Origin of the sequence: Brachybacterium subflavum, assembly GCF_009299795.1 — a bacterium.
Lineage (GTDB): Bacteria > Actinomycetota > Actinomycetes > Actinomycetales > Dermabacteraceae > Brachybacterium > Brachybacterium subflavum.
Genome location: NZ_VIGP01000002.1, coordinates 624,325 through 681,995 on the forward strand (window position 1 = coordinate 624,325; position 57,671 = coordinate 681,995).

The window sequence follows — 57,671 nt, forward strand, 5'->3', positions numbered from 1 at the left end:
AGAACGACCACTACGCAGCACTCAAGGTCCGGGCACCGTGCCAGAGGGCGCGCGACACACGAACAGTGCTGCGAAACGGTCGTTTTGAGCCTCCAGAACGACCATTGCGCAGCACTCAAACGCAACGCGCAGCGGGAGGCACGGTGCGCCGCTCCCGCCGGCGCACCGCACTCGTGAGAACGGTGCAACCGCCCCGTGGGAGCGGGACGCCCGCGCCCCGGGCGCCCGTGTCAGCCAGCGAGGCGCGCGATGACCTCGGCGTTGAAGGCGTCGAGGTCGCCGGGGTTGCGGCTCGTGGTGATGCCGCGGTCGGTGACGACCTGCTCGTCGACCCAGTCGGCACCCGCGTTGCGCAGGTCGGTGGCGACCGAGGTGTAGCTGGTCATCCTGAGCCCGTCGACGAGTCCCGCCTCGATGAGGATCCAGGGCGCGTGGCAGATCGCGGCGATGGGCTTGCCCGCGACGGCGAAGGCCTTCACGAGGCCCACGGCGTCCTCGTCGATCCGCAGCGAATCGGCGTTCAGGGTGCCGCCGGGCAGGACCAGGGCGTCGAAGTCGTCGGCGCTCGCGCCCTTGATGGGCCCGTCGACGGGGAACTCCTTCCCGCGGTCCCAGTCGCCGTTCAGGGCGACGACGGCGCCGTCCTCGGCGGAGAGCAGCACGGTCTTCGCGCCGGCCTCCTGGAGGGCGGCGAGGGGCTGGGCGAGCTCGGGCTCCTCGACGCCGCGGTTCGCGATGAGTGCGACGGTGCGTCCGGTCAGGTCGGTCATGATGCTTCCCTTCGCTCGGGGTTCCCGCGGGGCGGGATTCGATGTCCACGCTATGCCCGTCGGGTGGGGCCGTGAAGGGGTCGCGCCAGGAGCGAACAAGGTGCCGCGCGTGGCGCCTGCCGCGCGCGTCCTGGGCACCGCGGGCCCAGAAGCGAACAGGGCGCCACGGGAACCGCGCGCGCCCCGGGCGCTCAGCGCGCGTCGGCGCGGAAGGTGCGCAGGCGCAGGCTGTTGAGCACCACGAACACGCTCGAGAAGGCCATGGCTGCGCCGGCGAGCATGGGGTTCAGCAGCCCGAGCGCGGCCAGCGGGATCGCGGCGACGTTGTAGGCGAAGGCCCAGAACAGGTTGCCGCGGATCGTGCGCAGGGTGCGGCGGGAGAGGCGCACGGCGTCGGCCGCGGAGCGCAGGTCGGCGCGCACCAGGGTGATGTCGGCGGCCTGGATCGCCGCGTCGGTGCCTCCGCCCATGGCCAGTCCCAGGTCGGCGCGGGCGAGGGCGGCCGCGTCGTTGACGCCGTCGCCGGCCATCGCGACCTTCCGCCCGTCGCCCTGCAGGCGGGCGATCACGGAGACCTTGTCCTCGGGCATCACCTCGGCGATCACCTCGTCGATGCCGACCTCGGAGGCCACGCGCTCGGCGACGGTGCGGCCGTCGCCCGTCAGCAGCACGGGGCGCAGGCCCACCTCGCGCAGTCGCGCGATGGCCTCGGCGCTCGTGGGGCGCACGGCGTCGGCGACGGTGAGGACTCCGCGCGCCTCTCCGTCCCAGGCGACGAGCACGGCGGTGCGACCCGCGTCCTGCGCGCTCTCCTGGAACCGCGCGAGCACGTCGGGCATGCGGATCCCGTCGGCCGCACTCGTCCCGCCCGCCGCGCTCGTCCCGCCCGCCGCGCTCGTCCCGTCCGCCGCGCCGGTCCCGTCGTTCCCGAGCCGCCGCCCCACGCTGACCAGCACGCCATCGACCATCCCGCGGGCGCCGCGCCCGGGGAGGGCCTCGAAGTCGGTCGCCTCGGGAAGATTCCCGATGCGCTCGCCGGCACCGCGGGCGATGGCCTGGGCGATCGGGTGCTCGGAGGAGTCCTCGACGGCGCCCGCGCGACGCAGCAGCGTCTCGGTGTCGACGCCGTCGGCCGGATGCACGTCGACCAGGGTCATGCGGCCGGTGGTCACGGTGCCGGTCTTGTCCAGGACGATCGTGTCGAGGTTCCCGGTGCTCTCGAGCACCTCGGGACCCTTGATGAGGATGCCCAGCTGGGCGCCGCGGCCGGTGCCCACCAGCAGGGCCGTGGGAGTCGCGAGGCCGAGCGCGCAGGGGCAGGCGATGATGAGGACGGCGACGGCGGCGGTGAACGCGGCCTCCGCGCCGTGCCCGGTGAGCAGCCAGACGATGAGCGTGACCAGGGCGAACGCGAGCACGATCGGCACGAACACGCCGGAGATCCGGTCGGCCAGGCGCTGCACGCGGGCCTTGCCGGACTGGGCGTCCTTCACGAGCTGCGCCATCTGGGCGAGCTGGGTGTCGGCGCCCACCCGGGTCGCGCGCACCACGAGACGCCCGCCGCTGTTCACGGTCGCGCCGGTGACGGCGTCCCCCTCGGCGACCTCCTGTGGCACGGACTCGCCGGTGAGCATGGAGGCGTCCACGGCGCTGCGACCGGAGACGACCTCGCCGTCGGTCGCGATCTTCTCGCCGGGCCGCACCACGAACTCGTCGCCCACGGCCAGGTCGCCGATCGGGATCCGCCGTTCCTCGCCGCCGCGGCCCTCGGTGCCGCCGCGCAGCACGGCGACATCCTTCGCGCCGAGGTGCAGGAGGGCCCGCAGGGCGGCCCCGGCCTCGCGCTTCGAGCGCTTCTCGATGAACCGGCCGGTGAGGATGAACAGGATGACCCCGGCGGCGACCTCGAGGTAGATCGTCGAGGCGCCGTCGGACCGGGAGATGGTGAGGTCGAAGCCGTGGTGCATGCCGGGCATGCCGGCGTCCCCGAGGAACAGGGCGTACAGCGACCACAGGAACGCGGCCGTGGTGCCCATCGAGATCAGGGTGTCCATGGTCGCCGCGCCGTGGCGGGCGTTGATGAGGGCCGCGCGGTGGAAGGGCCAGCCGGCCCAGACGATCACCGGCGCGGCGAGCGCGAGCGAGGCCCACTGCCAGTACGTGAACTGCAGCGCCGGGATCATGGCCAGGGCGATCACGGGGATCCCGAGCACGGCCGCGCCGATCAGGCGCTGGCGCAGGGAGACGAGCTCGGGGTCGACGGGCTCGGCGTCGGAGGTGTGCTCGACGGTGGACCCGGTCGAAGATCCCGGGGCGCCCGACGGACCGGCGGCGCCGGATCGCGCGCCCGAGGGCGCGGTGCCCGATGCGCTCGACGCGCCCGTCGCGCCAGCAGGCATCGTGGCCGTGTATCCGGCCTTGGCCACGGTCCCCACGAGCACCTTCGGGTCGAGATCCGCGGGCGCGGTGACCCTCGCGGATTCGGTCGCGAAGTTGACGCTCGCCTCCACGCCGTCGAGCTTGTTGAGCTTGCGCTCGATGCGGTTCGCGCAGGAGGCGCAGGTCATCCCGCCGATGTCGAGGTCGATCCCGCGCAGAGGGCCGACGGGGCCTCGCGGCGCACTGCGCTCATCGGAGGCGGCGGATGTCATCGAAGCTCCTTCGGGCCGGGAACAGAGGGGTCACGGGCGGCGCGGGATCACGCGGCCGGCGCGGATCGGCCGGCGGCACGCGCTGGGCCCGCAGCACAGCTCGGGCGACCGGCGCGGGCCGGCTCACGGCGCTGACTCAGCCGACGCGGCTGGCCTCGTACCCGGCCTCCTCGACGGCGGCCAGCACGGCCGACTCGTCGATCGCCTCGGGGCCGGTGACGACCAGTCGGCCGGTCTCGTGGCTGACCTCGATGCCCTCGACGCCGGGGACCTCCCCGACCTCTTCACGCACGGACATCTCGCAGTGCCCGCAGGTCATCCCGGTCACCTGGAACTCGGTCGTGGTCATGGACTCCTCCTCGGTTCGCGAATGCCCGGTCGGGCACACCCCGAATGTATACCCCTAGGGGGTATCACTGTCAACGAAGCCCGCGCTCCTTTCCGCGCCGGTCTCCGGTGCCGCGCTCCGACTCGTGTGCACCGTCACCGGCTCCGCTCTCGGGTACCCTGCGGACACCCGTCCCCGCCCGGCTCATCACGCCCGCCCCGTCCCCGACCCCGTCGAGCACCCCGCTCGACGCCTGGAGGTTCCCCGTGCCACCCAGGAAACCGCCGACCGTCTACGACGTCGCGACGCGCGCAGGGGTCTCGATCGCGACGGTCTCGCGCGTGCTGCGCAGCCCGCAGAAGGTCACCGAGTCCACGCGGGAGAGGGTGCTCGCCGCGATCGACGAGCTCGGCTACGTGCCCAACGCGAGCGCGCGGGGGCTCGCGGGCCGCCGCACCGGCGTGCTGGGCCTGCTCATCCCCGGCCACGACGCCCCGCCGGTGCCGCAGCCGGGATCGGCGGGCGATCATGTCGTCGAGTTCATCGACGACATGGACCGCAGCTTCGTGGACCCCGAGCGCAACCACTACTTCGAGCAGCTCGTGCGCGGCTGCGAGATCAGCGCCTGGGGCAGCGGGTATGCGCTCCTGGTCGCCTCCGGCCCCGATCTCAGCCGGAGCGTGGTGCTGGACGATCTGGAGGGTCGGGTCGACGGGATCATCGTCATCTCCCGCACCGTGCCCGATGACCTCATCGCCCGCTCGGCGCGCCGCGTGCCGCTCGTGGTGGTCGCCGGCCGCGCCGCCGGGACGGCCGATTCAGTGCGTGTGGACAACGCGGGCGGGATGGCGGCGGTGACCCGCCACGTGCTCGCACGCAAGCCCGAGGGCCCCGTGCTCTACCTGGGCGGGCCCGCGGATTCGCCCGACGGGGTCGAGCGCGAGGAGGGCTTCCGCCGCGAGATCGATGGCAGCGGCGAGACCTGGCGCATCGCGTCCACCGACTTCACGACCGAGGGCGGAGCGCAGGAGACGCGCCGCGCCCTCGCGGACGTCCGCCCGGGCGCCGTGATCGCGGCGAACGACCAGAGCGCGCTCGGGGCGCTCACGGCGCTGCGAGAGGCCGACATCAGCGTCCCGGGCGACTGCGTGGTCACCGGATTCGACGGCATCGAGGACGCGCGCTGGTCCCATCCGCCGCTCACCACCGTGCGCCAACCGATGACGGACGTCGGCGTCCAGGCGGTCCGGACGCTGCTGCGCCGGATGGCCGATGCCGAGGCTCCCGGCCAGGACCTGCAGCTTCCCGTCGACGTGCTGCTGCGCGAGAGCTGCGGCCCGCTCGGGCACTGAACGCCCGGCGGCCCGTCGGCCCCGCCGGATCGCCCCGCCCGTCGGCCCCTCGAGCCGGGGCCCTCCGACGCCCGCGCCCTCAGACGATCGGCCGCACGAGCATCCCCTCGGCGACGCTCCCGGGCACCTCGACGCCCTCGCGCCCGAGCACCCGCACCAGCGGACCTTCGCCTGCCGCGCCACTTTCCCCCGCGTCGACGTCGAGCTCCACACCGGGCACGAGTCCCAGCTCGCGGGCGGTGCGCAGCACCTCGGGGTCGGCGTCGGAGACGACGAGGACGCGGAAGCGGCCGCTGCCGGTGACGCTCGCGAGGCGCCGCGCGTCCTCGGGGTGGGCCCAGCGGTGGTCGGCATCGGGGATGGGGTCGCCGTGGGGGTCGGCCGTCGGATGCTCGAGGATCGCGTCGATGCGGGCGATGAAGGTGTCGCTCACGGCGTGCTCGAGGCGCTCGGCCTCGTCGTGCACCTCGTCCCAGTCGTAGCCGAGGGCCTCGACCAGGTAGGTCTCGAGCAGGCGATGGCGGCGCACCATCGCGATCGCGCACTGCGCGCCGGCCTCGGTGAGCTCGACGGGCTTGTAGGGGATGCGGGCCACGAGGCCCTGGGCGTCCAGGCGCTTGAGGGTCTCGGTGACGTTGGCGGCGGAGGTGCCGAAGCGCTGGGCGAGCTCGCCGGTGGTGATCGGCGGGGCGCCCCACTCGGTGCGCGACCAGATCACCTTGAGGTAGTCCTGGGCCACGGGACTGAGCTCGTCGGGATTCACCCCGGCATCGTATCGCCGGGGCCGATGGCGACCGCCGGGTCGCCCCTGCTCACCCGCCCGCGAAGGACATCGGGACGAGCGCGAGGTTCAGGGCGATGATGAGCGCGACGACGATCCAGGCGATCACGGTGACCGGCCGCGAGTTCGCGAAGCTCCCCATCAGGGCGCGCCGGCCGGTGAGGGTCACGAGCGGCACCAGGGCGAAGGGCAGGCAGAGGCTGAGCACGACCTGGCTGAGCACGAGGGCCGCGGTGGGCTCGGCGCCGATCGCGAGCACGACGAGCGCCGGCAGCAGGGTGAGCAGGCGGGAGAGCACGAGCGGGATCCGCCGGTGCAGCAGTCCGCGCATGATCTCGCTGCCCGCGTAGGCGCCCACGGAGGAGGAGGCGAGGCCCGAGGCGAGCAGGCCGATCCCGAAGAGCACGCCGACCACGGGCCCGGAGGCGGCGGAGATCGCGGCCTGCGCGCCCTCGATGGTGTCGGTGCCGGGGATCCCGGGGAGCGCCTCGGCGGCCAGGACCAGCATCGCGATGTTCACGGTGCCCGCGAGGCACAGCGAGAGCACCACGTCCCAGCGCGAGGCGCGGACCACGCGGGTGATCCGCCCGGGCGAGCGGTCGGTGCCGTGGCGGTCGCGCACGAGTCCGGCGTGCAGGTAGATCGCGTGGGGCATCACGGTCGCGCCCAGCATCGAGGCCGCGAGCAGCACGGTGCCGCCGCCGTCGAAGCGCGGGATCAGCCCGTCGGCGAGGGCGACCGGATCGGGCGGGGCGACGACGAGCCCGGCGAGGAAGCCGATGGTGATCACACCCAGCAGCCCGATGATCACGTGCTCGAAGGGCCTCTGGCCGAAGCGGGACTGCACGGCGAGCAGGGCCATCGAGACGGCGCCGACGATGACGCCGCCGACCAGCAGCGGGAGCCCGAAGAGGATGCGCAGGGCGATCGCGCCGCCGACGACCTCGGCGATGTCGGTCGCGATCGCCATGGCCTGCGCCTGCAGCCAGAACAGGAGGCGCGAGCGCCGACCCAGGGTCGCTCCGAGGTGATCGGCGAGGGTGCGGCCGGTGACCGCGCCGAGCTTCGCCGAGAGGTACTGGACGAGCATCGCCATGAGGTTCGCGACCACGAGCACCCACAGCAGCAGGTAGCCGTGGCGGGCGCCGGCGGTGATGTTCGCGGCGATGTTCCCGGGATCCACGTAGGCGACGGCGGCGACGAAGGCCGGGCCCAGCAGGCGCAGCGTGCGCCAGGGGCCGCGGGGCCTGCGCGCCGTGCCTGTTGGCGCGATGCGCTCCTCGCGTTCCACGAGCATGTCTTCCGTCATGGTTTTAACATACATTAAACTCTACCTGGATGCACAGGCGCCCACCCGAACCCTCCGGGTTGCACGAACGGCGCCCGTCCGCGCGACCCGATACCTCTCCCGGCAATGCCGCCCCGAAAGCCGCCGCCCCGCCGAGATTCCAGCAGCAAGGTCTGCCGCCGGGTCCGCACCGGACCTGTAGCGACGCCGCAACAGATCCGCCGCCCCGAAGAATCGACCGTCCCACCCCTTGCACCCTGAGATGTATGCGCATACAGTCACATTCACGTCCACCAGGACGGTCGCCACGAGCCCCACGGCTCTCCGGTCCCCGTCCCGCCACGGACTCCGGGCCGCCGCCCGATCCCGCCGAGGAGGGCGGGGTCGCGGCACCCGGCCGCCTCCCTGGGGCGGGATCACCTCGAACAACGGCGTCAGGAACACGTCCCGTGCACCACTCGACCCCACCGCCCATCGGCCGGCGCACCGTGCTGACCGGAGCCTCGGCGGCCGCCCTCGCGGCCGCAGCCTCCGGATGCAGCCTGCAGATCCGCAGCCGCCCCGATCCGACCATCGGCCCCGACACCCTGCTGTCCGGCGGGGACGCGGGAACCCCCACGTTCACCGCCAATTTCAATCCGTACCAGCCCAACGCCCGCTCCAGCGTCGGCATCCTCTACGAGCCGCTTCTGCTGACCAATCCCCTCGACGGCGAGCTCACCCCCTGGCTGGCCGAGAGCTGGGACCAGCCCGACCCCGCCGAGCTGGTGATGACCCTGCGCTCCGGAGCCCGCTGGAGCGACGGCCACGCCCTCACCGTCCAGGACGTCGTCTACACCTTCGACATGCTGAAGGAGCACCCGGCCAACGACACGAAGGGCGCCTGGTCCCGGATCGACTCGATCGAGACGGACGGCCGGGACATCCTCTTCCACCTCGCCGACGACGACTCCCCCGCGGTGGGCTCGATCGGCCCCACGCTGATCGTGCCCCAGCACATCTGGAGCGGGGTCGAGGACCCGACCACATGGCGCAACGAGGACCCGGTGGGATCCGGGCCGTTCACGCTGGGAAACTTCACCCCGCTCCAGTACACCCTCGACCGGAACGAGGACTACTGGCAGGCGGACACCATCCGGATCCAGCACATCGTCATGCCCGCGGCCACCTCCGAGATCGACCTGGTGACCAAGGGATACGACTGGGCGTACTCGTACATGAGCGACGTCGACAACACCTGGGGAGCGGCCAACGACCACAACCGCCACTGGTTCCCGCCGGGCGGCATCATCGGCCTGCACCCCAATCACGACGTCGTCCCCTTCGACGACGTCGACGTGCGCCGAGGCCTCTCCCTGGCGCTGGACGGCGACGCCGTCGGCAAGGCCGCGGCCGAGGGATACATGGAGCAGGCCAGCCAGACCGGGCTCCTGCTACCCAACCAGGAGGACCTGCTGGACCCCTCCATCCCGGATCAGGGCATCGTCACCCAGGACACCGACGCGGCGATCGCCGCGTTCGAGAAGGCGGGCTTCAGCCACGACGGATCCACGATGCGCACGCCCGACGGCGACCCGTTCAGCTTCGCCATCACCACCGCCAACGGGTACACCGACTGGCTGCGGGCCGTCCAGGAGGTGCAGCGGCAGCTCGGAGAGATCGGCATCGAGGCGACGATCCGGGCCCCGCAGGCCGCCGCCTACGAGGCCGCCCTGTCCAGCGGGGACTACGCGATCGCGATGGGCTCCTCGAACGGATCCGATACGTTCCAGGGGTACGCCAACCTGCTCTCGAGCGAGTACTACGTCCCGGTGGGCGAGAGCAGCCAGAACAACCGGATCCGATTCCGCGACGACGACGTCGACGATCTGCTGCAGCGCTACCGCGAGAGCGTCGACGAGCAGGAGCAGACCGAGATCATCCATGGGTTGGAGCAGGTCTTCATGGATCAGATCCCCATCGTCGCCCTCTACTACGGCGGCCTGTGGGGGCTGTACAACGACGGCCGCTTCACCGGCTGGCCCACGGCCGAAGACCCCTTCACCTCCCCGCAGACCTACGGCTCCTCGCCGCTGATGGTGCTGACGCATCTGCGGCCCGTCGAGAAGGAGGCGGCGACATGAGATACGCCCTGCGCAAGGTCGGTCTGTTCGCGCTCACGCTGTGGGCCGCCGTCACGCTGAACTTCCTGCTGCCCCGGATGATGCCCGGCTCGCCCGCCGACGCCGCGATCGCCCGCCTCTCCCAGAACGGGCCGGTGACCGACGAGACCCGGGCCGCGGTCGAGGCGCAGCTGGGCGTCCCGGACGGCAACATCCTCCAGCAGTACCTCGCCTACCTGGACCAGGTGATCCACCTGGACTTCGGGATCTCCTACGCCTTCTATCCCGAGCCCGTCTCCGGTCTCGTGGCCACAGCCCTGCCGTACACGATCGTCCTCGTGGGCACGGTGACCGTGCTCGCCTTCATCCTGGGCACCCTGCTGGGCGTGCTGGCGGCATGGCGGCGCGGGACCTGGCTGGACGCGCTGCCCACCGTGGGCGGCAGCTTCATGAACACGTTCCCCTATTTCTGGACGTCGCTGCTGCTGCTGTTCTTCCTGGGGTACGTCGCCCATCTGTTCCCGACGTTCGGGGCGTACTCGGCGACCGCCGTTCCCGGGATCAGCTGGGACTTCTTCGTCGACATCCTGTACCACGCCGCTCTGCCCGCGGTGACGCTGCTGATCACCTCCCTGGGCGGCTGGATCATCGGCATGCGCAACGCCATGATCAACACGCTCGGCGAGGACTACGTGACCTTCGCGGAGGCCAACGGGATCAGCGGGCGCACGGTGGCGCTGCGCTACGCGGCCCGCAACGCGATCCTGCCGAACCTGACCGGCTTCGGCCTGGCGCTGGGCGGCGTGGTCGGCGGCTCCATCCTCGTCGAACAGGTCTTCGGGTATCCGGGCATCGGATTCCTGCTGTTCAACGCGGTGATCGGACAGGACTACCCGCTCATGCAGGCTCTGTTCCTCATGATCACCGTCAGCGTGCTGGTGGCGAACCTGCTCGTGGACATCCTGTACGGCGTACTCGACCCGAGGACCAGGCGATGAGCGAGAACACGACCCGAGCACCCTCCCCCTCCCCCGTCGGACATCGGCACCATCCGGCCGTCGAGGCGCTGCGCGGGGGCCTGCGCACAATCTGGGGCAACCGCAAGGCACGGATCGGCATGATCCTGCTGGCGCTGTTCATCCTGGTCGCCCTGCTGGCGCCGCTGCTGGCGCCCTACGCCCCCAAGGAGAATTCCTTCGACCGCAACCTCGGCGCCTCCGCCCAGCACTGGCTGGGCACCACGGCGGCCGGCGAGGACGTCCTCAGCCAGCTGATCCACGGCGCCCGCATCAGCGTGATCGTGGGCTTCGGCGCCGGTTCGATCTCCACGCTGATCGCCGTGCTCATCGGACTCACCTGGGGGTACATCACCGGCTTCGCGGCCGACGTGGTGAACTTCGTGGTCAACCTGTTCCTGGTGATCCCCGGTCTGCCGCTGATGATCGTGATCGCGACCTACCTGCAGAACGGCGGGATCTCGGTGATCATCGCGGTCATCGCGATCACGGGCTGGGCCTGGGGCGCGCGCGTGCTGCGCAGCCAGACCAGCACCCTGCGCAACCGCGACTTCGTGCAGTCCGCGAAGTTCTCCGGTGAGCGCGCGCCGAGGATCATCTTCCGCGAGATCCTCCCGAACATGACCTCGATCATCGCCGGGGGCTTCTTCGGCTCCGCCACCGCCGCGATCCTCGCCGAGGCGGGCCTGGAGTTCCTGGGCCTGGGCGACTCGTCGATCGTCAGCTGGGGGACGATGCTCTACTGGGCACAGAACTCGAACGCCCTGCTCACAGGGCAGTGGGCGCTGCTGTTCGCCCCGGGTCTGTGCATCGCCCTGCTGGCCACCTCGCTCACGCTGATCAACTTCGGCGTGGACGGCATCTCCAACCCCCGCCTTCGCGAAGGGAGCACGGGACGATGACCCCGAACCACCCTGCCCAGCAGGCCGGCCCGTCGGGCGCCGATCCGGACGTCGATCCGTCGGGCGCCGATCCGTCGGACGTCGAGGAGATCCTCTCCCTCGAGGATGTCTCCGTGGTCTACGAGCCCGTCGGGGCCGCCCCCACCCATGCCGTGCGAGGGGTCAGCGCGCAGATCGCGCGCGGGGAGTTCGTCGGCCTCGTCGGCGAGTCCGGATCGGGCAAGTCCACGCTGGGCTTCGCGATCACCGGGCTCGCGACCGCGCCGGCGAGGATCGAGAACGGACGGATCCTGTTCCGCGGGCGCGACATCGCGAGCATGGACCAGGATTCCCTGCGCTCCCAGCGCCAGGGCGGGTTCGCCATGGTGCTGCAGTCCGGGATGAACGCGCTGAATCCGGTGCGCACGATCCGCAAGCACTTCCACGACATCTTCGCCGCCCACCGCCACGTGCCGCGTGCACGGCGCGAGGAGCGCGCCGCGGAGCTCGTGGGCAAGGTGTCGCTGGGCCCCGAGGTGCTGGACCGGTATCCCGATCAGCTCTCGGGAGGGATGCGCCAGCGCGTGACCATCGCCCTGGCGCTCTCGCTCGAGCCGCAGCTGATGGTCTTCGACGAGCCCACCACGGCGCTGGACGTGATGGTCCAGCACGCCGTCATGGACACGATCCGCGATCTGCAGGCGTCCGAGCGTTTCACGGCGATCCTGATCAGCCACGATCTTGGCATCGTGCTGGAGTCCGCGCAGCGCGTGCTGGTGATGCACGACGGCGAGATCGTCGAGGACGCCGCCAGCGCGGACATCCTGCACCGGCCTCGGCACGAGTACACGCGCATGCTGCTCTCGCACTACGCGGATCCGCGCGCCGAGGTGGTCACGCTGCCCGGGCTCGAGGACCGGGCCGTGCTGCGGGACGAGGACCCGTCCGACGCATCGTCCGACAACCCCGCGGACCCCTCCACCGAGCCCCCGGATCCCTCTGCCGAGCGCTCCGCCCCCACCGCGCCCCCTGCTCCCGCCGCGTCGTCCAGCGGCCCCTCCTCCCACCGCGCCCCTGTCTCCCGGCTGCGCACCGGCGGGACGGAGCTGCGGCTCCAGGGCGTGAGCAAGGTCTACCCCGCCGCCCGGCGCTCCGGCCGGGCCGTACGGGCCGTACGGGCCGTCGACGACGTCTCGTTCACGCTGGAGCCGGGCGGTGCCACCGCCCTGGTCGGCCAGTCCGGCAGCGGGAAGTCCACGATCGCGAAGCTCATCACCGGCATCGAACGCCCGAGCGAGGGCACCGTCCATCTGGGCGACACCTCCGTGGGCGACCTGGGCCGCTCCGGCCTGCGGGACCTGCGCCGCACCGTGCAGATGGTGTTCCAGGACCCCTACGCCGCCCTGAACCCGCTGAACACCGTGGAGTACACGCTCGCGCGCGCCGTCATGAACCTCACCGACGTGCGGCGCGACGGGGCGCGGCGACGGGTCCGGGAGCTGCTGGAGACCGTGGGTCTGACCCCCGTCGAGCAGTTCACCGGCAAACTGCCCCACCAGCTCTCCGGCGGCCAGCGTCAGCGTGTGGTGATCGCCCGTGCTCTGGCCTGCGACCCGCAGGTGATCATCGCCGACGAGCCGGTCTCGATGCTCGACGTCTCGCTGCGCGCCGGCGTCCTCTCCCTGCTGCGGGACCTGCGGGAATCCATCGGGGTCTCCCTGCTGTACATCACGCACGACCTGCTCAGCGCACGCCTGATCACCGACCGGATCCTGGTGCTCCACGACGGGAAGGTCGTCGAGAGCGGGCCGACGTCGCAGGTCATGCGCGCTCCGCAGGACGACTACACCATCTCGCTGCTCGACGCGATCCCCAATCCCCGCCGCGTCCTGACGCCCTGACCCCGACCCCGACCCCGACCCCGACCCCGACCCCGACCCCGACCCCGACCATCGTGCCGACACCGCACAGAAGGAGTCCCATGACCACCCTCCGCTTCCCCGACGGCTTCCTGTGGGGGGCCGCCACCGCCGCCCACCAGATCGAGGGCAACAACGTGAACTCGAACTGGTGGGAGATGGAGCACCGGCCGGACACCCACGTGGTCGAGCCCAGCGGCGACGCCGCCGACGGCTACCACCGCTTCGCCGAGGACATCCGCCGCCTGGCGGAGCTGGGGATGAACTCCTACCGCTTCAGCGTCGAGTGGGCGCGCATCGAACCGGAGCGCGGGTTCGTCTCGCGCGCCGAGCTGGCCCATTACCGGCGGATGATCGACGCCTGCCGCGACAGCGGTGTGGAGCCGATCGTCACGCTGATGCACTTCACGGTGCCGCGCTGGTTCGACCGCGACGGCTTCTGGCGCGCGTCGGACGCCCCCGATCTGTTCGCCCGGTACACCGAGCAGGTGCTGGGGATCCTCGAGGACGTGCGCTACGTGTGCACGATCAACGAGCCCAACATCGCCGCCATGCTCGCGGGCGGCGAGAAAGCGGAGAACCTGGTCGCCCATGGTCTGGCCCACCCCGACCTGCACGTGGCCGATCAGCTGCTGGCCTCCCACCGCCGGTCCCGGGAGGTCCTCTCCGGGCACGGCGACATCCTCTCGGGGTGGACGATCGCCACGCAGGCGTTCCACGCGACCGAGGAGGAGGGCAGCGAACAGGCCCTGCACGAGTACGGCTATCCTCGCGATTTCTGGTACCTCGAGAACGCGGCCGGGGACGACTTCCTGGGCGTGCAGGCGTACACCCGCACGTTCATCGGGCCCGACGGTCCGCTGCCCGTGGCGAAGGACGTCGAGACCACGCTCACCGGCTGGGAGTTCTTCCCGCCGGCGGCGGAGCTGGGGCTGCGCAGCGCCTGGGAGCTCAGCGGCGGGGTCCCCCTGATGGTCACCGAGAACGGCATCGCCACCGGGGACGACACCCGACGGATCGCCTATACGCAGGGGGCTCTCGAGGGGGTGCACCGGGCGATCGCCGACGGCATCGACGTGCGCGGCTACCAGTACTGGTCCCTGCTGGACAACTACGAGTGGGCCAGCGGCTACCGTCCCACCTTCGGCCTGATCGGCTGGGATCCCGAGACCTTCGAGCGCCGAGTCAAGCCCAGCGCCCGCTGGCTCGGCGAGGTCGCCCGCGCCAACGCCCTGACCGCGCAGGGATGAGCGGCCCGATCACCTCGGGGCGAGTGAGCCTGACCCGACGGAGGCCGCCCCGCACCCCGCGCACCACACCGCACACCGCACACCGCAACCGCACATCAGCCCGACACCGCTGAGGAAGGACGCCGAGGTCCCATGACCGAGCGCCGACCGAACATCCTGATGATCCTGACCGACGACCACGCCGCGCATGCCGTGGGCGCCTACGGGTCGGTCGTCAACACCACGCCCCATCTCGACGAGATCGCCCGCGAGGGCTGGGTGATGGAGAACTGCTTCTGCACCAACTCCATCTGCACGCCCAGCCGTGCCTCGATCCTGACCGGGACCCACAGCCACGTCAACGGCGTCACGACCCTGTCCACGCCGATGGACCCCTCGCTGCCCACGTTCGTCTCCCGGCTGCACGAGGAGGGGTACCGCACCGGGATCGTCGGCAAATGGCACCTCGGCGAGGGCCCCGACCACGAGCCGCAGGGGTTCGACCGCTGGGAGATCCTCCATGACCAGGGCGAGTACGTCGACCCGGTGTTCCGATCCCCCGAGGGCGACCGCCGACGCCCGGGCTACGCCACCGACATCATCACCGATCTCGCCCTGGAGTGGATCGACCAGTGGGAGTCGGAGCGCCCGGGCGACCCCTGGTGCCTGCTGGTCCACCACAAGGCTCCCCACCGGCCCTGGCAGCCCGACCGGGCGCACCGGGGCCTGTACGCGGACCCGATCCCCGTCCCGGCGACCTTCCACGACGACTACGCCACCCGCGGCACGGCCGCCCACCGCGCCGCGATGCGGATCGCCGACCACCTCACCCTCGAGGACGTCAAGGAGTATCCGCCGGAGGGGCTGAGCCACGAACAGCTGGGGCTGTGGAAGTACCAGCGCTACATGCAGGACTACCTCGAGTGCGTGGCGTCGGTCGACGACAACGTCGGCCGGCTGCTGGCGGACCTTCGCTCGCGCGGCCTGTTCGAGGACACCCTGTGCGCCTACGCCTCCGACCAGGGATTCTTCCTGGGGGACCACGGATGGTTCGACAAGCGCTTCATGTATGACGAGTCCATCCGGATGCCGCTGCTGATCAGCTGGCCCACCGCCCTCGAGCGCGGACGGCGCAGCACGCGCATGGTCACCAACGTCGACTTCGCCCGGACCTTCCTGGCCGCAGCGGGAGTCGACCCCGATTCGGGCATGCAGGGCAGCAGCTTCCTGGAGGCTCTGCGCGAGGACCTCCCCGACGACCCCGATCCCGCCTTCTACTACCGCTACTGGGAGAACGACGACGGGATCCACGGAGCGCTCGCGCACTACGGGATCCGCACGGCGCGTTACAAGCTGATCCGCTTCTACAACGACGGGCTGGGTCTGCCGGGGACCCGGCCCAGCATCTTCCCGCCCTACTGGGAGCTGTACGACCTCCAGGAGGATCCCGAGGAGCTGTGCAACGTGGCCGACGACCCCGATTACGCCTCGGTGCGCGCCGGGCTGATCGAGCGCCTCGCGGTGGAGCAGCGGGCGGTCGGCGACGAGCCGTACGTCCCCGCCACGGACGCCGACGGCCGGCCCGAGCGCCTGTCCTCGCCGATCGGACCGCAGCGATGAGCGCCGAGCACGACACCGAGCCTGCGACCATCGGCCCGGGCGGGCTCGCCGGCCTGGCCTCCCTCTCGAGCGCCCTCACCCGCTCCATCGGACCGGAGAACCCGGACGGCGCCCCCGGCGGCGGCGGACTCGCGACCGACGGTCCCGGTGCCGGCTTCGCCCGCGAGCTCGGCCCCGGGTGGAAGGTGCGGCCCAACATCGTCGTCGAGCCCGGCGAGCGCGCGGAGCTGGCCGACATCACCGGGTCCGGCACCATCCGCCACCTGTGGCTGACCACCGCGCAGCCCGCGTGGCGCCAGATGCTGCTGCGTCTTCACTGGGACGGGGATCCGCAGCCGGCGGTCGAGGTCCCCCTGGGAGACTTCTTCGCGCAGGGCTGGTCGCAGTACGCACCGCTGAGCTCCGTGCCCGTGACCGTGGCCCCGAACGGCGGGCTGAACTGCTACTGGCCCATGCCCTTCTCCCACGGCGCGCGCGTGAGCATCGAGAACCTCGGCGACCAGCCCCGCAACCTCTACTACGAGATCACCTACGACCAGGAGCCCGCCCAGCGGTGCACGGGGCGGTTCCACGCCCAGTGGCGCCGCAGCAACCCGCTGGCCACGGGAGACGAGCACGTGCTCGTGGCGGGGGTCGAGGGCCGCGGCCACTACGTCGGCACCTCCCTGGCCTGGGGCGTGAACAGCCGCGGCTGGTGGGGCGAAGGGGAGATGAAGTTCTTCCTCGACGGCGATCAAGAGCACCCCACCATCAACGGAACCGGCACCGAGGACTACTTCGGGGGCGCCTGGGACTTCCACGTCCCCTCCGAGGGCTATCAGGCGTTCTCCACTCCCTATCTGGGGCTCCACCAGATCATCCGGCCGGACGGGCTGTACGAGAGCCAGCAGCGCTTCGCCATGTACCGGTGGCACGTGCCGGACCCGATCCGCTTCGCCACCGATCTGCGGGTCCAGGTGCAGGCCCTCGGCTGGCGCGAGGGCGGGCGCTACCTCCAGCGCCACGACGACATCGCCTCGACCGCCCTGTTCTATCTCGACCGCACCTCCGCCGCGCGCCCGGCGCCGCCGACCGCGGACGAGCTCGAGACCCTGTGAGGCCGTGCGCGGCGCCCCGGCCGGGCTCCGGCCCCGAGGCTGCCGACCCCGGGCCTCCCGACCCCGGGACTGCGGACCATCGGACATCCGGAAGGAGAGCTGATCACCCATGCGGGTGCTGTACATCGACGTGGACTCCCTGCGACCCGACCATCTGGGGGCCCACGGCTACGAACGCCCCACCAGCCCGACGATCGACGCGCTGGCCGAGCGCTCCACGGTCATGGAGCAGACCTATTCCTCGAGCTCGCCGTGCGGCCCGTCGCGCGGATGCCTGATGAGCGGCGTGTTCGGCATCCGCCACGGTGTGCTCACCCATTGGGGCCCCGGCAGCCGTTTCCGCTTCCCCGGGCAGGCCCACACCTATTTCCGCGACGCCCCGACCCTGACCAGGCACCTGCGCGAGAACGGCGTGTCCACCGTCAGCTTCTCCTCCTTCATGGACCGTCACCAGATGTTCTGGTTCGGCGCGGGCTGGTCGCAGATGAACACGTTCACACTCAAGCAGGGCGACGAGGACGCGGACGAGGTGAACGCCGCGGTGATCCCGTGGCTGCGGGAGAAGATCCGCACCACGCCCGACCTCTTCCTGCACGTGCAGTACTGGGAGCCCCATCGCAACTACACGATGCCCGAGCGCTGGGCGCGAGAGGTCGAGCACGCCCCGATCCCCTCCTGGCTCACCCCGGAGCGGGTGGCCGCCCACCGCGAGAGCGCCGCCCCCTACAGTCCGCAGGAGCTCTTCCCGGGCCGTCGGCGTGAGGACGCCCCCACGCCGTCGATGCCCCGCCGCATCGACGACCTCGAGGACGCGCACCGGTTCTTCGACGGCTACGACGGCGCCGTGCGCTACCTCGACGACCAGATCGGCATGCTCCTGCACGAGCTCGACCTGCTGGGCGTCCTCGAGGACACGGCGATCATCCTCAGCGCCGATCACGGGGAAGCGCTCGGCGAGCAGTCCGTGTACGGCGACCACACGTCGGCCGCGAACGCGGTCCACCACGTCCCGATGATCGTGCACTGGCCGGGAGCGCCGGCGCATCGACAGCAGGGCCTGACCTACCAGCTCGACATGGACGCCACGATCTGCGATCTACTGGGAGTGCCGGTGCCCGAGGGCTGGGATTCGCGCTCCTTCGCCCCCGCGGTGCGCGGCGAGAGCGGGTGGAGCGGACGCGACCAGCTGGTGTGGGACCACGGACTGTACTGCGCCCAGCGGGTCGTGCGGACCCCGCAGTGGCTCTACCAGCGCACGTACCATCCGGGGGTGTTCGAGCACCGCCCCACGTCCCTGTACGACGCCGAGGACGTCCACCAGATCGACGACGTCGCCGACGCCCACCCGGGCACCGTCGCCGAGCTGGAGGAGGAGCTCGTCGCGTGGCGCCGGGAGCAGCTGGCCCGCACCGACCTGCCCGACCCGCTCGACGAGATCCTCGCCGGCGGTGGGCCCTACCGCTACGTCCAGCTCGAGCAGTGGATGCGACTGCTGGGCGAGCACGGACGGGAGAGCGAGGCACGCCGACTGCGCGCCCACATCGAGGCCACGGCCCGCACCTGCGTGGCGTGAGGGTGCGGGGCCGGGTGCGCTATGCCCGACGTGCCTTCAGCTGCCGGCGCAGACCCTCGACGACCATCGGCACGACGGAGACGAACACCAGCGCCAGGACGGCGACCTCGAGATTCTCGCGGATGAACGCCACGCCGCCCAGCGCGTACCCGAGCATCGTGATCAGCAGGACCCACAGCACGGCGCCGATCGCGGACCACGTGTAGAAGATGCTCCGCTGCATCTGGCCGACGCCGGCGACGACGGTGATGAACGTGCGCACGATCGGCACGAATCGCCCGATCACGAGAGCGCGCCGGCCGTAGCGGTCGAAGAACTCGATGGTGCGGTCGAAGTAGCGTCGCTTGAGGAGGCGTCCGTCGCGCTCATAGAGCTTCTCGCCCACCGCCCGGCCGATCTCGTATCCCACGACGTTGCCGGCGAACGCGGCGACGCACAGGGTCACCAGGGACAGCGCGAGCGGGACGCCGAGACCGCCGCCGTGGGAGAACATGCCGACGGCGAAGAGCAGGGAGTCGCCGGGAAGGATGGGGAAGAACAGTCCGCACTCGATGAAGACGATCGCGTGGGCGACCCACCAGAAGGCGGCGCCGAAGCGCTCCAGCAGCTGCGTGGGATCCATCAGCATGTGCAGCAGGTCCATGGGGCCTCTTCCGTGGTCACGTCTCGTGGTCGTGTCGATGTCGGGGCGCGGTGCGCAGGATGCCGGTGAGTCCGGCGCGGGCGCCGCGCACAGCGCGGGGCGGGTCGCGCGGGGCGGGTCGCGCGCGGCGGGTCGCGCGCGGCGGGACGCACGGACGCCGCCTCCATCTTCCGCCACGGTGTCCGATTCTGCGAGCGCTCGTGGTGCAGGCGTCATGCGAGGACTGTGCAGAAGCTGTGGGGGCGGGCCCCGCGCACTCCTCGGGCGTGCCCCGCACGTGGCCGGACTCGCACGGCCGCGCCCTGATGGACGGGCCGCCGGACGGATAGATTGTTCACGCCCGGCACGCGGTGCTCCCACCTCCCCCCTCTCGCCTCGCGCCGCCGCACCGCACTCGTCCCGCCCAGGAAGGCCCCCATGATCGAGATCCTCAGCCCCTCCGAGATCACCCGCGCCCGCGCGACGGGGGCGCTCGTCGGCCGCATCCTCCAGACCATGCGCGAGCGCGCCCGGGTGGGCACGAACCTGCTGGAGATCGACGAGTGGACGAAGGAGATGATCCTCGAGGCCGGCGCGAAGTCCTGCTACGTCGACTACGCGCCCTCCTTCGGCGACGGCCCCTTCGGCCACTGGATCTGCACCTCGGTCAACGACGCCGTGCTGCACGGCATGCCCCGAGACCAGGTCCTCGCCGACGGCGACCTGCTCACCCTCGACCTCGCCGTGATCCTCGACGGCATCGCGTCCGACGCCGCGATCAGCTTCGTGGTCGGCCAGGAGCGCGACCCCGAGGACACCGCCCTCATCGAGACCACCCGGCGGGCGCTCGCGGCCGGCATCGAGGCCGCCGGCCCGGATGCGCGACTGGGCGACGTCTCGCATGCCATCGGCCAGGTGCTCACGGGCGCCGGGTACCCGATCAACATGGACTTCGGCGGCCACGGCATCGGCACCACGATGCACCAGGACCCGCACGTCGCCAACGACGGCCGCCCCGGCCGCGGGCTGCGCCTGCGCCCCGGCATGCTGCTCGCGCTCGAGCCCTGGATCATGGTCGACACCGATGAGCTGGTCACCGATCCCGAGGACGGCTGGACCCTGCGCAGCGTGACCGGCGCGCGCACCGCCCACACCGAGCACACGATCGCGATCACCGCGGACGGCGCCGAGATCATGACCCTCGCGCCCGGCGCCAGCAGCTGACCTCCGCACGGCGGCGCGCACTACGCTGAAGCGCGTGATGACGACGCCGTCCCCACCGATCTCCGCACCGACCTCTCCGCCGCCCGCCGAGCACGGCCCCTCTCGCGGTCCCGGCCCCGCTCACGGCCTCGAGACCCTCCGCCCGAGGATCCCGCTGCCGGACGTGTGGCAGGCCGCCTGGATCACCGCCTCTCCGGGGGTCGCGGATCCGCACGCGGCCCCGATCTTCCGCCGCGCATGGGACCTGCCCTCTCCCATCGCCCGCGCCACGCTGCACGTCTCCGGGCTCGGCACCGTGCTGGCCTGGGTGAACGGCCACCCGGCGAGCGAGCAGCGTCTCGCGCCGGGGCTCACGAACGCCGCGGTCGCCGCCCGCGCGGTGAGCTGGGACGTGACCGCGCAGGCGGCGGGGTCGACGCGGGTCTGCCTCGCCGCGGAGCTCGGACGAGGCTTCTTCGACCTGCACTCGCCCGAGGTCTGGATGTGGTCGGAGGCGCCCTGGCGCGCTTCCCCGCGTCTGACCGCCGAGCTCCACGTGACCTGCGAGGACGGAAGCGAGCACGTGCTGCCCACCGACGAGACGTGGCGCTGCGGGACCGGTGGGCTGCGCTTCGACAGCCTGTACGAGGGCGAGACCTGGGACGAGGCCCTCGAACCCCACGGCTGGCGGGAGCCCGGCTTCGAGGACTCCGAGGACGACGAGGGCACCGGGGACACCGAGAACTCCGAATGCCCCGGCTCCCACGACACTCACGCCTCCTCGCAGTGGGCTCCCGTCACGGTGCTCGCCCCCGACCCCGCCCCGTCGGCCGCGCTGCCCCGCCCGCGCGCCGCCCGCGAGATCCCGACCGCCGGGCTGCCGCTGCGCGAGGCGATGGCAGAGCCGATCCTCGGGCAGGAGACCCTGCTGCCGACCTGGACGGACCTCGGCGACGGACGCTTCGTCGGCGACCTGGGACGCGTCGTCGCCGGCTGGACGCGTCTCGAGCCGCTCACGGACGAGCGCCTCGAGGTCACCCTCGTGCACGGCGAGCGCCTCGCGGACGACGGCTCCGTGATCGCCGAGAACGCCTTCATCCCCACCGGCCGCTTCCAGCGCGACGAGGTGGCGCTCGAGGGCCGCCCCTTCGAGTCCCACCACACCTACAAGGGGTTCCGGTACGTCGAGGTGCGGGGCGCCGTGCCGGGCCGGGACGCGGAGATCCTGGGCCGCGCCGCCTGGGCCGGCGTGCCGCTCGTCGGCGGCACGGAGAGCTCGGACCCGACCCTCGCGTGGCTCGAGGAGGCCTTCGTCGCGACCGTGCGCGCGAACCTGCACTGGGTGCTCACGGACACCCCCACCTATGAGAAGAACGGCTGGACGGGCGACGCTCAGGTGGCTCTGCCGGCCCTGCTCACCCGCTTCGACCTGCGACGCTTCCTCACCAGCTGGCTCGACGACTTCCTGGACGCGCAGCGTGAGGATGGGTCGCTGCCCGTGATCGTGCCGTCGGCCGGATGGGGCTACGGCGACGGCCAATGCGCGCCCGCGCCCGAGTGGACGACGCTGTACCCGGTGCTCGTGGACGCGCTCGAGGGCGAGTACGGCCTGGACCTGTGGCCGATCCACGGCGAGGCCGTCGAGGACTATCTCGACGTCGAGCTGGGACGGCTCGACGCGGACGGCCTCGCGGTCGGGATCCTGGGCGACTACCTCTCCCCCGGGGCCGACGGCCCGCCGCCCGAGGACGTGCGATTGGAGTCCTCGCTGCTGCTGCACCGGGCGCTGGACGTGATCGCGCGCGCGGGCCGCAGCATCCATCGCGAACGCTATGCGCGCGCCCGCGACGAGCTCGCCGCCCACGTGCTGCGCGTCTTCTTCGACGCCGAGCGCTCGCTGTTCGCCTCGGCGCCTCTGCATGGGAGCCCCCGCCTCGCCGACGGTGACGCGGCTTCTGCCCCGCCGGAATCGCCTGCCCGCTCGGGCCCGGGTGTCCCCACGGACCCGGGTTTCCGTCAGACCCCGCAGATCCTGGCCCTGGCCTCCGGGATCGTCCCCGCCGGGCACGTCGACGCAGTCCGCGCGCATCTGGTCGAGGACATCCGCGCGCGCGGCGACCACCACGACGCCGGCTGCCTGGGCATGGCGCACCTGGGCGGCGTGCTCGTGCAGGCGGGTCGCACGGACCTGGCGCTCGCGGTCGCCCGCAATCCCGCGCCGCCCAGCTGGGAGAGCTGGCGCCTCGCGGGCCACCGCACCCTGCTGGAGATGTGGGTCGAGCCCGTGCGCTCGCGCGCCCACTACTTCATGGGCGCCGGCGTGGACTTCGTGGCCCGCGACCTGGTGGGCCTGCACCGGACCGCTCCGGACTGGGCGACGTTCGAGCTGCGGCCCGTCCTCGTCCCTGGGATCGACCGCCTCGCGGTCGAGCATCGCGGGATCCGGGCGGGCTGGGTGCAGGGGGCCGACGGGGATCTGTGTGGTGACGCGGATGGGGCCTGCGACCTGGGCATCTCCCGTTCGACGGTCCACCTCACGGTGCCCGATGGCTCCCGGGCGCTCGTGCATCTGCCGGACGGCCGCCGCCTCGAGGTCGGGCCGGGCGAGCACCGCTGGGAGCTGTGAGGAGCGGGCCGCGGCGGGCGGAGGTCCGCGAACATCCCGTGCACTTGGCGTAGCAGGAGGTCGGGTGACGTGTCATATACGAGGTGACCCGACCTATGACTACGCGAAGTGCACACACGCACCGGAGACCCCGGAGATCGCGAGGGTGGATGCCTGCGAAGTCCCCCTTCCTCCACCCCTTCCGTCCTCCGCCGTCCGCCTTCCGACCCCAGGGCCTCGTCCAGTCCCAGGACCGACCGACCCCTCACCTGCGGCCGCGCGCCCCGGAGGCCAGGCGGCACACGCCGTAGATCACGAAGGAGATCGTGGTGATGAAGGGGCTGATGGGCACGGAGCTGCCTGCGGCCAGCAGCACGCCGCCCACGGAGGCGGCGAGCGCGAAGGCGACCGACAGCAGCGTCACCCGCACGGGCGAGGCGCTCAGGCGCATGGCGGCCGCCGCCGGGGTGACCAGCAGCGAGAGCACGAGCAGTGCGCCGACGATCTGCACGGAGACCGCGACGGCCGCTCCCAGCAGCACCATGAACACGACCGAGAGCGCGCGCGTGGGCACGCCGCGGGCCTGGGCGGTGACGGGATCGGTGGAGGCGAACAGCAGCGGCCGCCAGATCACCAGCAGCCCTGCGGCGACGAGCGCGCAGATCACGAGCAGCGAGGTGATCTGCGGGGTGTCGATCGCGACGATCTGCCCGGTGAGCAGGCCGAACTTGTTCGAGGCGCGTCCGGAGTAGAGGGACAGGCTGAGGATGCCGAGCCCCAGCCCGAAGGGCATGAGCACCGCGGTCGCGGAGTTGCGGTCGCGCGCCCGGGATCCCAGCACGCCGATCACGAGCGCCGCGAGCATCGAGCCGATGAGCGAGCCGGGCACCACGCCCGCACCGAGCAGCAGCCCCACGGAGGCGCCGGCGAAGGACAGCTCGCTGATGCCGTGGACGGCGAAGGCCATGTCGCGCATCATCACGAACACGCCGATCAGCCCGCCCACGGCCCCGAGGGCGATGCAGGCGATGATCGTGTTGCGCAGCAGCGGCAGCAGCTCCGCGTAGTCGGAGAAGTCGACGACCTGGGAGAGGGTCTGGGAGAGCTGGTCGCTCATCGGGACCCTCCTGCCTGTGCGTGGTCGTCGGCTGCGCGCGGGGCGAGCACGGCGTCGTCGTCATGGTGCTGGTGGTCGGGGACGCCCGCGACGAGGACGCGGCCGTGCAGGCGCAGCACGTCGACCTGGACGCCGTAGAGCTCGCTGAGGACGTCCGAGCGCAGCACCTCGTCGGGTGTGCCGATGCGGAAGCGGGATCCGGCGATGTAGAGGACGCGGTCCACGATGTCCAGGATCGGGTTCACGTCGTGGGTGACGAAGAGGACGCCCAGGTCGAGGCGGGTGCGGGCGTCGTCGACGAGGCGGGCGACCATCCGCTGGTGCGGGAGGTCGAGGGAGAGCAGCGGTTCGTCGCACAGCAGCAGGTCGGGGTCGGCCGCGAGGGCCTGCGCGATCCGCAGCCGCTGCTGCTCGCCGCCGGAGAGGCGGGAGACGGGGGCGTCGGCGTAGCGGCTCGCGCCGACCGCGGCGAGCAGCTCGTCGACCCTCTCGCGGGCCGCACGGCGCGGCAGGGACAGGCCCCAGCGGTCGCCGTCGAGCCCCAGGCGCACCAGGTCACGGCCGCGCAGGGGGAGCCCGTCGTCGGCCAGGCGCTGCTGCGGCACGAGCCCGATGCGCCGGCTCCCGCGCCCCACCTCGCGGCCGAGCAGGCGGATGCTGCCCGCGCTCAGCGGTTCGAGGCCGAGGATCGCGCGCAGCAGAGTGGACTTGCCCGAGCCGTTCGCGCCCAGCACGGCGATGACCTCGCCGCGGCGGACGTCGAGGTCGACGTCCTGCCACAGCACGCGGTCCCCGAAGCGCTTGGTCGCCCCGCGCAGGGTGAGCAGGGGCGGTGCGGCGGGGTCGTTGCCGTCCGTCACTTGCCCAGCGCGTCCTCGAGCGCGTCGAGGTTGGAGCTCATCCAGGCGACGTAGTCCTTGCCGTCGGGCAGGGTCTCGGTGACGCCGACGACGGGCACGTCCGCGTCCTCGGCGGCCTTCTTCACCTGCTCGGTCTGCGGTCCCGCGGTCTGCTCGTTGTAGGCGAGCAGGTCGACCTCGTGGTCGGCGAACAGGTCGAGGGTCTCCTTGAGCACGGACGCGGAGACGTCGTCGCCCTCCTCGACGGCCTCGCTGAACTCCTCCGGGGTGCGGTTGGTGAGGCCGACGGCCTCGAGCATGTACAGCGGGACGGGCTCGGTGATGGCGACGCCCTTGCCCTTCGCGCTCGCGGAGAGGTCCTTCTCGCGGCCCTCGAGGTCCTCGATCGCGCTCGCGAGCTGCTTGCCGTTGGCCTCGAAGTCGGCCTTGCCCTCGGGGTGGGCGCTGCTGAGGGCGCTGATGAGCTCGTCGACGACCTTGCGGACGGTCGGGAAGTCGTACCAGACGTGCTCGTTGAGCTCCTCGCCCTTCTGGGCCGTGTAGCCGGAGATGGTGACCGCGTCGAGCACGGTGGCCGACGAGTTCCCGGCGGAGGAGAGCATGCGCGCGACGAAGTCGTCGTAGCCGCCGCCGTTCTCGAGCACGATCTGGGCCTTCTTCAGGGCGAGCTGGTTGCGGGTCGAGGCCTCGTACTCGTGGGGGTCGGCCTCCGGGTCGGTGATCAGGGAGGTCACCTCGACGAGGCCCCCGCCGACCTGGGAGGCGATGTCTCCCCAGACGTTCGTGGAGGCGACGAGCGCGACGGCGGCGCCGCTGCCGCCGCCGTCGGACCCCGATCCCGAGTCGGAGCCGGTTCCGGAGCCCGAGCCGGAGCCGGAGGCGTTCCCGCTGGAGCAGGCGGCGAGGGTGGTCGCGGCGAGGGCCGACGGCAGGGCGAGGAGCAGGGAGCGACGCTTCATGGGGTGTCCTTCTCAGGGGCGAGGGCGGTGCACGCAGCACCGACTGACACGCTTACGATAATCGTTCGCATTAAAGGGTGACGGCGCGGACCGCCGAATGTGGCGCACAGAACGCGTCGGGCCGCCCGGAAGGCCCGCCGTCAGTCCCCGGGGACGTCCCTCTCGAGCTCGGCGAGCCAGGCGCGGCCGCTCACGTCCGAGGGCATCCGCCAGTCCCCGCGCGGGGACAGCGAGCCGCCGGCCAGGACCTTCGGGCCGTTGGGCACCGCGGAGCGCTTGAACTGGTTGGAGAAGAAGCGGCGGACGAACACCGTCAGCCAGTGCTTGATCTCCGCGCGCGTGAAGGCGCGGCGGTCCTCCTCGGGATAGCCGACCGGCCACTCGCCCGCCTCGATGTCGCCCCAGGCCTGGTGTGCGAGGTAGGCGATCTTCCCGGGCCCGTAGCCGCGGCGCAGCATGTGGTAGAGCGTGAAGTCGTGCAGGGCGTAGGGGCCGATGGAGTCCTCGGTGGACTGCGCCTTCTGCCCCTCCGCGTGCGGGATCAGCTCGGGGGTGATCTCGGTGTCGAGCACCGCCTGCAGGACCTCCCCGGTGTGCTCGTCGAAGATGCCCTCGCGGATCACCCAGCGGATGAGGTGCTGCATGAGGGTCTTGGGGACCCCCGAGTTCACCGTGTAGTGGCTCATCTGGTCGCCCACCCCGTAGGTGCACCAGCCCAGGGCGAGCTCCGAGAGGTCGCCGGTGCCCACCACGATCCCGCCGTGGTGGTTGGCCAGGCGGAACAGGTAGTCGTACCGCATGCCGGCCTGGACGTTCTCGAAGGTCACGTCGTAGACGGGCTCGCCGTCGCCCGCGGGATGACCCATGTCCTTGAGCATCTGGGTGCAGGCAGGGCGGATGTCGATGGTCTCGAAGCTCGCGCCGAGGGCCTCGGCCAGCAGCTCGGCGTTGGAGCGGGTGCGCTCGGTGGTCGCGAAGCCCGGCATGGTGTACGCGAGGATCTCGGAGCGGTCGCGGCCCAGCAGGTCCATCGCCCGCGCGCACACGATGAGCGCGTGCGTGGAGTCCAGGCCGCCGGAGACGCCGATGACCGGCTTGGTGCCGCCCGCCTTGTCGCCGCCGATGGCCCGCAGGCGCTGGACGAGCCCCGCGACCTGGATGCTGTAGGCCTCATAGCAGTCCTGCGCGAGGCGCGAGGGATCGTCGGGCACGAAGGGGAAGCGGTGCAGGGGCCGACGGACGGGGCCGGTGGCGTCGGCCCCCGCCCCCGCCGTCCTCTCGATCCCGAGCCGCTCGCGGTGGGTGGTGAACAGGTCGCTCGTGCCGAGCGCCCGACGGTTGTCGTCGAAGGTGCCCTGGCGGCGGCGCTCACCCACGATCCGGTCGAGGTCGACGTCCACGATCGTCGCGGCAGTGCCCTGCGGGAAGCGCTCGGACTCGCCCAGCAGGTCGCCGCACTCGTAGGCGAAGGTCTGCCCGTCCCAGGCGAGATCGGTCGTGGACTCGCCCTCGCCGGCGGCCGCGTAGACGTAGGCGGCCTGGCAGCGGGCCGACGCGCTGCGGGCCAGCAGCTTGCGGTCCTCGGCGCGGCCCACGGTGATCGGAGAGCCCGAGAGGTTCACGAGCAGCGTGGCGCCGGCGAGCGCGGCCTCTGCCGACGGCGGCACGGGCACCCACATGTCCTCGCAGATCTCCACGTGCAGCACGAGGCCGGGGAGGTCCACGACGTCCACGAGCTGGCGCACGCCGAAGGGAACGTCGGCCCCCGCCTCGCCCGCCCTGCGCAGCGTGATCCGCTCGCCGACCACGTCGTCGCCGGCCGCGTACCAGCGGCGCTCATAGAACTCGCGGTACGTGGGCAGGTTCGCCTTGGGCACGGCGCCGAGGATCCGGCCGCGATGGATCATCACAGCCGTGTTGAAGACGCGCGAGCGCCAGCGCAGCGGCGCCCCGACCACGATCAGCGGCAGCAGCTCGCGGCTGGCCTCGACGAGGGTGCCGATGGCCTCCTCGACCGCGTCCAGCAGCGGGTCCTGCAGCACCAGGTCGTCGAGCGAGTAGCCGGTGAGGCTCAGCTCGGGGAAGACCGCGACGGCGACCTTCTGCTCGTCGAGGTCCGCGAGGGCCTCGAGGTGGCGCTGGGCATTGGTCGCGGGGTCCGCGAGTGCGACCGGCAGCGTCACCGCGGCCACCCGGGCGAAGCCGTGGCCGTAGATCGAGGTCGACGGGGCGGCCGACGGGCCGGTCGGGCTGGTCGAGGCGGCCGACGGGCCGGTCGGGCTGGTCGGGGTGGCCGACGGGCCGCCGGAAACGGCATCCGACGACATGGCCGGCGCGGCGTCGGAAGGGGTGGTGGCGCTGGTCTGCGAGGTCACGCGCCCAGCGTACCCAGGCCCCGTGCCGGGTGCCGCTGCCACCGACCGGCCGGACTGCACGGCCGAGCGGCTCACGCGCGTCCGACCGTCGGCCACCTCGGTCCATCCCTGCACCCACGGATCACGGCGGAGGGAGCTCGGCTCACGGCTCACGGGATGCCTGTCCTGGCCCAGCGCCGGACCGCCGGCCCGCCGCTGCCGCAGGACGCGTCCGCCGGGCCTCCTTCACGCTTCCTCCCCAGCTCCTCCCCTGCTCGTGCCCCCCGTATTCGCAGGATCCCCGTGACGGCGGTCTCCCCACCTGCTTGGATCGAAGGCGTGAGCACCTCCTTGCCCTCGTTCGAGCCGCCGACCGGCGACTCCCCGCCGTCGACCGACGGCTCCGTGCGTCAGCCGCCGGCCCCCGGCACCATCCCGTCGGGCCCCGACGGCGCCGTCCCGTCGGTCCACGACCGCCCCCTTACCTCGGATCCCCAGCACCCCACCGCCCCGTCGTCGCGACAGCAGCCGAGCGATGCCTCGGCCGTCCCGCCGGCGATCATCGCCGCGGGCGTCTCGCGATCCTTCGGCGCAGTGCACGCGGTGCGCGGGCTGAGCTTCTCGGCGCAGGCGGGGTCGGTGACGGCGCTGGTCGGGCCGAACGGGTGCGGGAAGTCGACGCTCATGCTCATGCTCGCGGCGCTGCTCGCGCCCGACGCCGGCCACATCCGCATCGGCGGCGTCGACCCGGCGCAGAACCCGACCGCCGTGAAGGCGATGGTGGGCTGGATGCCCGACCAGTTCGGCGCGTGGGACTCGCTGCGCGTGCGGGAGGTCCTCGAGGTCATCGCCTCCTCGTACTTCCTGCCGCGCGAGGTCGCGCGCGAGCGCATCGAGCGCCTGCTGGACGAGCTCGACCTGCGGTCCCTGGCCGAGCAGCGCGCCCATGTGCTCTCCCGCGGGCAGAAGCAGCGCCTGGGGCTGGCCCGCGCGCTGATCCACGAGCCGCGCGTGCTGATCCTCGACGAGCCCGCCTCGGGACTCGACCCGGCCGCCCGGCGCCGCCTGCGCGACGTGCTGCGCTCGCGTGCGGAGGCCGGGGCATGCGTGCTGATCTCCAGCCACATCCTCTCCGAGCTCGAGGAGATGGCCGACGCCGTGGTGCTCATGGACCGCGGCGAGGTCGTGGACTCCGCGAGCCTGCGCGACCTCGCCCACCGCCCCCGCACCTGGCGCATCGAGGCCCTCTCGGCCGCCGCGCTCGACGCGGCGCTGAGAGCCCTGAACGTCCACCGCATCGAGGTGCGCGAGGGTGAGCGCACCACGAGCGGCCACGCCGAGGCGCTCATGGCCCTGCCCGATGAGGCGACCGCCGCGCGGCTGCTGCGGGACCTGGTCGCCCAGGACGCGCAGGTCGTCGGCTTCTCCCCCACCACCGGTCGCCTCGAGGCCGCCTATCTGCGCACCGACGCCGCACGTCGGGAGGGATCCCTGTGAGCACCACCGCCCCGCCTCCCGCGCCCGAGCCCTCCCACCAGGGACCGGATCAGACCGTCGACCAGCCGCCGTCGGCCCCTGCCCCCGGCCCCGCCGCGCGCCCGCGCCGCTCCGCCTGGGCCGCGACCCCGCGCGGCGTCGCGCTGATGGCCGGGCTCGAGCTGCGCCAGAAGGTCCGCTCCGTGCGCTGGTACATCGCGCTCGCGGTGTGGTTCGTGGTGCTCACCGGCACGAGCGCACTGGTGCTGGGCGCGTTCTGGCTGAACACGCAGGCCTTCGGGGACATGGCCGGGGTCTCCCGGGTCGTCTACTCGCTGATCGTGCTGTTCCTCGTGTTCGCGATGATGCTCGTGCTGCCCGCGCTGAGCGCGGGCGCGATCAACGGCGAGCGCAGCACCGGGACGCTCGCGATCCTGCAGGTCTCGCTGCTCACGCCCATGGAGATCGCGCTGGGCAAGCTCGCGGCCGGCTGGGTCACGGGCCTCGCCTTCATCGCCGCCGCGCTGCCCGCCCTGCTGCCCACGGCGCTGATCGGCCAGATCTCCCCGCTGTACGTGCTGCGCGTGCTCGTGATGATCGCGGCGATCGCCCTGTGCATCACGGCCGTCGGCATCGGGCTGTCCGCGCTCGCCTCGAGGCAGCTGGGCTCCGTGGTCCTCGCCTATCTGGTGGTGCTGGGAACCACCTTCGTGCTGCCGATCATCTGGGGCGCGAGCTCGGTGCTGCTCGTCCAGCATCGCGAGGTCACCGTCTACGAGCAGTCCTACGACGCGGAGAACGACCAGGTCGGCCAGTGCGTCCCCCGCCAGCAGCAGCGCGACGTGGTGCGCACGGACATCCCGCTCGTGCTCATGTGGCCGAACCCGATGGTGCTCGTGGCGGACATGGCGCCGTCGCTCGATCTCGACGCCTCGGGGGAGGATCCCGCGTCGTTCGACCTGCTGAGCACGATCTCGCTGGGCATCCGCTACGCCGCCGATCCCACGCATGCCTCGAACTTCAACGAGTGCTACGACGAGGACGCGCCCGGATACCCGACGGATCTGGGCAGACCGCAGGACCGTCCCGTCTGGCCGATGGGCCTGGGCGTGTGGGTGCTCGCGGGCGCCGGCGGACTCGCCTTCACGGTGCGGCGCCTGGCCACGCCGCAGCGCCGCATGGGCCGCGGCGAGCGCATCGCCTGATCTCGGGTCAGGCGGTCGGGCGGCCAGGTGGCCGGGTGGCCAGGTGGTCGGGCGGGCCGACGGGGCCGACGGGCCCGACCTCCCTGTCCGGGCCCGGTGTGCGCTCAGCGCTCGCGCAGCTCGGTGGTCGACCCCGGGATGGCATGTCCGGGCCCCCGCCCGCCCCCGCTGGTCGGGCCACCGTCCTCGGCGCCGAAGTCCGGAAGGCCGACGGGTTCGTCGCCCACTCCAGGTGCGCCCGTCGCGCCCGATCCCGTCGACCCCGCGCCGCCGGTGCCCGCAGCACCACCGGACCCGCCGGACCCGCCGTATCCCGCTTCCCCGTCCGCATCGGGGCCGACGGGCTCGAGCCCGTGCTCGCCGACCTCGGCGCGACGGCGGCGACGGATCTCGGCGAGCACCACGGGGTCCTCGGCGCGGTCGGCGCGCGTGCCGAACAGCGGTGCGACCATCGCCCACGGGGTGCGACGGCGCATGAACGCCCCTGCCCGCCCGTAGACCACATAGCGCAGGTGGCGGCGCATGGCCCAGGTGCCCGCGACGCCGACGAACGGGGCCAGCACGAGCACGTCGAGCACGAGCCACACCCATCCCACGGCGGTGAGCGCGCCTGCGAGGGCCAGCGCCATGCCCAGCACGACCACCGCGAGCAGCACCACCACTGCTTGTGCGAGGCCCGTGCGGGTGGCGACGGCGCCCTCCCACGGGTTCACGGCCACCCGGTCCGACCAGGTCGGATGGGTGCGCAGGTCGGTGACGCGCCCGCGCAGGGAACGGCTGGTGCGGATCGCCGCGAGCGGGGCGAGGCCCAGTCCCAGCGCGGTGAGCGCGCCCAGGGGCACGGAGATCACGAGCAGCTGCCAGGGCAGCTGCGCGGGGGCCTGCTGCTGCCAGCTGCCGACCGAGCTCATGCGGGAGAAGAGCACGACCACGTCGGTGATCGCGAAGACGATCCACGCGAGTCCCAGCCCGGCGGGGACCACCCACAGGCACCAGCCGCGCGCCGTCACGCGCAGGGCGCGCAGCACCGGCGCCGGGCCGAACTCCTCGCGGTGCGGCGGGAGGTGGCGGCGATCCTGTGCGCGCAGGCGGCCGGCGGCCTCGGGGCGCTCCTCGCGCGGCCCGATCATGGCCGTGCGCTCGAGCTCGCCGGGTGAGGGCACGCCCAGCAGACGGGGCGCGGAGAGCACCCGTCGCAGGATGGCCTGGACGATCATGCACAGGCCGATCCCCAGGGCCAGCGAGCTGAGGGCGCCCGCGCTGAGCCCGTCCCACTGCAGGGGCGCCTGCACCATCACGGCGAGGACCAGCAGGGTGATCACCGCGTAGGCGGGGGCGATCAGCGGCAGGGCGGCGCGCAGGGAGACCGCCCGCTGGAAGGCCCTCTCGTCCAGCAGCTCGCGGGGCCGGATCCTGCCCGCCCATGCCGCGGAGACCGGGAGCAGCAGCAGGGAGAGCGCGCTCGCCAGCAGGGGCAGGCCGAGGAAGGCGACCAGGAGCCCGCTGCCGCTGAAGCCCATCATCACGGTGGTCTGGCGCAGCGCGGAGGAGTCAGCGATCGCGGCGAGCAGCGAGAGCAGCCAGAAGGTGGGCGAGGTGCCCAGCACGTAGAGCGCGACCAGGCACAGCCACAGGGGCCAGAGCACGAGGGCCGCCGCCCAGCTGCGCCGGACCAGGCGCCGCAGCAGGTCGCGCCGGGAGTCCAGGAGGTACTCCTCCGGCAGCACGGATGCGGGGTCGGTGGGCGGCACGCGGCGGGGCTCGGGCAGGCGCAGCAGGGGCGGGCGACCGCCGGCCGTGGAGGACCAGGAGGCGCTCGGGACGTCAGGGGAGACGGGCGCGGGCCCCGACGCTGGATGCGATGCAGGCGGGGAGTACGAGGGGTGCGGAGGCTGCGAGGGCGGCTGGGTCATCGCTGCGCCCTCACACGCTCTGGCGCCCCAGGAAGGCGCGCCCCAGGGTGAGCTCGTCGGCGTAGTCGAGGTCGCCGCCGACGGGCAGCCCGGAGGCGAGGCGGGTGACGGTGATGTCCATGGAGCCGAGCAGGCGCGAGAGGTAGGCGCTGGTGGCCTCGCCCTCCACGTTCGGGTCGAGGGCGAGGATGACCTCCTCGGTCTCCCCGCTGCCCAGGCGCTTCATGAGCTCGGCGATGCGCAGGTCGTTGGGGCCGACGCCGCCGATCGGGTCGATCGCGCCGCCGAGCACGTGGTAGCGGCCCTTGAACTCGCGGATCCGCTCGATGGCGACGATGTCCTTGGACTCCTCGACCACGCAGATCACGGCGTCGCTGCGGCGCGGGTCGGTGCAGATCCGGCAGCGCTCCTCGGCCGAGACGTTCCCGCAGATCTCGCAGAAGCGCACGGTCTCCTTGACGCGGATGAGCACGTCGGCGAGCGCGCGCACGGACTGCTCGTCGGCGTCCAGGAGATGGAACGCGATGCGCTGCGCGGATTTGGGACCGATCCCGGGCAGCTTGCCGAGCTGGTCGATCAGGTCCTGGACGATGCCTTCGTACACCCTGCCACTCTAGGCGAGGGGGCTGACGTCCCAGGGCATGCGCGCCCGGCGTTCGCGAGGGGCCGATCACGCGGCTACGGTGGGCGCAGGATCGACGAAGGAGCCGCGATGTCCCTGCCCGCCCCGTACGACGCCGATGCCCCGGTGACCGAGCTGCGCATCGCGGAAGCCCCCGCCGTGCGCACCGTGGTGGTCCGCCGCGAGGACTTCCCCGTGTTCAAGCTGCCTCAGCTGATGGACGGCGTGTTCTCGCATCTCGCGGGCGCTCTCGCGAAGAGCAGGATCCGTCCGACGGGCGCGGCGTTCGCCCTGCACCACCGGTTCCCCGTGGACACGGCCGATCTCGAGGTCGGCTTCCCCGTCGACGGCGTGCTGGAGAGCCCCCTGGAGCTGCCGAGCGGCTTCACCGCGGAGGCCTCGAGCCTGCCTGCGGGGCGCGTCGCGATGCTCAGCCATCTGGGCGGCTACGGCGCGCTGGGCGATGCGTGGGGCGCGTTCATGGAGGCGGTCGGCGAGGCGGGCGAGCAGTCGCGCTTCCCGATCTGGGAGCTCTACGTGTCCAACCCCGCGGAGACGAAGGACCCGTCCACGCTGCGCACGGATCTGTTCTCGCTGCTCGAGGAGTAGCGCCGGGCCTCACCGGGTCTCGTCGATGATCTCCAGGACCTTGCCGCCCAGCACGGTCTCGGCGATCTCGCGGCCGCTGCGCGTGGCGACCTGCCCGGCGTCCACGTCCTCGTCGTACCAGGTGGCTCCGCCCGTGGGGTCCTCGTCCTGAGGGTCGGGCTCGGGCGCCGCCTCGGCGGCCGAGCCGCGCCGCTGCACCGGCTGGCTGCGGGAGGCGAGTGCGGCCTCGCGCGCGAGCGCGGCACCCGTCGAGCGGGTCGCCGGGGCGGGTGCGGCCGAGGACGCCGAGGCCGACGGGGCGGAAGCTGACGGGGCGGAGGCAGTCGAGGGAGCCTGGGCCGCGGAGGTGGCGGACGCCGCGGAGGTCGCGGATCCGGCGGGAGGGGCGACGGAGGACAGGGCCGACGACCAGTCCGCTTCCGACGATGCAGAGGGTGCAGACGGTGCCGATGCGCGACCCTCCGGGGGCTCCGCCGACGGCGACGGCGCGGGGACGGGAGCGGGGGCGGAGGCCTCGACGGCCGCCGGGGCCTGCGCCCCGTCTCCGCTGGCGCTGATGTCGACGCCGCTGCCACCGGCACCCATGTCGTTGCCGCCGCCATCGCTGTCGCCGGTGTCGCCGCCGCTGCCACCACTCGTGCTGTCGTCCTGTCCGCCGAGGGGCGGGAGGGAGCGGACGGGACGACCGGTCTCGATCGCCTTCTTCAGTGCGGCCTGCCCGTGGGTGCGCGGGACGTCGCCGGCGAGCGCGTCACGGCCCTCGTCGTGGACCTCGAGCATCTCGCCGGTCGACGCGAGGGGGCTGTCCTCCCCGGCGCCGGGTGCGGTCGCGTCCTGCACCGGCGCGTCCTGCACGTCGGCACTCCGCTGACCTGGGGAGCCTTCCGGCGGCACAGGCGACGTCCCCGTGGTCCTGGGCGCAGCGGTCTCGGACGCTGCGGCCCCTGGTGCCGTGGCCCGGCGCGCGGAGGCGGGCCTCGCCACGGGCCGATCGGCCGGGCCGGGGGTGAAGGCGTCCCGCGGATCCGGCGGGTAGGAGTCCTCGGGTTCGGGTGGGTAGGGGTCGTCGTCGGGCTCCGGCGGGAAGTCGTCCTGCGGCGCCGCGTCTGCCCACGGGGCGGATCCGCCGCGGGGCGCCCTGCCGCCGGCTTCGGCGGCGGAGAGGTTCTGCGCCGGGGCCTGGGACGAGGCCTGGGACGAGGACTGAGAAGTGGACTGGGGGCGCGCGGGGGATGCCTGCGGTCGCGGATCCTGCCGACCGGGGGCCGCAGCGCCGCGAGGAGCGTTCTGCCCCTCGCTCTGCGCGCCCCGGGGAGCCGGGGCGTCGGGTGCTCCCGATGCTCCCCCGCCGGGTCCGCCGGGTCCGCCGGAGCTGCCCGGTCCGCTGCCGCCACCCGAACCGCCGGCGGGGCCGTCGTCCGAGGGGTTCTCGTCGAGCACCGCCTCCACGGTGACGTCCTGGTGCATGATCTTCCGCACGGCTCGCGCGAGGTTCTCCGCACCGGTGCCGCGCCCGAAGGCGCTGAGCAGCCCGCCGGAGCGGAAGGAGATGGTCAGCCTGCCGCCGCTCAAGTCGGCGACGTGCGCGTGCTGGGAGACGAGCGCCCATGAGGGCCGACGGATCTGCTGCAGCGCCTCGAGGATCGCCGACCAGTGCTCACGGACCTCCTGCGCACCTCCACCGGATGAGGGCTGAGCCGCCTGGGCGGGCTGCGCCTCGGAACTGGGTCCGCCGGAGCTGGGCCCGCCGGAACTGGGTCCGTCGGAGCTGGATCCACTGGAGCTGGATGCACTGGAACTGGGCTCGTCGGCGCTCTGGGCAGGAGCGGAGGGCTGCGTGGGCACGGCCGCGGGCGTCGGGGCGCCAGAACCGGACGCCTCGGCGGGCCGACCGCCTGCCGTCCTGCTCCCGGGGATCGCCGCGACCGGGCCCCAGTCGTCGTCGGCCGCGGGCGCGGGCTGCTCGACGGTGGCGCCAGCGGACGCGCTGGGCGAGCTCTGCGGCTCCTCCGGCGCCGGCTCGTTCGGCGCGGCCGAGGGCGCGGTCTGCGCGGATCGTGCGGGCGCCGACTCCTCCGCCGACGGGCGCGAGGCCTCGGGCGCAGCAGCAGGAGCGGGGGCGGGCGCAGGAGCGGCCGACGCCGCGCTCGCGCCGCGGCTCTGCCCGGAGGCGGAGTGCTGCTGGGCGATCCTGCGGGCCTCGTCGCGGCCGGATCCTGACTGTGCCCAGCCGCCCTGTGCGCTGCGGCCCTGCCCCTCACCGGCCTGCGCGTTCCCACCCGCGTTCGGGAGCGCGGCGCGCGCGGCGGCGGCCCCGCTGCGACCTGCGGGCGCTCCACCGGGAGATCCTGTACCACCAGCGCCCGCACCAGCGGCTCGGGCTCCGCCCGGCGCACCGCCGGGGGCGGCACCGGCGACGGGAGCCGCGGCGACCTGCTGGCCGCGCAGCAGCAGCCGCGCCGCGAGCAGCTCGAGGTGCAGGCGCGGGCTGGTCGCCCCGGACATGGTGCTGAGCGCCTGGTTCACGAGGTCGCCGCTCAGCGAGAGATCGGCGACGGGGAACCAGCCGACCTGCTCGCGCATGCGCTCGAGCTCGGCGTCGGGGACCTCGGGCAGCAGCTCGTGGCCGCGCTCCGGGACGGCCGCGAGCACGATGAGGTCGCGCAGGCGCTCCAGGAGGTCCTCGACGAAGCGGCGCGGCTCGTGGCCGGTCTCCAGGACCCGCTCGATGGCCCGGTAGAGGGTCCCGGCGTCGCGCTGGCCGATGGCGGTGATCGCCTCGTCCAGCAGGGAGGTGTCGGTGAAGCCGAGCAGGCTGATCGCCGTCTCGTAGTCCACGCCGTCCTCGCCGGCGCCGGCCATCAGCTGGTCGAGCACGGACAGGGTGTCGCGTGCGGAGCCGCCGCCCGCGCGCACCACGAGCGGCAGCACGCCCTCGCCGACCTGCACGCCCTCGGCGGCGCAGACCTGCTCGAGGTACGGCGTGAGGACCTGCGGCGGGATCAGCCGGAACGGGTAGTGATGGGTGCGCGAGCGGATGGTGCCGATGACCTTGTCCGGTTCGGTGGTCGCGAACACGAACTTCACGTGCTCAGGAGGCTCCTCGACGAGCTTCAGCAGCGCGTTGAATCCCGCCGAGGTGACCATGTGCGCCTCATCGATGATGAAGACCTTGAACCGATCGCGCGCGGGCGCGAAGGTCGCCCGCTCACGCAGCTCGCGGGCATCGTCCACACCGCCGTGGCTCGCGGCGTCGATCTCGACCACGTCGAGGCTGCCGGGGCCGTTGCGCGCGAGGTCGCGGCACGAGTCGCACTCGCCGCACGGGGTGTCCGTCGGCCCCTGCTCGCAGTTCAGGCAGCGCGCGAGGATGCGGGCCGATGTCGTCTTGCCGCAGCCGCGCGGACCCGAGAACAGGTAGGCATGGCCCACCCGGCCGTTGCGCAGGGCGCGCATGAGCGGCACGGTGACGTGGTCCTGGCCGATGACCTCGGCGAAGGACTCAGGGCGGTAGCGACGGTACAGAGCGGTGACCACCCGACAAGGCTAACGGGGCGGTGGGACCCTCGGCGCCGCTGTGCACGAGCGGGGACTGGGGAGGACTCGTGAGGCCCGGCCGTCGGCCCCTGCGCTACGGCAGCAGACCGTCCAGCAGGAGGTCGAGGCCCAGCAGGTAGCGCTCCTCGACGCCACCCTCCGCCATCGTCCCCATCAGGGAGGTGACGCGCGGGAACGGGTTCTCGCCGCCGCTCTCCAGATGCGCGCGCACGCGCATGGTCCAGGCCTCCATCTCCGGTGCCGTGCGCGTGCGGAAGAGCCAGTTCTCATAGACATCGGCCGCGGTGTAGAGGAGAAGGCGGTCCACCGCCCACATCGCCCGGCGGGACCCGATCCCCGCGTCGAGCAGCCGTCCCAGCAGCACCTCGAGATCCTCGAAGTCGCCGATCCCCGAGGGCACCGCCGCGAAGTCCAGGCGCGCGATGTCCCCGTGCGCGGTGAGCACCCGGTGCATGCGCAGGTAGTGCTCGCGGAGGTCGGCGCGGAGATCACCCGTGTCGGGCACGGGGCCCACCTCCTCGCTGACCCGGCCGTGGGCGAGGGCCAGCAGGTCCTCCCTGCTGCGCACGTGCTGGTAGAGGCTCGAGGCCGTCACACCCAGGTCGGAGGCGAGACGGCGCATCGTCACCGCGTCGGTGCCGTCCACGTCGATGATGCGCAGGGTCACATCGATGATCTGCTCGGCGTCAAGGACGCGCCGCGCCCTGGGCGGACGCGGCGGCCTGGGCGGCGGGCCGGGGGTCCGCGGCGGGAGCGGGAACTGGCGGCGATCCATGGGCCGAGCCTACCCCTTGCGCCGAACACCGTTCAGGAGTAGAACACTGTTCGTCTTGTCCGAACAGTGTTCGGCCACGGTTGAACAGCGTTCCCCGACGGCCGATCCCACCCCTCCCAGGAGCCCCTCATGACCACCTCGCCCCTCACCGACTCCGCGGTCGTCGCACCGCCCTCCTCCGATCCGCCGATCCCCCGCTCGTCCTGGCTCGCCCTCGTCGTGATCCTGGTGGCCGAGATGCTCGACGGGCTCGACGCCCTGATCACGTCCATCGGCGGGCCTGCCCTGCTGGCCGACCTCGAGGGCGGACCCGCCCTGCTGCAGTGGACCGCCGCCGCCTACACCCTCTCGATGGCCTCGGGCCTGCTGATCGGCGGGCGCCTCGGCGACATGTTCGGCAAGCGCCGCCTGTTCCTGATCGGCATGGTCGGCTTCACGCTCGGCTCGCTGCTCTCGGCATGCGCCCCCGTCGCCGGCGTGCTGATCCTGGGCCGCGTGCTCCAGGGCCTGCTCGGCGCGCTCATGCTCCCGCAGGGCATGGGCATGATCCGCACCCTGTTCCCCGGGGAGCACGCGGCGAAGGCCTTCGGACTGTTCGGGCCGATGATGATGGTCGCCGGCATCGGCGGCCCGATCCTCGCGGGCGTCCTCATGGACCTCGACCCCTTCGGCCTCAGCTGGCGCTCCCTGTTCGCGGTCAACGTCATCCCCTGCGCGCTCGCGATCGTCGCGGGCATCCGTCTGCTGCCTCGCGAGGACTCCGCGCGCTCCCTCTCCCTGGACTGGACGGGCGCCGTGCTCAGCGCCGCGGCGATGGCCGCGATCGTCTACCCGCTGGTCGAGGGCCGCGAGCTGGGCTGGCCCGCGTGGACCCTGGCCATGCTCGCCGCCGGCATCACCCTGCTCGGCGTCTTCCTCCTCCAGCAGCGCCGCCGCTCGCGCGCCGGACGCGACGCCCTCATCGAGCCCAGCCTGTTCCGCAACCGCACGTTCCTCGCGGGCCTGGCGATCATGCTCGTCTTCTTCGGGGGCACCGGCGCGATCGGCATGCTCACCGCGCTTTTCCTGCAGATGGGGCTGGGGTGAGCCCGCTGCTCACCTCGATCGTCACCATCGCCGAGGCGCTCGGCATGATGGTGGGCATGGTCGTCGCCGGGAAGCTCGGCGGGACCCGCCGCACGATGGCGATCGGCATGGTGATCGCCGCGCTCGGCCAGCTGCTCACCCTGCTGGGGGTCGCCGCGCAGGGGACGACGGTGAACGCCTGGCTGCTCACCCCGATGATGCTCATCGCGGGGCTCGGCATCGGCATCGGGATGGGGCCGACGTTCTCCATCATCATCACCGGCGTCACGGACGCGGAAGCGGGGTCGGCCTCGGGCGCCCTGACCTCGGTCCAGCAGATCTCGGCCGCCCTGGGCGTCTCCACGCTGGGCTCGCTGTTCTTCGCGATCGCCGCGAGCACCGCCTCCCCTGTGCTGGGCTTCGCCCACGGCCTCGAGGCGGCCCTCGCGATCAACGTGGTGCTGATCCTGCTCTCGATCGGGCTGCTGCGCTTCCTGCCGCAGCGCGCCGCGGAGGACGCCGAGGAGCACTGAGCGCAGCGGGCCCGACGGGCGGGTGCCGGCCCGGCCCGTCGGGTGCCGGCCCGACCCGTCGGGCCCTGCCTCCCGCTGGGCGCGAGGAGGAGAATGCGCCCGTGCACATCGTCCTGTTCATCGTCCTGCTGGTGGTGACCGTCCTGGCGGGCTCCGCGATCGCGGACCGCCTGCGGCTGCCCGCGCCGATGGTCCTCATCGTCATCGGCGTGATCGCCTCCTATCTCCCCTTCGTGCCTGCGGTCCGCCTCACCCCCGAGCTCGTGCTGCTGGGTCTGCTGCCGCCGCTGCTCTACTCCTCGGCGCTGCAGACCTCCCTCGTGGACATCCGGGCGAACCTGCGCACGGTCGCCATGCTCTCGATCGCCCTGGTGGTGGTCACGACCGTGACGGTGGGCGCGACCGTGCACCTGCTCATGCCCGAGGTCCCCTGGCCGGTCGCCCTGGCCGTCGGCGCCGTCGTCGCCCCGCCCGACGCGGTCTCGGCGAGCGCGGTGGCGCGTCGCATCGGCCTCCCCCGGCAGGTCGTCACCGTCCTCGAGGGCGAGTCCCTGCTCAACGACGCCACCGCGCTGGTGGCGCTGCGGGCCGCGGTCGCGGCGATCGCCGGGACAGTCGCGGTCGGCTCGATAGGCCTGGACTTCCTGATCGCCGCGGGAGGCGGAGTGATCGTGGGCCTCGCCGTCGCGTTCGCGGTGCTCACCGTGCGGCGCTGGGTGCACGACCCGGCCGTGGACACCGGCATCTCCTTCGTCGTCCCCTTCGCCGCCTACCTGCTGGGCGAGGAGCTCCACGCCTCCGGCGTGATCGCCGTGGTCGTCGCCGGCCTGCTCATCGGCCACAAGGCGCCGCTCGTGCAGACCTCGACCTCGCGCCTCACGGAGAACGCCGCCTGGACCTCGATCGCATTCCTCCTCGAGCACGCGGTGTTCCTGCTGATCGGTCTGCAGTTCTCGCAGATCATCGCGGGCGTCAGCCACTCCCTGAGCTGGGGCTTCGTGCTGGGCGTGTGCGCGGCGACCCTTGCGGTCGTGATCCTCACCCGGCTCGCCTGGATGTGCGCGAGCCGCCTGGTGATGACGCTGTGGGTGCCCGAGGACCGTCGTCCGCCCTGGCCGAACGTGATCGTGACGGGCTGGGCCGGCATGCGCGGCGTCGTCACCATCGCGGCCGTGTTCGTGATCCCCGCGTCCGTGCCGCATCACGACGTGCTCGTGCTGATCGCCCTGGTGGCGGTGCTGGGCACGCTCTACCTGCAGGGGCTCACCCTGCCGTGGCTCACCCGCGTGCTGCGCGTGGTCCCGAACGATCCGGCGGCCGACGCCCTCGCCCGCGCGACCCTGCTGCAGAAGGCGGCCGACGCCGGCGGCGCCGTCCTCGCCGACTGCGAGGAGCAGGACGATCCCGCGGTCGTGCAGATGATCCGCGACCGGCAGGACCAGCGCACCTTCGCCGCCTGGGAGCGATTGTCCACGCAGGTGGGCCAGGAGAGCCCGAGCGACGCCTTCACCCGCATCCGCAGCCGGATGCTCGCGGCCGAGCGGGCCCGGGTGATCGAGATCCGCTCGAAGGGCAAGGTGCCCTCGCACGTGGTGCGCGAGGTGCTCGGCATGCTCGACGTCGAGGAGTCCCTGCTGGACTCCGGCGCCGAGGCCCGCGAGGACATCGTCGCCACCGGCAGCGGCGAGGGCGGCTGGTGCGAGGACCTGCAGCGCTATCCTGCCGCCGGCACCCCCGAGCCGGAGCGCGCCTTCTGCCGGCGCTGCCGTGAGGAGGGCACCGCCACCGTGGCCCTGCGCCAGTGCCTGGAGTGCGGGGAGGTCGGCTGCTGCGACAGCTCCCCCGGCCAGCACGCGACCGCGCACTTCCACGACACGAGCCACCCGGTCATGCAGTCCGCCGAGCCCGGCGAGACCTGGCGCTGGTGCTACGTGCACCAGGCGACCGCCTGAGCGGCGCCGGACAGCCCGGTCAGGTCCAGCACCCGTGCCGACGAGGCGCCCTCAGCGGCGAGTCTCGTCGTCGAGTCCTTCGCGTCCGCCGTCACGGTCGGCGTCATCGGCGTCGACCGCGTCGCGCCCGTCGTCCCCTGTGGCGTCGTCGGCGTCGTGCGTGTCGTCCCCGTCGGCGCCGTGCCCGTCGGCGCCGTCATCGGGCGACACGTTCGACTCCGACCCCGTCGGATCTTCCCCGCGCCGCGCCTTCTCCAGGCGCTCCCTGCGGTCGCGGATCGTACCGATCGTGACCACGAAGACGACCACGACGACGAGGACGGGGACCAGGTAGTCGAGGATCCAGTCCGGCACGTCGATGCCCAGGTGGATCTCCGGGATCCACCCGAACAGCAGGTTCCAGAGCCAGCCGAGGAATCGGCGGATCGGCTCGAGGATCGCGTCGACGACCTCCCGCACGGGACGGGTGACCTCCCCGATCCAGGTGCGGACGCCGCGCGTCGCCTCGTCGATCCAGGTGATGACCGGCTCCACGCGTCGGCCGATCCAGCGCGTGACCGGATCGAGCAGCCCGGACAGCAGCGCGCCCAGACCCAGCAGGGGCACCAGGAAGCGCGCCGCCTGGGCGCCCGCGGCGATCAGGCCGAAGCGCACGGGATGATCGGCCTTGCGGGCCTCGCGCGCGGCGGAGGGAGACCCCTCGGCAGGCACCAGCGGGGACCCGACGAGCTCGTCCGCGCCGACCACATCGACCTCACCAGCGCCGCCGAGCGTCGTGGTGCGCACGACGAGCTTCTCCCGGTCCTTCATCGTCCCGTTCGCGGTGGGTCTGCGCACGGTGATCGTGCTGCGGAAGAAGCCCTCCTCGAGCTTCAGCGCGAGGCCGTCCGCCGTGGTGACGTCCTCCGCGCGGTCGGCCTTCGCGAGCGCCTTCTCGCTCTTCGGGTCGTGGCGCACGCCGTCGAGGAGGATGACGGCCTCGGTGTCCAGGAAGCGGTGGCGCACCTGGGCGATGTAGTCGTGGCCGTCGCGCCGCCCCTCGTAGTGGACGTCGGCGCCGAAGCGCGTGGCGCGGTGCGCGCCGAACCCCTCATCGCTCTCGCCGGCGCCGTCAGATCCCTCGGGGCCCGTCCCCTCGACGGCCGGCTCCCGCTCCTGCGTCCCCTCGTCCTGCATGCCCTCCATCGTGCCGGGCCGACCCGGCGCCGGGATCATGCGGAAGCATGGGATCGGGGCGGACGACGGTCGTCCCCTCAGACGATCGGTCGACGCAGCACGTGGCGCAGCGCCTGCTCGAGCTCCGTGTGGACGGGGTCGAAACCGCTCCCCAGCAGGCGCGACGCGTCGACGTCCTGGTCGGCGCGCACGAGCTCCTTCGCTCCCTCGTTCCCGAGCAGCAGGGCGGGCCCGAAGGCGGGGACGGGCACGAGCGAGGGCCGGTGCAGCACGCGCCCCAGCGTGCGGGCGAACTCTCGCGAGGTGACGGGCGCGGGCGCGACCGCGTTGACGGGCCCCTCGAGGTCGTCCGCGCACAGGGCGTGGGCGTAGGCACGGGTCATGTCGTCCAGGGTGATCCAGGAGAGCACGGCATCGGGGGCGGCGAGCCGCCCGCCGACCCCGGCGAGGAACATGGGGATCTGCGGGAGCAGCGCCCCTCCCCCGTCGGACAGGACGATGCCCGTGCGCAGGTGCACCACGCGCACGCCCGCCCGCGCCGCCGGGGCGCTGCTGGCCTCCCAGGCCTCGCAGACACGGGCCAGGACGTCGTCGCCGAAGGCGTCGTCCTCGGTGAGCGCCTCGCCCGGCCGCTGGGCCCCGTAGGCGCCGATCGCACTGGCCTGCACGAGGATCCTGGGCCCGTCCGACGCTCCATCCGACCCGCCCCGCATGCGCGCGAGCGTGCGGGCGATGAGGTCGCCGCCGTGCACGCGCGACGCGAGGATCTCGCGCTCGGTGCGCGCGGTGAAGCGGGTGGAGATCGGCCGACCGGCGAGGTTCACGACGGCGTCGACGCCCTCGAGATCGGCCGGGTCGAGCTCGCCGCGCTCGGGGTCCCAGGAGATCTCGTCAGGGCCCTCGGCGCGCCCGCGGACCATGCGGATCACCCGGTGGCCGCCGGTGCGCAGCAGCGCGACGAGCTGGGTGCCGATCAGCCCGGAGGCCCCGGCGATCGCGACCACCAGCCGCGGGGACCCGGCGCGGCGGGAATGGAAGGCGAGGTCGTCGCGCAGCTGCTCGCCGCGGAAGGCGAGCATGCGCTCGATCGTCCGCCGGGCCTCGCGGGTCGGGAGACCGCCGATGCCGCCTGCCTCGTCGGCGCCGATCCCGCCGGTCTCGCCGATCCCGCCGGGCAGCTCGAGATCGATGCGATCGCGGATCTCCGAGGCCCCGGGCCCGGTCCCGGCGATCTCGTGCTGGTGCCGCCATGTGCGGAAGGGTCCGGTGACCTGGGCGTCGACGAAGGAGTGGACGGCCGTCGCGCCGCTTCCGCGATCCTCACGGGAGGCGTGGCGCAGCTCCCAGCGGGGGCTGAGCCCCCTCGGCAGCAGGGGCGGGCCGAGCCGCACGGTGACCCGTCTGCCGACGTCGAGTCCTCCTGTGTCGGGGTCCTCGATCCGGGCCGTGCCGGGCGGGGTGAGCCGGACCAGGGCGCCGGGCCGTTCGTGCCAGGCGAGGACCTCGTCGACGGGATGGTTCAGCGGGGTGCGCGCCTCGATGCGCATCGGTGCCTCCCGGCGGGGTCGCGGGTGTTCACGGTGGGGCACCACGGTACGCGCCCCAGGGCGCGGGTCCGACGGGCCGATGGTCGACGCGTCGAGCCCGACCGCTCACGCGACCAGGCGGCGGGTGATCCATCGGGCCAGCGGCGGCGCGGCGAGCATCCGACGTCCCGCCCGGTGCACAAGGCGCTGGGCAGGGCTGCGGGCGATGAAGGTCCCCGCGCTGCGCCGGCCGCTGCGCTGCGCCCTCTGCGCGAGCGGACGCATCCTCCGCTCGTACTCGGCCAGGCCGGCGTCCCTGTGCGGCTTGCTGCGGTGCAGGGCTGTCGCGAGGGAGTCGGCGCCCGCGATCGCGAGCGAGGTGCCCTGCCCCGCGAGGAGCGAGACGGCATGCGCGGCATCCCCGGCGAGGGTCACGCCGCCTCGGCTCCAGACCGGCGAGGAGGACTGGGCGACCAGGTCGTCGTAGTACTGCGCCGGTGCGTGGGCCAGCGCACGGTCCGCGAGGGGGTGCAGCCCGGCGAAGCGCGATCGCAGGAGATCCGCATCCGGGGCGGGGCGTGCGGTGACGCGGGGGTCGACCGTCTCCATCAGCAGCAGCGCCGCTCTGCGCTCGTCGCACGCGTAGAGGCCCGCCGTGCGCTCGAGCGAATCGGTGAGCATCGCCCAGTCGCCGAGCTCCGTCGCGACCTCCGGATCCTCGAACAGGAAGCTCGAGGCGCGATATCCCATCGGCACCACCTCGGCATGCGCAGGAGCGACCGCGGCGCGCACGCGCGAGCGCACGCCGTCGCATCCCACCACGAGATCCGCCGACAGCTCCTCGCCTCCGGCGAGCACGACCCGGGGTCGATCACCGGGCCGCAGGGCAGGATGCACGGAGCGGACGCGGGAGGAGTAGCACAGGTCGACCGCGGCAGGCAGGTCGGCGAGCAGGGCGAGCTCGACCTCCGGGCGCAGGATCGAGAAGTAGTGGCTTCCCAGGACCTCGACCAGCGGAGCGACCTCGATCCGCCCGTGCACGCGATCCTCGGCGTCGACGTAGCGCACACCCGCGAAGACCCGGGAGCGCTCGCGCATCCCTTCGAGCACGCCCAGACGCCGTGCGGCCTCGACGCCGGGTCCGAAGAAATCGATCATGTACCCGCCGCCGCGAGGTCCCGGCGAGCTCTCGAGGACGCTCACGTCATGGTCGGCGGCCAGGCCGTGGGCGAGAGCGAGCCCGCAGACTCCCCCGCCCACGATCAGGATCTCCATGGGATGAGCCTACGCGAGCCTACGCACCGGCTCCTGCGGTGGGGGCCCGGGCATGAGAGGACCCCTCGCGCACCTGCCAGAGCCCACCTGCCCTTGCTGCCGTCAGGCCCTGGGGGAGTTCAGTGGGGTGACACCGCACGAGGGGTCGGGAGCAACTCTACAGAACCCCAGGGGCGCGACGCATCCGCAGGGCGCAGGATGTCGTCCGCCTCACCCGCGGCCGTCGACCGAGCACCACGGTGCCGACACGCCCGGGAGCGGACGGACGGGTGCCCCCGGGGTCGCCCGCGCAGGGCGACCCGTCGCCGCTCGTCACAGGCGTGCGCACGCAGCGCCGCAGCGCGTCTCGAACGGATAACGGATGGGGATGGATCCGACCTCCGCCCACCGCAGGGTCTAGGTTGTCCCCACTGCGTGGTGACGCCGCTCACGGTCGCCCCGCCCAGCTCCCGTCCCCTATTCCCCGGAGTCACGATGTCATTCGCTGACCTGATCAGCGCGGTCGACAGTGTCATATGGTCGACCCCCCTGGTCGCACTGTGCCTGCTCGCAGGCGTGTACTTCTCCCTGCGGACCGTGTTCCTGCAGGTGCGCAACATCCCTGACATGCTCAACCAGCTGCGCCACGGGGAGCGCTCGCCCGACGGCGTCTCCTCCTTCCAGTCCCTGATGATGTCCCTGGCCGGTCGTGTGGGCATGGGCAATATCGGCGGCGTCGCGACCGCGATCGCCTTCGGCGGCCCCGGTGCCGTGTTCTGGATGTGGGCCGTCGCCTTCCTCGGGGCCTCGACCTCGTTCGTCGAGTGCACCCTGGGCCAGATCTACAAGGAGAAGGACAAGGACACCGGCGAGTACCGCGGCGGCCCCGCCTACTACTTCGAGAAGGCCTACGCGCACACGAAGGCACGGGGCTTCTTCCGCGGGTATGCGATCGCGTTCGCGATCGTCACCGTGATCGCGATGAGCTTCTTCCTTCCCGGCGTCCAGTCCAACGGCATGGCCGTGGCCATGAACGAGGCCTGGGACCTGCCGGTGTGGGCGGTCGCGATCGCCGCGGTCATCCTGCTGGCCTTCATCGTGATCGGCGGCGTCAAGCGGATCGCGAACTTCGCCGTGTACGTCGTCCCGATCATGGCGATCCTCTACATCCTGCTGGCCCTGGCCGTGTTCTTCGTGAACTTCGACCAGATCGGCCACGTGTTCGGCCTGATCTTCTCCAGCGCGTTCGGCGCGAACTCCGCGTTCGGCGGCATCCTGGGGGCCGCGATCTCCTGGGGCGTCAAGCGCGGCATCTACTCCAACGAGGCGGGCCAGGGAACCGGCCCCCACGCCGCCGCGGCCGCCGAGGTCTCCCACCCCGCCAAGCAGGGCTTCGTGCAGGCCTTCGCCGTCTACATCGACACCCTGTTCGTGTGCTCTGCGACGGCATTCATCATCATCTCCACGAACATGTACCGCGTGTTCGACGGCGCGGACGAGAGCGCCCCGACGCTCTACAACGGCGACCTCCCGACCGACACCGCCGTCGGCCCCGGATTCGTGCAGAACGGCTTCGACACCCTGCTGCCCAACGGAGGACCCACGTTCGTCGCCGTCGCCCTGGCGTTCTTCGCCTTCACGACCATCGTGGCCTACTACTACATGGCGGAGACGAACCTGACCTATCTGCTCCGCCGGGTCCGCAACGGGCTCCTGCGGCGTGCGCTGATCCGCATCCTGCAGGCTCTGCTGCTGGTCTCGGTCGCCTACGGCGCCGTGACCACCACCGGTGCCGCCTGGAGTCTCGGCGACATCGGCGTCGGGGCGATGGCCTGGCTGAACATCCTGGGCATCATCGTCCTGCAGGTGCCCGCCCTGAAGGCCTACAAGGACTACATGCGGCAGAAGCGGCAGGGGCTGGACCCGGAGTTCGACCCGCGCCCGCTGGGGATCCGCAACGCCACGTTCTGGGAGGATCGGGCCGACGGCCGCATCACCAAGGGCGAGGCGGGCGAGGAGGTCCCCGTCCCCTGACCGGCGGGGCGGCCCTCGCCTCCCCCGGCCCTGCACGATGACAGCAGCGCGTCCCGGCTCTGGCCGGGACGCGCTGCTGTCGCGATGAGCGGGCGGTGACCAGCTCGGTCCCCCGACCGCGACCGGGCTCTCACGCCGGCTGGCGGGTCCCCGGCGCCCCGACCTGGGACCACGTGCGATCGGACGGGTCTTCGCCGTCGGCCATCCCGTTCAGGGAGCCTGGGCCGATCCTCGACATCCCGCCGTGACCGTGCCGGTCACGACCGGCGGCGAGTACGCCGTCGGTGGTGCGGTCGCCGCGCCGCCCGATGCTGCGCACCTCCCAGCCGACCTCCTGCCACAGCGCCGTCGGCATCGCCCCGCGCCCGTCGACGAGCAGGCGGCGCGCCACCTGCTCTCCCGCCCAGTGCGGGTCCATGCGCAGGTACTCGGGCCAGGCGGTCGCGAGCACCACGGCGTGGGCGCCCTCGAGGGCGAGGGCGAGATCGTCGGTGGCCCTCAGCTGCGGGTGGCTGCGCCGGGCGCCGCGCACGCCGAGCGGATCGGCGACCGTGACCCGGGCGCCCTCGCGCCGCAGGGCCTCGGCGATCGCGAGCCCGGGCGCGTCGCGCACGTCGTCGCTGCGCGGCTTGAAGGTCGCGCCCAGCACGCACACGCGATGGCCGGCGAGGACCCCGCCGAGGCGCTCGCGCACGAGCTCGACGACGTCGAGGGCCGCCCGCGCGTTGATGTCGTCGACCGCCCCGAGGAGAGCATCTGCCCCTCCGGCACCGAGCTCCCGGGCCCGCGTGCGGAAGCCGCGCACGTCCTTGGGCAGGCAGCCGCCGCCGAAGCCCAGGCCCGCATCCAGGAAGCTGCGCCCGATGCGCTCGTCCATGCCGATGGCGTCGGCGAGCTCGTCGACATCGCCGCCGCTGGCCTCGCAGACCTCCGCCATCGCGTTGATGAAGGAGATCTTCGCGGCGAGGAAGGAGTTCGCGGCGACCTTCACGAGCTGGGCGGTGGCGAGATCGGTGACCAGCCGCGGCACGCCGGCCCGCAGCTGCGGGGCGTAGACCTCGTCGAGCAGGGCGACGGCGCGCGCCGTCCTCTCGTGACCGGAGCGGTCGACGCCGTAGACGAGGCGCTCGGGGCGGAGGGTGTCCGCGACGGCCGTGCCCTCCCGCAGGAACTCGGGGTTCCACACGAGAGGCACACCGGGCGACCTCTCCGCCAGGCGCGCGGCGGCCTCCTCCGCGGTGCCGACGGGCACCGTGGACTTGCCCACGACGACCTGCCCGGGCCGGACCCGGGCTGCGAGGGCGTCGATCGCGCCGTGGACCGCGCGGGTGTCGCTCGCCCCGGTGTCGTCGCGCTGCGGCGTGCCCACGCACACGAAGTGCACGTCGCAGCCCTCGGCCGCGGTGTCCCGGGGGCTGAAGGCGAGGCGCCCGGCGGCCAGGCCCTCGCGCAGCAGCTCCTCGAGGTGCGGCTCGTGGATCTCGGGCGCCCCTCTCTGCAGGGCATGAGCGCGCTCCGGGTCGTGCTCGATGCCCACCACATCATGGCCGGCCGAAGCCAGGCACGCGGCGTGCACCGCCCCCAGGTAGCCGCAGCCGATCACGCTGATCCTCATCGGGCACTCCTTCTCTCATCGGTCGCATCGAGGAGCGCCGCGGGTCCGGTCCGGCGGTCCACCGGGCGCGGGACCCGTCGGGGCCCTCCCGGCCGTGCCGACGGCGCGTCCTCGACCCCGACTCTGCGGTCCCCGGGAGCCGGGCGGAAGATTCATGAAGAGTTCCTCATCGGCGCCTCATCGCCGCCTCATCCGCGACCGCCACCGTGGATGCGGGGCACGGCGCACGACCGCGCTCCCACGCCGGAGGTCCGAGGGGAGGAGAGGACGATGACGAGGTTCCGGGTCGCGCTGTACTCGCACGACACCGTGGGGCTGGGGCACACGCGCCGACAGCTCGCGATCGCCGAGGCCGTCGCCGCCGCACATGCCGAGGCCGACCTCTTGCTGCTCACCGGCAACCCCGAGGCGGCCCGGCTGCCGACGCCGCCGCGCACCGACCTGGTCACCCTCCCCACGGTCACGAAGGACGGTGCGGGCACCTACGTCCCCCGGCGCCACGGCGGACGGCTCGAGGACGTGCTCGCGGTGCGCCGCGCGGTGCTGGGCGGCGCGCTCACGGCCTTCGCCCCCGATCTGCTGATCATCGACAAGGTCCCCGCCGGGCTCGGCGGCGAGCTGCTGGGGGCACTCGCGTCCCTCGCGGCCGACGGCGCCGGCACGCGCGTGGTGCTGGGGCTGCGCGAGGTCCTGGACGACGCCGCGAGCGTGCACCGCGAGTGGGCGCGCGACGGCACGCTCGCCGTGATCCGCGAGCACGTGGACGAGGTGTGGGTCTACGGGGATCCCGCCGTGTTCGACACCGTGCGCGAGTACGGGCTGCCGGCGGACGTCGCCGCCCGCACCCTGTCGCTCGGGTATCTCGGGCGTCGGCCGCGTCCCCGCGCTGCGGCGGGCCCCGGCACCGGGAGCGCTGACCCCCGGGGCGCAGCGCCGCCCCGCTCGCCGCTCGTGCTGTGCCAGCTGGGCGGGGGCCAGGACGCCGAGGCCCTCGCCCGCGCCTTCGCCGCCGCCCGTCTGCCCGCCGGGCACGAGGGCGTGCTGCTGACCGGCCCCTTCCTGCCGGCTGCGGCGCGACGGGACCTCGAGGACCTCGCCGCCGCGCGCCGCCCGGCGCAGGGCCGGATGCGCGTGCAGGGCTTCACCGACGACCCCGAGGACCTGCTGCACGCGGCGAGCGCCGTGGTCTCCATGGCCGGCTGCAACTCGAGCGTCGAGATCCTGGGCAGCACGGTCCCCGCGCTGCTCGTGCCCCGCACCCGTCCGCGGACCGAGCAGCTGATCCGCGCCCGCGCCCTCGCGGCCCGCGGGGCCGTCGACGTCCTGGACCCCGCGCTCGACGGGGAGGTCTCCCCCGCCGTGCTCACGCGCTGGCTGGAGACCGCCGTCGGCCCCGACGCGGCCCGGGCCGCCGCCGCGGCTCGCGCCCGCATCGACCTCGACGGCCTGGACGCCGTCTCCGCCCGCACCCTGTCCCTGATCGAGGAGTCCCGTCATGCCGCATGAGAACGCCCCCGGCCCGCACCGCGCGCCGCGCCCAGCCCTCCTGCAGGACGGCCCGCGCATCGGCTACGTGATGAAGATGTACCCGCGCTTCTCCGAGACCTTCATCCTCACCGAGATGCTCGAGCTCGAGGCCCGCGGCGCGGACCTCGAGGTGTTCTCCCTGCGCCTGCCCGTGGACGGCCGCTTCCACCCGGACCTCGCGCACCTGCGCGCGCCCGTGCAGTACCTCCATCCCGGCACGCTGCGCGCCGAGCACCTCTGGCAGGCCCTGCGCGATCACCTCGCCGACCTCGGCCCCGTCGGCCCCGAGGACCTGGTCGACCTCGCGGCCGCCTCCCCGCGCGAGGCCGCCCAGGCCCTCGACCTCGCCCGCGCCGCGCGGGCCCGCGGCATCACCCATCTACACGCCCACTTCGCCTCCACCGCGACCACGGTCGCGCGGTTGGCCGCGCGCCTCGCGGGCATCACCTACTCCTTCACCGCGCACGCGAAGGACATCTTCCACGAGGAGGTCGACGCGGCCGACCTCCGCGCGAAGCTCGCGGGCGCGGCGGCGGCCATCACCGTCAGCGACTTCAACCTCGCCCACCTGCGCGAGTCCTTCGGCGAGGACGCCCGCGCCGTGCGCCGCATCCACAACGGGATCGCCCTCGAGCGCTTCCCCTTCCGCGGGGCCCGCGCCGATGCGGGCGAGCCCGCGCACGTCGTGGCCGTGGGCCGGCTCGTCGAGAAGAAGGGCTTCGACGTGCTCGTCGAGGCGGCATCGATCCTGCGCGCTCGCGGCGTCGACCTCGCCGTGGACATCGCCGGCGCCGGGCCGCTCGAGGCGGACCTGGGCGCCCAGATCCTCGCCGCGGGGCTCGAGGACCGGGTGCGCCTGCTGGGCCCGCTCCCCCAGGACCGGATGCGCGATCTCGTGCGCACGGCGAGCGTCTTCGCCGCGCCCTGCCGGGTGGGGTCGGACGGCAACCGCGACGGCCTTCCCACCGTGCTCCTCGAGGCGATGGCGCTGGGCACTCCGTGCGTGAGCACGCCCGTCACCGGCATCCCGGAGGCGATCCGGGACGGCAGCACCGGCCTGCTCGTCCCCGAGGACGACGCCCCGGCGCTCTCCGACGCGCTCGAGTCCCTGCTCGCGGACCCGGACCTGCGCCGCGCGCTCTCCCTCGCCGGGCGGGCGCTCATCGAGGAGCGCTTCGACGCCTCGCGCCAGGCGGGCGCCGTCGGCGGCCTCTTCGCGCAGCTGCACGAGCGCGCCGGCGCCCGCGCACAGGAGGTGGGCGCATGACCCGCCTGCGGCTCGCCGTCGTCTCCACCGACCCGGGCATCCCGGTGCTGGGCGCCAAGGGCGCCTCCGTGCACCTGCAGTCCGTGCTGCGCGTGCTCGTCGAGGCCGGGCACGAGGTCCACGTGCTCACCCCGCGGCCCGAGCCGCTCGGGCATCCGCTCGCCCGTCGCCTGCACCTGCATGCCCTGCCGGAGGTCGGCCGCGGCCCGGCCGCGCAGCGCGAGCGCGCCGCGCAGGCCGCGGACGCCGCCGTCGGCCCCCTGCTCACGCGGATCGCTCCCGACCTCGTCTACGAGCGCTACGCCCTCTGGGGCCGCGGCGCGAGCACGTGGGCCCGCGCGCACGGCGCGGCGAGCATCCTCGAGGTCAACGCGCCCCTCATCGACGAGCAGGCGACCCACCGCGAGCTCGCCGACCGCCCGCGCGCCGAGGCGGTCGCGCGCGAGGCCTTCGCCGCCGCGCAGGCGATCACCTGCGTGAGCGACGCCGTGGCCGACTGGGTGCGCGCGCGACTGCCGGAGGACTCCGCCGCGCGCCCCCGCGTCCTCGTGCTGCCCAACGGCGTGGACGTCGAGCGGATCACCCCCGCGCCGGCGCGCGCTCGCGCCGAGGGAGCGGACCCCGTGCGCTCCGCTCCCTCCTCCGCGTGCTCCGCGCCCGTCACCGTCGGGTTCCTGGGCACCCTCAAGCCCTGGCACGGGGTCGACGTTCTCGTCGAGGCCGTCGCCCGCGCCGCGCCCCGCCCGCGCCTCCTCGTGGTCGGCGAAGGACCGCTGCGCGCCCGGCTCGAGGAGCGGTCCGCGCAGCTCGGCGTCGACCTCGAGCTCACCGGGGCCGTCGCACCCGACGAGGTCGCCGCGCAGCTGCACCGGATGGATGTGGCCTGCGCGCCCTACCCGGACAGCGTCGACCACTACTTCTCCCCGCTCAAGGTGCTCGAATACCTCGCGGCCGGGCTGCCCGTCGTCGCGAGCTCCATCGGCCAGATCCCCGCGCTGCTGGACCACGGCCGCCTCGGCGAGCTCGTGGCTCCCGGCGATCCCGACGCGCTCGCCGCCGCCCTCACCGCCCTGGCCGCGGATCCCGAGCGGCGGCGCGCCCTGGGCGAGGCAGCCCGCCGCGCCGCGGTCGCCGAGCACACCTGGCGCGGGGTCGTCGAACGGGCGCTCGGAGCCGTCGGCCTCCCCCTCGGGCCCGCGACCGGCCGCGCATCCGGGCTCGTCCCCGAGCCCGAGCCCGCCGCCGGGCCCCGCCCCGAGGAGGCGGGGCGCCGATGAGCCGCCGCACCCCGAAGCTCGCGGAGTCGCTGCCGATGCTCGGCAGCATCGTCCAGCGCTTCCGCCCGCAGATCCTGCGCGAGAGGCGCCTGCTCGTGCTCGGCCTGATCGCGCTGCTCGCCGAGGTCGCCCTGCGGCTCGTCGAGCCCTGGCCGCTGGCCTTCGTCATCGACACCCTCGCCCGGGAGGCGGGCGCGCAGACCGGGCGGGCCGCCTCCCTCCCCCTGCCCGTGCTGCTGATCGGCGCCGGCTGCGTGCTGCTCGGCGTGGTCGCCCTGCGTGCCGCCGCCTCCTACGGGATGACCGTGGCCTTCGCGCTGGCCGGGAACCGGGTGCTGACCGCCGTGCGCGCCCAGCTCTACGACCATCTGCACATCCTCTCGCTGCGCTTCCATCAGTCCCGGCGCACCGGCGACCTGGTCACGCGCGTGACCGGGGACGTCGGCCGCCTGCAGGACGCCACCGTGACCGCGATGCTCCCGCTCGCGGGCAACATCGTGACCCTGCTGGGGATGCTCGTGGTGGTGCTCGTGATGGACTGGCAGCTCGCGCTGGTCGCACTCCTGGTCTTCCCCGCCTTCGCGCTGCTGGGGCGGCGCTCCACCCGCCGCATCGTCTCGGTCTCGCGCCGACAGCGCCGGGCGGAGGGGGACCTCGCCTCCCTCGCCACCGAGACGCTCGGGTCGATGGCCGTGGTGCAGAGCTACAGCCTGCAGTCGCGCCTGCGCGGCCGCTTCGCCGACGGCAACTCCAGGGCCCTGCACGACGGGGTCCGCGCGAAGCGCCTCTCGGCCGGGCTCGAGCGCTCCACGGACGTTCTGGTGGGGCTGGCCACCGCGATCGTGCTGGTCGCGGGCGCCTACCGTGTGCTCGCCGGGGACGTGAGCATCGGCGAGCTCACCGTGTTCCTCACCTATCTCAAGACGGCCTTCCGGCCGCTGCGGGACATCGCGAAGTACACCGGGCGCATCTCGAAGGCTGCGGCCTCCGGCGAGCGGATCCTGGAGATCATGGACGAGACGCCCGACATCGTCGACAGCTCCTGGGCGCGCCCCGCGCCGCGCTTCCTGGGCCGCGTGCAGTTCGAGGGCGTCGACCTCTCCTACCGGCCCGGCCATCCGGTGCTGCGCGGCGTCGACCTGGACATCCGGGCGGGACAGCGCGTGGCGGTCGTCGGCCCCTCCGGTGCCGGCAAGTCCTCGCTCGCGGGCCTGCTGGTGCGCCTGCGCGACCCCGATGCCGGCACGGTGCGCATCGACGGGCACGACCTGCGCGACCTCACGCTGGACTCGGTGCGCGCGCAGCTCGCGATCGTCCTGCAGGACTCGCCGCTCTTCGCCGGGACCATCGCGGAGAACATCGCCTTCGGCGCCGCCCACGGGGCGAGCGAGGAGGAGATCCTCGAGGCCGCCCGCATCGCCGGGGCCGACGGCTTCATCCGCTCCCTGCCCGAGGGCTACGACACCGTGCTCGCCGACCGCGGGGCGGGGCTGTCGGGCGGGCAGCGCCAGCGGATCGCGATCGCGCGCGCCGCGGTGCGCCGGGCCCCCGTGGTGATCCTCGACGAGGCCCTCACGGGGCTGGACCCCGACACGGAGTCCGAGGTCATCGCCGCGCTCTACCGGCTCACCGAGGGCCGCACGACCCTCGTGATCACCCACGATCTCGCTGTCGCGGCCGACGCCGAGCGCGCCGTGCGCATCGAGGACGGCCAGGTCCGGGCCGATGGTCCGCCCGCTCGAGTGCTCCCCGGGACGGCGGCATGAGCGCGCTGCCGGCCGAGACCCGGGCGCTGATCGCCCGCGAGAGGGACCTTCCCGCCCTGGGGCTGCTGCTGGATCCGGGGGCGCTCGCCGCCCGCGGGATGCGCGTGCGATACCTGCGGCTGAAGCCCGGCACGAGCGTCGTCGCCGGGCTCGAGACGCCCGTCGGCCCTGCCTTCGCCCTGGCCACGAGCCCGCGCGCCGCCGTGAAGCTCGAGAAGGCCGCCGTCCGGGCACCCGAAGGATCCGTCCTGCACCACGACCGCGCGCTGCGGCTGCTGATCGCACGCCCGCGTGCCGACCGCCGCCTGCCGGGACTGCGCTCCCTGGCCCGCAGAGCATCGCACTCGCCCGCCGCCCTGACCCTCGCCTACAAGCCGCAGCGCCGCTGGGTCGGCCGACGCCAGGGGGCGGAGGGTGCGGCCGTCGGCCCCGTGCTGCGGCTGTACCGTCGGGGGGATCTCGCGGGCCTCGGCGCGCGCTGGCCGCGCGCCGAGGCCGACGGTCCGCTGCCGCTGCGCGTCCCGCGGATCCTCGCCGAGCACCCGCGCCGGGGGCTGCTCGCGACGGAGGTGCTGCTCGGCACCCGCCTGGACCTGCTCGAGGACGGGAGCGCACGCTGCGAGGCGCTGCGCGAGGCGGGCCGCGGGATCGCGCGCTGGCACCGCCTGCCCGTGCCGGCCCGTGCCGCCTCTCCCCTGCCGGACCCGCGAGACCTCGCCGCGCAGATCACCGCGCTGCTGCCCGAGGAGGGCGAGCGCGCCGCGGAGATCGCGGCGCGGCTGGCCGCCGCCCTGCCCGCCGACGGGCGGGGAGGCGGGCAGGGCGGGTCGTCGGCGCAGGGAGCAGGCGCCGCGGTCTGGTGCCACGGGGACTTCTCCGCCGACCAGCTGCTGGTGGGGCCGGACGGCCTCGCGCTGCTGGACTGGGACCGCAGCGGCGCGGGCCCGCGCTCGCGGGACCTCGCGACCGCCGACGCGGCCGGGCTCTCCGCATCCGCCTGGGAGGCTCTGCTGACCGGGTACGACGAGATCTCCCCCGTGCCCGCCGATCTGGGGACGGCCCGCGCCCACGCCCGACTGGCTCGCGCAGCGGAGCCGCTGCGCACGGGCGATCCCGCTTGGCCCCGCGCCCTGCGCGCGGCGCTCGCCGAGACCGAGGCCCTGCTCGAGGACCCCGCCGGTCCGTCGGCCGCAAGGCCCGCCGCCGCGCCGTCCGTCTCCGCTCCCACCCCGGCCACCGCGACGACCGCGACCACGACCACGACCACCGAGGAGCACACCCGATGAGCACCATCGCCCGCGCCCCGGGGGCATCGACCCTCCCGCTGCTGCCCGCGCGGCCCTTCCGCCCCCGAGGCTTCGAGCCCTTCGCCGAGGCCGGGTGGCGCCTGGCGCGGGCCTGGCCCCGGGACGAGGACCACCTGCTGCTGGACCTGCGGCGCCCCGACGGCGCGAGCGTCGCCGGGCAGTGGTTCCGGGATCCCGAGCGGGCCGCGCACGTGGCTCGCAGCACGCCGGGTGCCCGAGCGGAGGACCGCGTCGTGCTCCAGGGCGCGGGGGCCGATCGGCGCCTGCGTCCGCTCGCTGACCTGGTCGCCGCGCCCGGCCACCGCCTGGTCGCCCACCGGCCCGAGCGGCGGGCCGTGCTCGCCGCCCCGGACGCGTTCGTCAAGGTGCTGCGCCCCGAGCGCCTGGCCCCGGCCGCGGCTCGCGCCCGCTGGGCGGCCGGTCAGGGCCTGGGCGCACCCGAGGTGCTGGGGACGGATGCCGCCGCCGGGATCCTGCGCACCCGTGCCCTGCCCGGTCGGAGGCTGACCGACCTGCTGGACACCGCCGATGCCGCAGCGGCCTGCGAACGGGCCGGCCACCTCCTCGCCCGCCTCGCCTCCCTCGATCCCCAGGCCGAGGACGTCCCTGCCCTGGGCACCCACGGCCCCCGCGAGGAGCACGCCGTGATCGCGCGCTGGACCCGCCTGGCCGCCGTGCACGCAGGAGCCGGACGCGCAGGGGCCGGAGGCGGCTCACGCACCCTGCCCGCGCTGCCCGAGCCCCTCCGCCCGGTGATCGCCCACCGCGACCTGCACGACGGCCAGATGCTGCTCGCGGGTGACAGGATCGGTGTGCTCGACGTCGATCTGCTGGCGCTCGCGCATCCGGCCCTGGACCTCGCGAACCTGCTGGTGCACCTCGAGCTG

General features: G+C 73.3%; 42 protein-coding genes and 1 other RNA gene (1 of these 43 running past the window's edge). 24 read left to right on the plus strand and 19 right to left on the minus strand.

What is annotated here, in order from left to right; all coding sequences use genetic code 11:
• Window positions 1–230 precede the first annotated feature (230 nt).
• The 3 genes from FHG10_RS06595 to FHG10_RS06605 all read right to left on the minus strand — a co-directional run bounded on the left by FHG10_RS06595 (window position 231) and on the right by FHG10_RS06605 (window position 3,770).
• Window positions 231–770, minus strand: a complete 540-nt coding sequence (locus FHG10_RS06595) for a type 1 glutamine amidotransferase domain-containing protein (protein ID WP_152352504.1) — start codon at window positions 768–770, stop codon at window positions 231–233.
• A 191-nt stretch (window positions 771–961) separates the two neighbouring features.
• The gene (locus FHG10_RS06600; RefSeq protein ID WP_152352505.1) at window positions 962–3,421 is read right to left on the minus strand and encodes a heavy metal translocating P-type ATPase; all 2,460 of its coding nucleotides are present in this window, start codon (window positions 3,419–3,421) and stop codon (window positions 962–964) included.
• Window positions 3,422–3,557: 136 nt separating this feature from the next.
• On the minus strand, window positions 3,558–3,770 hold the full coding sequence (locus FHG10_RS06605) for a heavy-metal-associated domain-containing protein (RefSeq protein WP_152352506.1): 213 nt from the start codon (window positions 3,768–3,770) through the stop codon (window positions 3,558–3,560).
• Between the two features lie 245 nt (window positions 3,771–4,015).
• Between FHG10_RS06605 and FHG10_RS06610 the strand changes: the two genes are divergently transcribed.
• Complete coding sequence (locus FHG10_RS06610; protein WP_227488078.1) at window positions 4,016–5,101, plus strand: LacI family DNA-binding transcriptional regulator; 1,086 nt, start codon at window positions 4,016–4,018, stop codon at window positions 5,099–5,101.
• 79 nt (window positions 5,102–5,180) lie between these two features.
• Here FHG10_RS06610 and FHG10_RS06615 read toward each other — a convergent pair whose 3' ends face one another.
• Window positions 5,181–5,864, minus strand: coding sequence for a metal-dependent transcriptional regulator (locus FHG10_RS06615; protein ID WP_152352508.1), 684 nt, complete (start codon window positions 5,862–5,864; stop codon window positions 5,181–5,183).
• Between the two features lie 49 nt (window positions 5,865–5,913).
• The gene (locus tag FHG10_RS06620; RefSeq protein WP_227488079.1) at window positions 5,914–7,191 is read right to left on the minus strand and encodes an Nramp family divalent metal transporter; all 1,278 of its coding nucleotides are present in this window, start codon (window positions 7,189–7,191) and stop codon (window positions 5,914–5,916) included.
• A gap of 428 nt (window positions 7,192–7,619) precedes the next feature.
• On the opposite strand from FHG10_RS06620, the gene FHG10_RS06625 reads away from it, so the two are divergent.
• The 8 genes from FHG10_RS06625 (at window position 7,620) to FHG10_RS06660 (ending at window position 18,607) form a co-directional block, all read left to right on the plus strand.
• Window positions 7,620–9,293, plus strand: coding sequence for an ABC transporter substrate-binding protein (locus FHG10_RS06625; protein WP_227488080.1), 1,674 nt, complete (start codon window positions 7,620–7,622; stop codon window positions 9,291–9,293).
• Complete coding sequence (locus FHG10_RS06630) at window positions 9,290–10,270, plus strand: ABC transporter permease (protein ID WP_152352510.1); 981 nt, start codon at window positions 9,290–9,292, stop codon at window positions 10,268–10,270. Before FHG10_RS06625 ends, FHG10_RS06630 begins: the two co-directional genes overlap by 4 nt.
• Window positions 10,267–11,190, plus strand: coding sequence for an ABC transporter permease (locus tag FHG10_RS06635; RefSeq protein ID WP_152352511.1), 924 nt, complete (start codon window positions 10,267–10,269; stop codon window positions 11,188–11,190). Before FHG10_RS06630 ends, FHG10_RS06635 begins: the two co-directional genes overlap by 4 nt.
• Window positions 11,187–13,070 carry an ABC transporter ATP-binding protein gene (locus FHG10_RS06640; protein WP_152352512.1) on the plus strand — a complete coding sequence of 628 codons (1,884 nt, stop codon included), beginning with the start codon at window positions 11,187–11,189 and terminating at the stop codon, window positions 13,068–13,070. The genes FHG10_RS06635 and FHG10_RS06640 overlap by 4 nt, the downstream gene beginning before the upstream one ends.
• A gap of 80 nt (window positions 13,071–13,150) precedes the next feature.
• Window positions 13,151–14,338, plus strand: coding sequence for a glycoside hydrolase family 1 protein (locus FHG10_RS06645; protein WP_152352513.1), 1,188 nt, complete (start codon window positions 13,151–13,153; stop codon window positions 14,336–14,338).
• A 132-nt stretch (window positions 14,339–14,470) separates the two neighbouring features.
• Window positions 14,471–15,937: a sulfatase family protein gene (locus tag FHG10_RS06650; RefSeq protein ID WP_152352514.1), complete on the plus strand. Its 1,467-nt coding sequence runs from the start codon at window positions 14,471–14,473 to the stop codon at window positions 15,935–15,937.
• Complete coding sequence (locus tag FHG10_RS06655) at window positions 15,934–17,034, plus strand: glycoside hydrolase family 172 protein (protein WP_193636216.1); 1,101 nt, start codon at window positions 15,934–15,936, stop codon at window positions 17,032–17,034. Before FHG10_RS06650 ends, FHG10_RS06655 begins: the two co-directional genes overlap by 4 nt.
• 109 nt (window positions 17,035–17,143) lie before the next feature.
• Window positions 17,144–18,607 (plus strand): sulfatase family protein, encoded by a 1,464-nt coding sequence (locus FHG10_RS06660; protein WP_152352515.1) that lies wholly within the window; start codon window positions 17,144–17,146, stop codon window positions 18,605–18,607.
• 19 nt (window positions 18,608–18,626) lie between these two features.
• On the opposite strand, the gene FHG10_RS06665 is transcribed toward FHG10_RS06660, so the two are convergent.
• Complete coding sequence (locus FHG10_RS06665) at window positions 18,627–19,250, minus strand: DedA family protein (protein WP_152352516.1); 624 nt, start codon at window positions 19,248–19,250, stop codon at window positions 18,627–18,629.
• A gap of 417 nt (window positions 19,251–19,667) precedes the next feature.
• Between FHG10_RS06665 and map the strand changes: the two genes are divergently transcribed.
• Window positions 19,668–20,453, plus strand: coding sequence for a type I methionyl aminopeptidase (gene map / locus FHG10_RS06670; protein ID WP_152352517.1), 786 nt, complete (start codon window positions 19,668–19,670; stop codon window positions 20,451–20,453).
• 37 nt (window positions 20,454–20,490) lie between these two features.
• Window positions 20,491–23,058 (plus strand): family 78 glycoside hydrolase catalytic domain, encoded by a 2,568-nt coding sequence (locus tag FHG10_RS06675; RefSeq protein WP_227488097.1) that lies wholly within the window; start codon window positions 20,491–20,493, stop codon window positions 23,056–23,058.
• Between the two features lie 244 nt (window positions 23,059–23,302).
• Here the strand turns inward: FHG10_RS06675 and FHG10_RS06680 are convergent, their stop codons facing one another.
• The 4 genes from FHG10_RS06680 to FHG10_RS06695 form a co-directional block, all read right to left on the minus strand.
• Complete coding sequence (locus tag FHG10_RS06680; protein ID WP_152352519.1) at window positions 23,303–24,154, minus strand: metal ABC transporter permease; 852 nt, start codon at window positions 24,152–24,154, stop codon at window positions 23,303–23,305.
• Window positions 24,151–25,014 carry a metal ABC transporter ATP-binding protein gene (locus FHG10_RS06685; RefSeq protein WP_152352520.1) on the minus strand — a complete coding sequence of 288 codons (864 nt, stop codon included), beginning with the start codon at window positions 25,012–25,014 and terminating at the stop codon, window positions 24,151–24,153. The genes FHG10_RS06680 and FHG10_RS06685 overlap by 4 nt, the downstream gene beginning before the upstream one ends.
• Complete coding sequence (locus FHG10_RS06690; protein ID WP_152352521.1) at window positions 25,011–25,973, minus strand: metal ABC transporter solute-binding protein, Zn/Mn family; 963 nt, start codon at window positions 25,971–25,973, stop codon at window positions 25,011–25,013. The genes FHG10_RS06685 and FHG10_RS06690 overlap by 4 nt, the downstream gene beginning before the upstream one ends.
• Before the next feature lie 140 nt (window positions 25,974–26,113).
• Entirely contained in the window at window positions 26,114–28,348 is a 2,235-nt protein-coding gene (locus tag FHG10_RS06695; RefSeq protein WP_227488081.1) for an NAD(+) synthase, read from the minus strand.
• 318 nt (window positions 28,349–28,666) lie between these two features.
• Here FHG10_RS06695 and FHG10_RS06700 point away from each other — a divergent pair, with 318 nt between their 5' ends.
• Window positions 28,667–29,824, plus strand: a complete 1,158-nt coding sequence (locus FHG10_RS06700; protein WP_227488082.1) for an ABC transporter ATP-binding protein — start codon at window positions 28,667–28,669, stop codon at window positions 29,822–29,824.
• Window positions 29,821–31,008: an ABC transporter permease gene (locus FHG10_RS06705; protein WP_227488083.1), complete on the plus strand. Its 1,188-nt coding sequence runs from the start codon at window positions 29,821–29,823 to the stop codon at window positions 31,006–31,008. The genes FHG10_RS06700 and FHG10_RS06705 overlap by 4 nt, the downstream gene beginning before the upstream one ends.
• 104 nt (window positions 31,009–31,112) lie before the next feature.
• Here FHG10_RS06705 and FHG10_RS17915 read toward each other — a convergent pair whose 3' ends face one another.
• A complete protein-coding gene (locus tag FHG10_RS17915) occupies window positions 31,113–32,921 on the minus strand; it encodes a hypothetical protein (protein ID WP_193636217.1) in 1,809 nt (602 codons plus the stop codon).
• Window positions 32,922–32,931: 10 nt separating this feature from the next.
• Window positions 32,932–33,525, minus strand: coding sequence for a recombination mediator RecR (gene recR / locus FHG10_RS06715; RefSeq protein ID WP_152352523.1), 594 nt, complete (start codon window positions 33,523–33,525; stop codon window positions 32,932–32,934).
• Window positions 33,526–33,633: 108 nt separating this feature from the next.
• Between recR and FHG10_RS06720 the strand changes: the two genes are divergently transcribed.
• Window positions 33,634–34,152 carry a GyrI-like domain-containing protein gene (locus FHG10_RS06720; protein WP_152352524.1) on the plus strand — a complete coding sequence of 173 codons (519 nt, stop codon included), beginning with the start codon at window positions 33,634–33,636 and terminating at the stop codon, window positions 34,150–34,152.
• 9 nt (window positions 34,153–34,161) lie between these two features.
• Here the strand turns inward: FHG10_RS06720 and FHG10_RS06725 are convergent, their stop codons facing one another.
• Both FHG10_RS06725 and FHG10_RS06730 read right to left on the minus strand, forming a co-directional pair.
• Window positions 34,162–37,689 (minus strand): DNA polymerase III subunit gamma and tau, encoded by a 3,528-nt coding sequence (locus FHG10_RS06725; protein ID WP_152352525.1) that lies wholly within the window; start codon window positions 37,687–37,689, stop codon window positions 34,162–34,164.
• Window positions 37,690–37,783: 94 nt separating this feature from the next.
• A complete protein-coding gene (locus FHG10_RS06730; protein ID WP_152352526.1) occupies window positions 37,784–38,485 on the minus strand; it encodes a TetR/AcrR family transcriptional regulator C-terminal domain-containing protein in 702 nt (233 codons plus the stop codon).
• Window positions 38,486–38,614: 129 nt separating this feature from the next.
• Between FHG10_RS06730 and FHG10_RS06735 the strand changes: the two genes are divergently transcribed.
• From FHG10_RS06735 to FHG10_RS06745, 3 genes are all read left to right on the plus strand, one after another.
• Window positions 38,615–39,571, plus strand: a complete 957-nt coding sequence (locus tag FHG10_RS06735) for an MFS transporter (protein ID WP_152352527.1) — start codon at window positions 38,615–38,617, stop codon at window positions 39,569–39,571.
• On the plus strand, window positions 39,568–40,083 hold the full coding sequence (locus tag FHG10_RS06740) for an MFS transporter (protein ID WP_152352528.1): 516 nt from the start codon (window positions 39,568–39,570) through the stop codon (window positions 40,081–40,083). The genes FHG10_RS06735 and FHG10_RS06740 overlap by 4 nt, the downstream gene beginning before the upstream one ends.
• A 101-nt stretch (window positions 40,084–40,184) precedes the next feature.
• Window positions 40,185–42,035 (plus strand): Na+/H+ antiporter, encoded by a 1,851-nt coding sequence (locus FHG10_RS06745; RefSeq protein WP_152352529.1) that lies wholly within the window; start codon window positions 40,185–40,187, stop codon window positions 42,033–42,035.
• Between the two features lie 51 nt (window positions 42,036–42,086).
• On the opposite strand, the gene FHG10_RS17920 is transcribed toward FHG10_RS06745, so the two are convergent.
• The 4 genes from FHG10_RS17920 to ffs form a co-directional block, all read right to left on the minus strand.
• On the minus strand, window positions 42,087–43,250 hold the full coding sequence (locus FHG10_RS17920; protein ID WP_193636218.1) for a hypothetical protein: 1,164 nt from the start codon (window positions 43,248–43,250) through the stop codon (window positions 42,087–42,089).
• A 38-nt stretch (window positions 43,251–43,288) separates the two neighbouring features.
• Entirely contained in the window at window positions 43,289–44,758 is a 1,470-nt protein-coding gene (locus FHG10_RS06755) for a TIGR01777 family oxidoreductase (RefSeq protein ID WP_152352530.1), read from the minus strand.
• Window positions 44,759–44,863: 105 nt separating this feature from the next.
• Window positions 44,864–46,012 (minus strand): FAD-dependent monooxygenase, encoded by a 1,149-nt coding sequence (locus tag FHG10_RS06760; RefSeq protein ID WP_152352531.1) that lies wholly within the window; start codon window positions 46,010–46,012, stop codon window positions 44,864–44,866.
• 53 nt (window positions 46,013–46,065) lie between these two features.
• Window positions 46,066–46,162, minus strand: an RNA gene (gene ffs, locus FHG10_RS06765) — signal recognition particle sRNA small type.
• Window positions 46,163–46,486: 324 nt separating this feature from the next.
• Here ffs and FHG10_RS06770 point away from each other — a divergent pair.
• A complete protein-coding gene (locus tag FHG10_RS06770; protein ID WP_152352532.1) occupies window positions 46,487–48,025 on the plus strand; it encodes an alanine/glycine:cation symporter family protein in 1,539 nt (512 codons plus the stop codon).
• A gap of 130 nt (window positions 48,026–48,155) precedes the next feature.
• Here FHG10_RS06770 and FHG10_RS06775 read toward each other — a convergent pair whose 3' ends face one another.
• On the minus strand, window positions 48,156–49,640 hold the full coding sequence (locus FHG10_RS06775; RefSeq protein WP_152352533.1) for a UDP-glucose dehydrogenase family protein: 1,485 nt from the start codon (window positions 49,638–49,640) through the stop codon (window positions 48,156–48,158).
• 270 nt (window positions 49,641–49,910) lie between these two features.
• Here FHG10_RS06775 and FHG10_RS06780 point away from each other — a divergent pair, with 270 nt between their 5' ends.
• The 6 genes in view from FHG10_RS06780 to FHG10_RS06805 are tightly spaced (each overlapping or abutting the next) and all read left to right on the plus strand, a layout consistent with a single transcriptional unit that may run on beyond the window.
• Window positions 49,911–51,146 (plus strand): glycosyltransferase family protein, encoded by a 1,236-nt coding sequence (locus FHG10_RS06780; protein ID WP_152352534.1) that lies wholly within the window; start codon window positions 49,911–49,913, stop codon window positions 51,144–51,146.
• Window positions 51,136–52,434 carry a glycosyltransferase family 4 protein gene (locus FHG10_RS06785; protein WP_152352535.1) on the plus strand — a complete coding sequence of 433 codons (1,299 nt, stop codon included), beginning with the start codon at window positions 51,136–51,138 and terminating at the stop codon, window positions 52,432–52,434. Before FHG10_RS06780 ends, FHG10_RS06785 begins: the two co-directional genes overlap by 11 nt.
• The gene (locus FHG10_RS06790; protein WP_227488084.1) at window positions 52,431–53,711 is read left to right on the plus strand and encodes a glycosyltransferase family 4 protein; all 1,281 of its coding nucleotides are present in this window, start codon (window positions 52,431–52,433) and stop codon (window positions 53,709–53,711) included. Before FHG10_RS06785 ends, FHG10_RS06790 begins: the two co-directional genes overlap by 4 nt.
• Window positions 53,708–55,477: an ABC transporter ATP-binding protein gene (locus FHG10_RS06795; RefSeq protein WP_152352536.1), complete on the plus strand. Its 1,770-nt coding sequence runs from the start codon at window positions 53,708–53,710 to the stop codon at window positions 55,475–55,477. Before FHG10_RS06790 ends, FHG10_RS06795 begins: the two co-directional genes overlap by 4 nt.
• Complete coding sequence (locus tag FHG10_RS06800) at window positions 55,474–56,763, plus strand: aminoglycoside phosphotransferase family protein (RefSeq protein WP_152352537.1); 1,290 nt, start codon at window positions 55,474–55,476, stop codon at window positions 56,761–56,763. The genes FHG10_RS06795 and FHG10_RS06800 overlap by 4 nt, the downstream gene beginning before the upstream one ends.
• Window positions 56,760–57,671: the 5' portion of a phosphotransferase gene (locus tag FHG10_RS06805; protein WP_152352538.1), read on the plus strand. Its footprint extends 168 nt past the window's final position; the window shows 912 of its 1,080 coding nt (coding positions 1–912); its start codon is at window positions 56,760–56,762; its stop codon lies off the right edge, out of view. Before FHG10_RS06800 ends, FHG10_RS06805 begins: the two co-directional genes overlap by 4 nt.

What these genes read in the sequence shown, in the direction of transcription:
- FHG10_RS06595 (WP_152352504.1), bottom strand. Translation starts at nt 770, where the DNA reads ATGACCGACCTGACCGGACGCACCGTCGCACTCATCGCGAACCGCGGC.
- FHG10_RS06600 (WP_152352505.1), bottom strand. Translation starts at nt 3,421, where the DNA reads ATGACATCCGCCGCCTCCGATGAGCGCAGTGCGCCGCGAGGCCCCGTC.
- FHG10_RS06605 (WP_152352506.1), bottom strand. Translation starts at nt 3,770, where the DNA reads ATGACCACGACCGAGTTCCAGGTGACCGGGATGACCTGCGGGCACTGC.
- FHG10_RS06620 (WP_227488079.1), bottom strand. Translation starts at nt 7,191, where the DNA reads ATGACGGAAGACATGCTCGTGGAACGCGAGGAGCGCATCGCGCCAACA.
- FHG10_RS06630 (WP_152352510.1), top strand. Translation starts at nt 9,290, where the DNA reads ATGAGATACGCCCTGCGCAAGGTCGGTCTGTTCGCGCTCACGCTGTGG.
- FHG10_RS06635 (WP_152352511.1), top strand. Translation starts at nt 10,267, where the DNA reads ATGAGCGAGAACACGACCCGAGCACCCTCCCCCTCCCCCGTCGGACAT.
- FHG10_RS06640 (WP_152352512.1), top strand. Translation starts at nt 11,187, where the DNA reads ATGACCCCGAACCACCCTGCCCAGCAGGCCGGCCCGTCGGGCGCCGAT.
- FHG10_RS06645 (WP_152352513.1), top strand. Translation starts at nt 13,151, where the DNA reads ATGACCACCCTCCGCTTCCCCGACGGCTTCCTGTGGGGGGCCGCCACC.
- FHG10_RS06650 (WP_152352514.1), top strand. Translation starts at nt 14,471, where the DNA reads ATGACCGAGCGCCGACCGAACATCCTGATGATCCTGACCGACGACCAC.
- FHG10_RS06655 (WP_193636216.1), top strand. Translation starts at nt 15,934, where the DNA reads ATGAGCGCCGAGCACGACACCGAGCCTGCGACCATCGGCCCGGGCGGG.
- FHG10_RS06660 (WP_152352515.1), top strand. Translation starts at nt 17,144, where the DNA reads ATGCGGGTGCTGTACATCGACGTGGACTCCCTGCGACCCGACCATCTG.
- FHG10_RS06665 (WP_152352516.1), bottom strand. Translation starts at nt 19,250, where the DNA reads ATGGACCTGCTGCACATGCTGATGGATCCCACGCAGCTGCTGGAGCGC.
- map (WP_152352517.1), top strand. Translation starts at nt 19,668, where the DNA reads ATGATCGAGATCCTCAGCCCCTCCGAGATCACCCGCGCCCGCGCGACG.
- FHG10_RS06675 (WP_227488097.1), top strand. Translation starts at nt 20,491, where the DNA reads ATGACGACGCCGTCCCCACCGATCTCCGCACCGACCTCTCCGCCGCCC.
- FHG10_RS06680 (WP_152352519.1), bottom strand. Translation starts at nt 24,154, where the DNA reads ATGAGCGACCAGCTCTCCCAGACCCTCTCCCAGGTCGTCGACTTCTCC.
- FHG10_RS06690 (WP_152352521.1), bottom strand. Translation starts at nt 25,973, where the DNA reads ATGAAGCGTCGCTCCCTGCTCCTCGCCCTGCCGTCGGCCCTCGCCGCG.
- FHG10_RS17915 (WP_193636217.1), bottom strand. Translation starts at nt 32,921, where the DNA reads ATGACCCAGCCGCCCTCGCAGCCTCCGCACCCCTCGTACTCCCCGCCT.
- FHG10_RS06720 (WP_152352524.1), top strand. Translation starts at nt 33,634, where the DNA reads ATGTCCCTGCCCGCCCCGTACGACGCCGATGCCCCGGTGACCGAGCTG.
- FHG10_RS06730 (WP_152352526.1), bottom strand. Translation starts at nt 38,485, where the DNA reads ATGGATCGCCGCCAGTTCCCGCTCCCGCCGCGGACCCCCGGCCCGCCG.
- FHG10_RS06735 (WP_152352527.1), top strand. Translation starts at nt 38,615, where the DNA reads ATGACCACCTCGCCCCTCACCGACTCCGCGGTCGTCGCACCGCCCTCC.
- FHG10_RS17920 (WP_193636218.1), bottom strand. Translation starts at nt 43,250, where the DNA reads ATGATCCCGGCGCCGGGTCGGCCCGGCACGATGGAGGGCATGCAGGAC.
- FHG10_RS06755 (WP_152352530.1), bottom strand. Translation starts at nt 44,758, where the DNA reads ATGCGCATCGAGGCGCGCACCCCGCTGAACCATCCCGTCGACGAGGTC.
- FHG10_RS06760 (WP_152352531.1), bottom strand. Translation starts at nt 46,012, where the DNA reads ATGGAGATCCTGATCGTGGGCGGGGGAGTCTGCGGGCTCGCTCTCGCC.
- FHG10_RS06770 (WP_152352532.1), top strand. Translation starts at nt 46,487, where the DNA reads ATGTCATTCGCTGACCTGATCAGCGCGGTCGACAGTGTCATATGGTCG.
- FHG10_RS06775 (WP_152352533.1), bottom strand. Translation starts at nt 49,640, where the DNA reads ATGAGGATCAGCGTGATCGGCTGCGGCTACCTGGGGGCGGTGCACGCC.
- FHG10_RS06780 (WP_152352534.1), top strand. Translation starts at nt 49,911, where the DNA reads ATGACGAGGTTCCGGGTCGCGCTGTACTCGCACGACACCGTGGGGCTG.
- FHG10_RS06785 (WP_152352535.1), top strand. Translation starts at nt 51,136, where the DNA reads ATGCCGCATGAGAACGCCCCCGGCCCGCACCGCGCGCCGCGCCCAGCC.
- FHG10_RS06790 (WP_227488084.1), top strand. Translation starts at nt 52,431, where the DNA reads ATGACCCGCCTGCGGCTCGCCGTCGTCTCCACCGACCCGGGCATCCCG.
- FHG10_RS06795 (WP_152352536.1), top strand. Translation starts at nt 53,708, where the DNA reads ATGAGCCGCCGCACCCCGAAGCTCGCGGAGTCGCTGCCGATGCTCGGC.
- FHG10_RS06800 (WP_152352537.1), top strand. Translation starts at nt 55,474, where the DNA reads ATGAGCGCGCTGCCGGCCGAGACCCGGGCGCTGATCGCCCGCGAGAGG.